Source organism: Micromonospora sp. WMMC273 (genome assembly GCF_027460285.1).
Taxonomy (GTDB): Bacteria; Actinomycetota; Actinomycetes; order Mycobacteriales; family Micromonosporaceae; genus Micromonospora; species Micromonospora aurantiaca.
The window spans coordinates 1-54,658 of sequence record NZ_JAPZBE010000002.1 but is presented as its reverse complement, the minus strand read 5'-3'; the positions used below and the strand labels follow the sequence as shown (position 1 = coordinate 54,658).

Here is a 54,658-nt window from a genome sequence, read left to right as displayed (position 1 = left end):
CCGTACGACGACCGGCTGCGGGAGGCGGCGTTGGGCGACCACGAGTGCTGGCGGTTCCCGCCGGTTGACTGTTCGACCTCGGGATATTGACGGCCGGGAATTATATAATGCCGGTTACGGGAGTTTCGGCCCGGTCTGTCCGGCACCATAACAGCGGTTATGCGCGCTCCGGCGGTGACCTGCGGTAACAGCGGCCCGTTGTCCGCGCCGGAGACGGCCGGGCGGGTGTCACCCCGCTGTCGGCCGGCTCGGCGCTCTGCATGGACTACGACCGGCCGCCGGAGCGTTTGCGGGCGGTCGCCATCCACCGGTACACCGTCGGGTCGACGGCGACACCCCACAGCTCGGCGACGGCCGCCGCGCCGCCGCCGGGCCGGCGGGTCTCCTCCGCCCACTGGTGCACCGCCAGCACCCGGTCCCAGTGCCCGTCGTCCCAGCCCCGCTGCCCGGTCGGTTTCGGCCGGGCCAGCGCCCGGTAGTACGCCTCGTTCGGGTGGCTGGCCACCACCGCCAGGTGCTCGATCTGCGCCAGCGGCAGCCGGTGCAGCACCCCCGGGCTGATCCGCGCGCTCGGGTGGCGGGCCTGCACGGTCAGCTCGGTGATCTGACGGCGGCCGGTCACCTCCCCCACCTTCACGGCCACCAGCAGCGGGCAGTCCGGGTCGGAGATGACCACCTGCCCGTCCTGGTCGCGGGTCACCTGAGCCCGGTCGACGTTCAGCATCGGCACCACTGTGGACTCCCCCCGTCATCGGTCCGAGATGACGGTACCTGAGCAGGGCAGACACCCCCCACCGCGCTGAACGATCAAGGTCATGGCCCGGGGTGGACGCGCGGGACGCGCGGCGGTGGACGTCGTCGCCGAGCTGTCTCAGTTCGGCCGGCAGTTCACCCGCGACATCAACGCCCAGCTGCGTCGGGTCAAGCTGGACATGTCCCAGGTGTCCGACCAGATCGAGGACGGGGTCAAGGACGGCACCGACGGCGCCGAACGGGCGCTGAACTCCCTGGCCCGGGAAGCCCGCGACACCCTCGGCAAGATCGGTGACGAGGCGGCCGAGGCCGGGCGGGAGCTGGGCCGGGAAGTCGCCGACGGGGCGGACGACGCCGCCGACGCGCTCGGGCAGATCGGTGACCAGGCGAAGGTCACCGGCGACCGGCTCGGTGAGGAGATCGCGGACGGGGCGGACGAGGCCGCCGACGCCGCGGCCCGGATGGCGGCCGAGGTCGCGCAGGAGCTGGCCCTCGTCGACGAGCGGATCGAGTCGACGCAGCGGCAGGTGCGGGAGCTGGCGCGGGAGTTCGCCCGGACCGGCGACGTCGACATGTTCGTCAAGCTGCGCAACGAGAAGGCCACCCTCGCGCAGCTGCGGATGGTCCGTAACGCCATCGATGAGGTCGGGGACGAGGCCCGCGAAACCGAGCGGGAGCTGTCCGGCGCGGTCACCGTCATGGCCGCCAACACCTCCGGCTTGAACAAGGTGTTCGGCAAGACCGTCGAGACGGTGACGGCGCTCGGCGCGGCCGCGGTCGGGCTGGGTGCCAGCGCGCCGACACCGGCCGGTCTGGTCGCGATCGCGTTGACGCTGACCGCGCTGGTCGCGCTCACGCCGGCGGTGATCGGGCTGGGGGCGGCCATCGCCGACCTGGTCGGTCTGGTCGTCGTCGCGCCGGCCGGGATCGCCGTGCTCGGCGCCGTGTTCGGCACGGCGAAGGTCGCCCTGATGGGCTTCGCCGACGCCCTCGACGCGGTGATGGAAGGCGACCCGGAGAAGGTCGCTGAGGCCCTGAAATCGCTGTCGCCTGCCGCCCGGTCGGTGGTCCGCGAGTTCCAAAAACTGCTGCCGCAGTTCCGGGAACTGAAAAAGGCGGTACAGGACTCCTTTTTCAAGCAGCTTAAAGGCGAGCTGACCGCCACCTCATCGCAACTGCTGCCGGTATTCAACCGCGGCATGACGCAGGTCGGTGCCTCACTCGGGCGGCTGGGTAAATCGCTCGGGGAAACGCTGCGGTCACCGCAGGCCGTCAAGTTCATCGGTGACGCTTTCGCGTCAGCCAGCCGGATCATCGACAAAATGGGCCCCGGCCTGAATGCGTTCCTGCGCATTCTGATGCAGCTCGGTACCCTCGCGTTGCCGTACGTCGAACAGTTCGTCGGCTGGCTGTCCAAGGGCGCGGTCAACCTTGAGAAGTTCCTCGGCACCGCGGAGGGTAAGAACGCCCTCAACGACTTCCTCGACGACGCGCTGGCCTCCCTGAAAGACGTGCTCGCGCTCGGGCAGGCGCTGTGGCGGCTGCTGGGCGCGCTGTTCGGCAACGCCGACGACGAGGGCCGCAGCTTCCTGCAGACCCTGACCGACATCGTCAACAAGCTGGCCGAGTTCCTGGAGTCCGACCAGGGCCAGGAGTTCATCCAGAACCTTCTCGACCTGCTGCCGCTGCTGGGGCAGAGCCTCGCGCAGACCGTCGCCATGATCGCCATCGGCGCGACCGCGGTCAACTGGCTGGTCAACGCGCTGGTGTCGCTCGGTGAGTGGCTGTCGCAGATCCCGGGCTGGGCGTCCAGCGCGGGCTCGGCGATCTCGGGTGCGTTCTCGTCGGCCTGGTCGGCGGTGACCGGCTTCTTCTCCTCCGTCGGCGCGTGGATCGCCGGCATCCCCGGCTGGTTCGCGTCCATCGGCTCGTCGATCGCGGGCGCCTTCTCGTCGGCCTGGTCATCGGTCGTTGCGTTCTTTACGATGCTCGGCCAATGGTTCGCGCAATTACCAGGCCGGATTCTCGGTTTCCTGGCGCAGGTCGGACAGTTCATTGTCGACGGTTTCCGGAACGGTTTCAACCGGGCGCTGGAAGCCGTCGGTGTCGGTATCGGTCTGATTCTGTACGCCGTATTGGTGTTGCCGCAGCAGATCTGGGGATATCTGCAATCGCTGCCGAGCGTGCTGGCGTCGCTGTTCCGGCAGGCGTGGGAATGGGCGCGGATCACCACCGTCAACGCCATCGCCGCGATCGTGGCGTGGGCGACCGCGCTGCCCGGCCGGGTCGCGGCCGGGCTGTCGTCGCTGCGGGCCCGCGCGGTCGCCGTGTTCACCTCGGCGTGGAACAGCGCCCGCACCCTGACGGTTAACGCGTTCAACGCCACCGTCGCGTACGTGCAGACCCTCCCGGGCCGGATCGGGTCCGCGCTCGGGTCGCTGGCCGGCCGGGTCGCGTCGGTGTTCACCCGGATGGGCTCCTCCGCGCGGGCCGCCGCCGTGTCCGGCTTCAACTCCGTCGTCTCCTACATCGCCTCGGTGCCCGGCCGGATCAGCGCGCTCGGCGGCCGGATGCTGTCGGCGGGCCGCAGCATCATGTCCGGGTTCTTCCGCGGTCTGTCGTCGGCCGGAGGCATGGCGGGCAACGTCGGCGCGTCGATCGTGTCCAGCGTGCGGCGAGGTCTCAACGGCGTGATCGGCCGGATCAACGCCGGTATCGGGTCGATCGACGCGAAGCTGCCCGGCAGCCTGCCCCGGATTCCGTACCTGGCCACCGGCGGTATGACGCTGCGGCCGACGATCGCGGCGCTGTCGGAGACCGGCAAGCGGGAGCTGGTGCTGCCGCTGGAAGACAAGCGGGTGATGGCCGCGCTGCGAAACGCGCTCGGGTTCGGCGGTGGCCGGGGAGAGCCGTCGGTGGTGTTCGCGAAGGGGTCGATCACCGTCACGTTCGCCGGAGTCGTGCCGACCCCGCAGGAGGCCTACCAGACAGGTCGGGAGGTCGGCCGTGGCGTCGCGGCGACCCTGTCCCGCTCGAACATCGCGACGCAGGTGAGGACGATCTGAATGGGTGACTACAACCCGCACCACCCCTATGTGGTGGGGATGCAGTGGCCGCCGCTGGCGGCCGACCAGGTGCTGCTCGACCCGTCGACGGAGGTCGGGTACACCTTCCGGTCGACGTCCGGGTACAGCATCACCAACGGCGTGGTGTCCGCGCGGCTGCTGTCGACGGTCCCGCCGCCGGGGGCACCGACCCGCAAGGAGCTGGTGGTCAACATCTACCGCACCGGCCGGACGGCGGGCACCGGACCGATCCGGAAGATGGTCATCCCGTGCACCGACGGGCAGAACGTGGCCGGGAGCGCTGCCGGTGGCGGTGCCGCCACGTACGCCGATGGGGTGCTCAACCCGTCCGACCCGCGGTATGTGCAGCTGACCGGACCGAACGCCGGCGCGCGGTTCCAGTTCGACACCGACGGGGCGAAAGCCGTCCAGAACCTTCAGTACCGGCGGATCCTCGACGTCGCCGTGCTCTACTCGCTGTCCGGGCCGTTCGCCGAGCTGCCCGGCGCGGTCACCCTGTCGTTGGAGAAGCCCGCGTCCGGGGTGAACTGGCTGATGGACGACGGGCTGACCGGCCCGGCCGTCCAGTCCGGCAACGTCACTCCCCGCCGGTCCCGGCTGGGTGAGCTGAACCCGCTGTGGTCGACGTTGTCGGTGCCGACCGCGACGACCGCCCGCTACCCGTGGACCCTCAACGGCAACACCTCGGCGCCGAACCCGACGCTGGGGTTGAAAGCCCTGTCGCACAACGCCGACACGTTGTACGTCCGGCTCGGCACGACGGCGGCGCCCGCGGTCGGGCAGGCGTTCCGGATCGAGTACCTGGCGTTGGAGATCACCTACTGCGAGGAGAACCGGATCGGGGCCGGTGGAGTCGACATCTCGGCGGGGGTGACCCGCGACGCGGACGGCTACTACCGGTACGAGATCCCGCTGACGGCTCCGGCGTACAACGGCTACGACGTGCCGTTGCAGGTGGGGGTGGAGTACACCGTGGCGGTCGGGCAGGCGTACTCCGGGCCGGTGTCGGTGGCGTCTCCCGTGCCGATCACCGCGGACCGGACCGGCCCGCTGGAGGCGTTCCCCACCCATCGCGGGGTGGTGCTGCGCAAGACGCTGCGGGAGGGCGCGATCCCGCAGTTGGAGATCACCCCGCTCATGCCGGCGATCACCCTGACCAACCGGCTCGGCAACGTCGACTCCGCGACGCATCCGTACGTGGCGCAGGCGGTCGGCACGCTGAACAACCGGTACGTCGACACCCAGAACATGCAGCGGATCTTGCCCCGGACCTCGGGCACGTTCCCCTGGGTGCGGTTCTACGCCCGCCGGTTCCCGGCCACCAACGCGCTGCTGCGGGTGTTCCCGGCCCTGGCCGATACCCCGTTCACCCCCCTGAATCCGGGGGTGGAGTTCTCCCCGGACGAGCTGGACGCGCTGCCCGAGCTGATCGACGGGTGGCGGGAGGTGACGTTGCGGCTGCCGACGCCGTTGGTGATCTCGCCGGCTGACGCGAACAAGCGGATCACCTGGCGGTTCGTGTCCGCCGCCGACGACCAGGCGCCGTGGCAGATCCTCGGCGCGGACGACAACCCGTTCGGGTACAGCCCGGCGGCGGGCAACAACGTGGCCGGGTTCGGCGGGAACCTCGACTACGCCACCATCGACGGCGTCGCCGACCAGGGCGCGGACATGGCGGTCGCGTTCGCCCGCGAGATGGACACGGTGACCGGGCTGACGGTGACTCCGCAGATCCAGCCGCTGACGGTGGTCGACCCCGGCTGTCCGCTCCCGGCCGACGCGATCCCGACCGGTATCCGGTTCCACCGGATCTCGTGGGATGCGATCAACAGCCCGGTGGTGGCCGGGTGGGGCTACTACGAGGTGCAGCGGCGGGACACCACCATGCCCGCCGAGGTGTGGGAGACGATCGGCACGCTGTCCTCCCCGATGGTGACCACCATGGACGACTACGAGGCCCGGGTCGGGGTGCAGTCGTTGTACCGGGTCCGGATGGTGCACGCCGCGGGTATCCCGGGGCCGTGGACGGCGACCGTGCCGGCGACGGTCGCCGCGCCGGGAGTGACCGGCACCCGCGTGGACGTCGGGGTGCTGATCTTCACCTCCAACCACAACCCGGACGGCAACCTCGCGTACGTCAACGTCACCAGCCGGGGCGAGCCGGAGGAGTTCACGTTCCCGGAGGGCGGGCAGACCGACCTGCAGCAGATGTACGGGCGGGACTTCCAGGTGGCGTTCCGGCCGACCGAGCGGGTGGGCGTCGAGTTCACCCGCACCCTGATGGTCAACTCTGTCGGGGTTCCGACACAGACCCTCGATCGGGGGTTCACCGGGCTGCGGGATCTGGCCTGGGACGCGCTGCCGTACGTGTGTGTGCGGGACGAGCTGGACAACCGGTGGCTGGCCACGATCCTGGTCCCCTCCGCGACGGTCCAGCGGGTGCCGTCACGCGGCCATCTGGAGCTGGCGCGGGTGACGGTGGTGCAGGTGACCGACGTGCCCGCGCCGGTCGACCGGCCCGCGCCGTGCGAGGGCCTGGCCGTGGTCGGGAACATCGATCAGGTGGTGGCGCAGACGGCGGCGCCGGAGCGGCTGTCCGGGCTGCTGGTGGCGTCGGACTCGTTCACCCGCACGGTGGCCGGTGGGTGGGGGTCGACGGCGCAGGGGATGCCGTGGGACTCGCCGGCCCCGGCGCAGCTGGCCGTCAACGGCAGCCGCGGTACCCACTCCCTCGCCGCGATCGGCACGGCGGTCACGTCGTACCTCAACGAGCTGTGGGTGGACGGGCGGATCCGGGCTCAGGTCGGGGTGAGCGCGCTGGCGACCGGCGCGCCGATCGGGGCGGCGGTGATCGCCCGCGCCTCCGAGACGATGGTGTCGATGTACCGCTTGCAGGCCAACTTCGGCACCAGCGGCCAGTTGTCGGTGCAGCTGGTCAAGCGGGTCGGTGGGGTGGACACCCAGCTCGCGTCGCAGACGATCGCGGGTGGGTACACCACCGCCACGGTGCTGAACCTGGAGCTGGACGTGCGCGCGGACCGGCTGATGGGCTGGGCGTGGCCGTCGACGGGCAGCAGGCCGGTCAACCCGACCTTGACCGCCACGGCGACGGAGCTGCGGAACCCGGGCTGGTGGGGTACCCGGTCGCTGCTGGCGTCGGGGAACACCAACGCCCAGCCGGTGACGGTGTTCTACGACGAGTTCGCGGTCCGGACGACTCCGGCGGACATCGACGTGCGGATGTTGCTGCGGCCGTCGGGCGAGACGTGGCAGGTCGCGGTGGCGCAGATCGCGGACCCGGCGGTGGACCCGGCGCGGTACTGGTCGGTCGACGCCGACGAGGTGACCTCCTGCATCGACATGTCCAACGGCGACTTCTACTACGAGTGCGTGCAGACCTCCGGGATCGGGGCGGTCCGTAACCGGCAGATGTGGTTGCGGTGGACGTACGACTCGGTGAACCCGTCCGGCGGTGGTCAGTCGCAGGGAACGTGGTGGGTGTCGACGGACGGGGTGGCGTGGACGTCGGTGACGACGCTGTCGGGGCCGGTCGCGCCGTTCCAGCCGTCGAGCGCTCCGGTGCAGATCCTCGCGGCCGGTGCGGTGACGGTCGGGCGGGTGGAGATCCGCGACGGCATCAACGGGCCGTTGATCGCCAGCCCGGACTTCGGCGGCCAGCCAGGCGGGACGACCTCGTTCACCGACGGGCAGGGCAACGTGTGGACCGTTTCGGGGAGGGGGATCTGTGCCGCCTGACGACTTCGACCTGCCGCGGTACGTCGGTCAGCGGTCGGGCACGTTCCGGTGGCGGCTGCTCGACGGGGTGACCGGTGTGGTGCGGGGGGAGCTGCATCCGTTGCGGGACACCAGCCCGCAGCTGTCGCATGACACCACCTCGACGATCAGCCGGCGGGTGTCGCAGGTGACGCTCGGGGCCGTCGATGCCGGGTTGATCAACCCGCTGCGGGACCGGGTCGAGCTGTCGATGGTGACGGTGACCGGACGGCGGCGGGAGGAGAGGCCGCTCGGGCGGTACATGGTGGCGGACGCGACCAGCCTGGAGACCTCCGGCGGGACGACCGCGCCGATCACCTTGTACGACGAGATGTTCGTGGTCGACCAGGAGCTGGACGCCGGGTTCAACGCCGGCGGGAGGGCCGTCGACCAGGCGGCGTACGCGCTGCTGGACGGGCTGCCGATCGGTGATGTGCAGATCGACGCCACCGACCAGACCGCCGACAACGGCTGGTCGGCGGGCACCTCGCGGGCGTCGGCGCTGGCCGACCTGGCGAACCTCGGGGGCTACTTCAAGCCGTGGTTCAACCACCGCCACCAGCTGAGGATGATGCGGGCGTTCGAACCGGCGGCCCGGCCGCCGACGATCGATCTGGACGCCTCACCGCGGGTGGTGGCCGGGTCGGTCACCCGGTCGAATGACCTGCTGACGGCTCCGAACCGGTACGTGGTGGTGTCGAACGCTGTCGGGGAGGAGCAGACCGCGCCGATCGTGGGCACCTACGACGTGCCATCGTCGGCGCCGCATTCGATCCAGCAGGTCGGGTACGTGCGGCCGAAGGTCACCGACGCGCAGGTGTCGTCGGTGACGCAGGCGCGGATCTACGCGCGGACGCTGGGCATCCAGGACGCCGTCTACGAGCGGGTGGAGCTGACCACCCCGGCCGACCCGCGCCATGACGGCTATGACGTCGTGCGGTGGGACGGGCTGCTGTGGCTGGAGACGGCGTGGCAGATGACGTTGACGGTGGGCGGGCCGATGCGGCACACGCTGCGGCGGGCGTACGGGAGCACGACGGGAGACGAGCTGTGACGATGCCGGGGGGCGACGAGGAGCAGGCGATCGCGCTCGCGCGGGCGGTCCTCGAGCGGATGCAGTCGCAGACGGCGTGGGCGTTGCGGCCGGCGACGATCGACCCGCCGGACCGGCTGGGTCGCACGATGGGCACGGTGGACGGTGACTCCACCTCGGTGCGGATGACGTCGCTGATCGGGCGGGTGGTGCCGGGGGCGCGGGTGATGGTGCTGGTCACCCCGCCGTCGGGGCATCACATCGTGGGTTGGGTCGGTGCGCCGTCGACGTCGGTTCCGCTGGTGCAGCCCTTCACCGATGTGACCCAGCCGGTGGAGTGGCTGCCGCCGGCTGGGTTGCGGTACATCGAGGTCGAGGGCGTCGGCGGCGGCGGTGGCGGCGGCGGGGTGACCGGGTCGTCGACGTCGGGGGCGAACGGCTGTGCCGGTGGCGGCGGCGGTGGCGGGTACTGCAAGTCGATCATCCCGGGGTATCTGCTGACCGGGCCGGTGGTGGTGACGGTCGGGCGGGGTGGCAACGGCGGGACGAACGGGGCGACGCCGGGCCAGGTCGGGGGGAACACGTCGTTCGGGTCGTTCTGGGTGGCCAACGGCGGTGGGTTCGGTGCGGGGAACACGGCGGGCACCGGCGACCAGGTCGGTGCGCGGGGGCTCGGCGGCACGGCGGCCGGTGGCAACGTGCTGAACGTGATGGGCGGGCACGGTGACTACAACCGGACGTTGGACGGGCGGCAGACGTTCCGGGGCTCGGGCGGTGACTCGGTGCTCGGACGCGGCGGGAACTCGTCGGGGTCGGTCGGTGGTGCCGGGCCTGCGGGCTATCTGTACGGCGGTGGTGGTGCGGGGGCGATCGCGGCGGCGACGACGCGGGCCGGTGGTCGGGGGGCGGATGGTGTGGTGATCATCCACTGCCACTTCTAGTGACGGGGCGTGTGCGGGTGTTAACGCAAGATCACTGTAACGTTTTGGGGCCCGGGAGCGATATCAACTACCAAGCAACGCGGTTGCCCACCTGTGGGAATGCTGTGAGGGAGGTGCGCGGTGACTGCCCGTGACTGTCCATTGTGGCGTGTCGATGGCGTCGTCTGCGCTCCCGCCGGCGTGAGGTGGGGTCCGCGTGCGCCGAGGCTTTTCTCAGGGGGGTAGGCGACGGCGGGGGGCGGGGGCGCTGGGCAAGCACACTGCCCGCCCCCCTCCGTCGCCACGCGTCCGGCTTGGTTGGTGACCGAGCCGGGCTAGCCGGGGGGCATAGCGCGAATCGTAGCGGCAGGCGGGGAACGTCTGTCCACCCTTAAGTGAGCCATAAAGGTCACGAGTCTGTGACAACAGTGGGTAACGGTCTACAGGTCAGACCACTTTGTAAACACCCCCCGAAAGTTGACTACTTCACTGTTAGTGGGTACCGTCACAGTTGACCGCCACGGACGCCTGGAAGTCCGGGCAGGAGAAAGGACGACTGTGACTGAGAACGTGGAGACGGCCGTCTCCCGGTGGGAAGCCCTACAGCGGGACGCGAGGACCGCCGAGGAGCACGCCTGCCTCATCCGCGCTCGCCGCGCGGTGCCGAAGGATCTGGCGCCGGAGGCGTACGCACGGGCCGCCGTCGAGGTCTACCAGACGGTGCTCACCGACGGTGACTACCGGCATCTGGACCGCGAGCTGCCGCACCCGGCGCAGGCCGCCGACATGATCCGGGTCCGCGACGAGGGTCACCTCGACGGGCCGGGCCTGATGGCCAGCCGGATCAACGGGCAGGTGCGGCTGATGATGGCCCGCCGGGGCTGGGCCACCTTCCGCTCCCGCGACGGCGCGCCGTTGCCGGCGCGGGACTGGGCGGGATACGTGCAGCTCACGGTGGAGGGCGAAGCGGTCGCCACCGCCGTGCTCGCGCTGCCGATCGACCTGCCCGACGCGGTGGCCGCCGCGCTGCTGGCCGTCGAGCGGGGCGGCCCGGACGGGTACTCCGGACAGTGGCCGGGGGCCCGGAACACCGAGGGCGTCTGCCGGGCGTACCGGCTGGTGACCGCGCGGGCGTCCCGGCAGGGCTTCCCCGCCGACTGGTACCTGCTGACCGAGGCCGGGACGGAAGCACTCAACCGGTGGCGGGAGGACCGGCAGCCGTACATCCGTCCGTCGGTCAGCCAGTACCGGCTACTCGGCGAGGTGCTGTCGCGGGCCGTGCGGCGGCGGACGTACCCGCCGGGCACCTACGAGGTGTGTCGGCGTAACGGCTGGCTGGAATGGGATGAGGCCAACGACCCGGACCACGTCCTGTGCACGGTGACGGCGCTCGGCAGGCAGGCGGTCGCCCGGTACGACCGCGGCAGCGGGACGGCGGCCACCGCGCGCCGGAAGCTGCCGCAGATCCGGGTGGTCGAGGTGACCAAGGGCCAGACGGTCCGGCTGTCGAACCGCCGTGGCTGGCGGCTCGGGCCGGAGTGGGTGCGGGTCGTGGACGTGGAGAAGCAGCCCGCCGAAGGGCGTAAGCCCGGCGGGTGGTGGATCTTCATCGAGCAGCACGGCCGGCGGGTGCCGTACGGCGGGAGGCCGTTCGCGGCCCGGCAGATGTTCGACGTGCAGCAGCCCGGTAGCTGACTTTCCTCTGTGGTCCCCCGGAGTGACCCGAACGCTCCGGGGGACCACCCCCCTGACCGGGCCGGCCACCTGGAAGGCCGGCCCGGGGTATCCGAGAAAGGACGACCGCGATGGCGGACGAGAACGACGACGGGCAGGGCTACCAGCCCGAGCGGTGGGTGTTCGGCGGGAGCCGGGCCAGCAAGGGCAGGCGGGTGCACGCCTGGGTGCCGCCGGGTGCGACGGCCGAGGACGAGCTGTGGTTCCCGGTGATCGGTGGCGGGAAGTCGATCGGTGGTGTGTACGAGGTGCACGTGCGCCGCAGCGGCGAGAAGGTGTCGATGCAGGAGGGCGTCACCTTCATCGGCCGCGGTGAGGACACCGCGCTGATCCTGGAGCTGGAGGTGCGGCACCGGGAGGCGGAGACGTACCTGTCGATGCGGCAGGCCGAGCGCAACGCCGGTCGGATGTCGGAGCTGGACGCCGCGCTCGCGCCGTTGGAGCGGCTGATGGCGAAGGCGCCGCCGATGCAGCGGGACGCCTTGTTGGTGCTGGTGTTGCGGCGGTTGGCGAACGCCAGATAATCACCCCCCGGTGGTTGATTATTTCGGGGGGAGTCGGTAACGTCATGGGTGTCAGGGCGGGCCGCCTGGAACGGCCCGCCTCGCCACCGAGAAGGGACTGCCCTGCCATGGAAACTCTGGACCTCGCGCACGTCACCCGGACTGCCGGCGACTACTCCTACACCCGCGTCTGCCGGATGCCGGAGGGCTTCACCGTCCGGGTCCGGATCAAGCGCGACTCGTACAAGACGCAGTCGTTCGCGGTGGTCGAGGTGCTGACCCCCGGGCTGACCTGGACGGACCTGGCCAGCGAGGACGCCTCGGTCTGGTACGACGACAGCCCGCGTACCAACGGCCTGAAGGCCATGGAGCAGATCGCCGGGCGGCTGCTGACGCGGGCGACCACCATCCTGACGGGCAAGCGGGCCGTCTGACCTGCGCTTCCTGTCAACCCCCGGGGCGGTAAATCACCCCCCGGGGGTTGACTATTTAACGGGTAGGCGGTAACCTTCAAGGGGTAACGGCGGGTCGCCTGGAACGGCTCGCCACCGAGAAGGGAGCCAGCCATGCGCACGATCAGACTCGCGGAAGGACTCGGGACGGTGCAGATCAGCAGGCAGCGCGGTGAGGTCCGGATCGCCGGGCAGTTCATCGGCCGGATCAGCCGTCGCGACGGCCGGTGGACGGTGCCGGGCAGCCCGCAGGGGTACCGCGACCCGGAGCAGGCGGCCGAGGTCCTGGCCGAGACGTTCGCCGGGGTGACGGTGTGATGGCCACGGAGACCGCCCTGACGTCCACGGAGAGCGTCCCGACGTCCGGCCCGTACGTCGACTACCGGCGGCGGCTGTTCGCCCGTCTGGTGGTGCTCGCGGTGCAGCAGCCCGGCGCCGATCTGGCCGGGGTGACCACCTACCTGCTCGACCGGCCGGAGTTCACCGGCCAGGCGATCGGGCGGTGCCTGACCGCGCTGCACCTGACCCTGGCCAACGAGTGGGTGAGGGCGAAGACGTTCGTGTCGAGGCACCCGGATGTTGCTCGGCTGGTCGCCGAGGACTGACCCCCCGCCGACCCCTCGCGGCTGTCCTGCCGCGAGGGGTGGTCAGAGGGCCAGCCCTGGGAGCAGCCCCTACCGAGAAAGGACATCCATGTCCCCCACGATCAACCCGGCCACGGGCCGGCCGTACGTCCTGACCGACGTGACGCACGCGCTGGAGCTGGTCCGCCGCCGGTTCGGTATCGACCTGTCCGAGCCGTACGCCCTCCTGGAGCACCCGGGCCACCTGGCGGCGGTGCTCGTGGTCGACGAGACGCGCCACGCCCTGCGGCATCTGGAGTACACCTCGGCGGTCGGGCACCGCTCGGTGTCGACGCTGCGGGTCACCGTCGCCGACGTCGACTGCCGTCATGCCTTCGACGCTCCGGGCTGGACCGAGCTGCGGGCGGTGCCCGAGCTGGTGGCCGTCCTGCGTGACCGCTACGAGCTGATCGGCCGTCTCGTCGGCCACTACCTGACGACGTTGCCGGTGTGCGAGCACGGCGTGCGGCGGGTGGAGGGCTGCACGCCGTGCGACCGGATGGACCTGCGGGTCGCCCGGCTCCGGCTCGGCGCGCCGTACCTCAACGACGCCGAGAAGGCGTGGATGCGCGACGTGCAGGGCTGGCACATCCCCGAGTCGTGGGAGGAAGCCCGGGAGGTCGCCGCGCAGATGACCGCGTCCGGGGTGCCGTACGACGACGAAAGCTGACCCCCCGCCGGCCCCTCGCGGCAGGACAGCCGCGAGGGGTGGTCAGGGGGCCAGCCCTGGACGACGGGCCCCGGGTCGAGAAAGGACAGCCAGCCATGACCGGTGGTGGAGCAGTGGAAGCGGGTTCCGGGGTGGACCCGCGTGAGGGAGGGGGATACGTGGTTCAGCTGATCGAGACGGCGCCGATAACCGCGGCCGAGGAGCGGGCCGTGCACTACCTGATCACGAACGGGCCGGGGTATCTGGACCTGTTCAAGCCGGAGCTGGTGGCGCAGTTGCTCGCCGCCGGCCGGGTGCGGCTGGACGGCGACGGGCGGTACGCGGTGACGGCGCTCGGGCGGTACGAGGTCGGGCGGGCGGACACGATCCCGGCCGGTGAGGTGATCGCCGTGTTCGACCCGGCCAGCCGGGAGGTGACCGGCTCGGCGCGGGGACAGGATCTGTTCCGGCTGCGGTTGCCGGAGGGCGGTGGGTGGTTCCGGCCGTGGCGGGAGCAGGTGGCCGCGGTGCTCGGGGTGTTCGGCTGGACGGTGACGGGGCAGTGGTCGCAGGTCGGTGAGCCGGACGAGAGCGGGCAGGTCCGGTGGGGCACGGTGCTGCGGTACGAGCGGGACTGAGACGAGGCGGCAACCCCCGGAAATTCACCCCCCGGGGGTTGTCTACTTCACGGGTAGGCGGTAACGTCGAGCAGGGCGGCGGGGCACCTGGAAGCCCCGCCCGGAACCGAGAACGGAGTACGGCATGTCCGAGAACGACGAGGTGCGCAAGGGCCTGACGGTGAGCGTCTACCGGCCGGCGGACGGCCACGACGCCACGATGAACGGCATCAGCTCGCGGTACGACCGGCTGACGGTGGTCGGGATCATCAACCGGACCGACCTGTCGCGGGAGCTGGTGGTCGAGCCGCTGCCGGTCGCGTGCCAGCACCGGGCCGCCACTGCGGACGCCCCGGCCGTGCTGCTGCAGAGGCGGTGGATCGGCGGTGAGGTGCTGTCGCTGATCCCGGCCGACCTCGACGGCCGGACGCTGCGGATGCACCTGAGCCGGTGGATGTTCGGCAGCAACTTCGCGTGGGTGACCGACTCGCGGTTCTCCTCGCTGCTGGGCCACCGGTACGCGGCGATCGCCGTGCATGACCGGTGCGAGTGGTGACCGGCGCCGTCGGGGCGGACGCGAGCGGTGAACTCGTGTGGGTCTGCGGGGTGTGCGGGCAGGAGCTGGGCGACTTCTCGCAGGTCGCGTCGGGTGACTGTGTGTTCTGCGAGCTGATCATGGGTGAGTGCTGCTTCGTCTACGACGAGCGGAAGGCCGAGGTGAGCTGCCCGCCGGGCCGGTGCCGCGACCCGCAGCGGCGGTAGCCGGAGCCGAGACAACCCCCGGGAGGAAATCACCCCCCGGGGGTTGTCTATTTCATGGGGAGGCGGTAACGTCATGGGTGTCAGGGCGGGCCGCCTGGAAGCCCCGCCGAACGGACGAACCGAGAAGGAGCCGGTCATGATCCTCACCCCCCGCGTTGGTATGCGAGTCGCCCACGACATGCCCGTCCCGTCCTACCGGGACGCCTGCGGCGACCGGCACCGCAAGGGCAAGGTCGTCAGCAAGCCGTTCGACAGCAGCCGGGGCAAGCGGGTCGACGTCCAGTGGGACTGCGGCTGCCTGGCCAAGCCGCTGCTGCGGCTGCTGCGCCGCGACGGCCGGATGCCGCTGGCCTGGCTCCGGGAGTACCGGCAGAAGACGCACCAGTTGACCGGCCGGGAGATCGCCGAGCAGTTCTACGCCTTCGGGCTCACCCCGGACCACGCCGCCCGCTGGGCCCTGCGCGGGTTCCTTCCGGCCGAGGCCCGGCCGTGGATCATGCACGACTTCACCCCGACCACCGCGGCCCGCAACGCCAACCAGTTCCGGTCGGTGGAGCAGGTGCTCGCCGAGCGGGCCCGCCGCCAGCTCGATGAGGTGCTGCCCGGCTGACCCGGGACGGATCAGGCCCCCGACACCCCCCGGTGTCGGGGGCGCTGCGCGTGTGCGCGGTACCGTCGAGACGGGTACCTGGAATACCCCACCCAGCCGAGAGAGGTGCACCGTGGACACCGTAGGCGACCGGATGAAGCAGTGGCGCAGGCGTCGGGGCGGCATGTCCCAACGGACCCTCGCCGACCTGGCCGGCCTGTCGCAGGGCTACGTCTCGCAGATCGAGTCCGGCCAGAAACCGCTGGACCGCAAGAGCACCCAGGTGGCGATCGCGCAGGCGTTGAACATCACCGTGCCGCAGCTGCTCGGGCAGCCCGCCACCGACGCGGACCCGGTGCGGGACCGGGCGGTGGCGTACGTGCCCGCGATCCGGGACACGTTGATAGAGCTGGCGTACGGCGAGCGGCGGCCACCGCGGCGTGACGCGACCGCCGTGCGGGCCGCTGTCAGCCATGCCACCGACCTGCGTAACGCCGCCGACTACGGGGCTATCGCGCCGCTGCTGCCGGACCTGCTGATGGACCTCGCGGGCCACGGCATGGACCTCGGCGGGGAGATGGTCGAGACGCTGTTCACCACCCGGTTCACGCTGCGCACGATGGGACATATGGACCTGTCGCGGGAAGCGGCCGAGGTGGCGGTGACGGTGGCCCGGGACTACGGCGACCCGGCGTGGATCGGGCAGGCCGCGTACAACCTGGTGCAGGCGTTCCCGCAGGAGTCCGCCGTGGTCGGTCACCGGATGGCGGTACGCGCCGCCGACGAGCTGGACACGGCGAAGGGCCGGGGCGCGCGCGAGGTGTACGGGTGTCTGCATCTGCTGGCGGCGTTGGAGTCGGCGGTGGCGAACCAGGCCGGCCAGGCGTACGCGCATCTGGACGAGGCCGAGCAGGTGGCCCGGTCGGTCGGTGAGCCGCAGCGGCGTACCGACCTCACCGCCGGCTGGAACGGCAACTGGTTCGGGCCGACGCAGGTGGCCATCTGGCGGATCACCATCAACGCCGAGCTGGGTGAGGCGGGGGCGGCGTTGGAGTCGGCCGCCCGGGTGGACATGAGCAAGATGCCGGTGCCGAACCGGCACGTCTACTTCTGGACTGATCAGGCCCGCGCGCTGGCCGCGTTGGGTAAGGACCGGGAGGCGATGGGCGCCTTGGCGAAGGCCGAGCGGTCGGCGCCGCAGCACTTCCGGTTCTCCCCCGCGACCCGGGATCTGACGGCGTCGTTGATCGCTCGGGCGAAGCGGCGTGCCGTCGCCGGCGAGCTGTCCGATATGGCCCGAAAGTTGGGGCTGCACCCGCTCTGACCTGCGGAATCGCGGTATTACTTTTGGCGATATTCCGAGGTGGACACCCCCATACCGTCACTCACAGCGACGCGCCACCTTGACGCCCGTTAGGTTGGCGCGTCGCCCCAGGACCGGGTCTGAGGGCCGCCCCCGTGGCTCTCAGACCGCCCGGTCCGGGTCCAGCAGACGCGCGCAGCCCCGCCAGCCCAGCGCCGCGAGCGCCGCGTCTCGGGATTGAGGTACGGCGGTGGCCACCCTGGACAACCGCCGCCGTACCCGCCTCCGGTGAGGAGAGGGACATGCGGCGAGCGAACCACCCGGCCGGGAGCCGGCCGTGAGCACGACGTTCCCCAACCCGCTGCCGGAGCCGGGACGTCTGGCGCCGCTGCCGCCCCGGCCGGACGGCGTCACCCACTGGTACGCCCGGCCCTCGTGGACCTGCGACCACGACTGCGGGCCGTGGCCCTGCCCGGTCGCGCGGGTCGAGCTGGGCGACCACTTCGCCGACGACCCGACAGCCCTCGCGCTGTTCGTCGTCGCGCACCTGCCGCACGCCGCCGCTGAGGCGGGCACGCTCCTCGTCGACGAGCTGCACGAGCTGTTCGTCGCGTGGACCCGCCCTGCCGTCCGGCCTGCCGCGGCCCCTGAGCACCCGGACCGGGACCCGAGGTCGGCCCGGGTGAACCACGGCGCGGGGACCGACTCCCCGCAGCAGCATGGAACAGAGGAGGTCCCCATGGACCTGTACGCGCTCGACGTGGCCCCCACCGCGAAGCCCGGCGTCAAGCTGTGCGGCGGCAACCTCACCTCCGACAACGAGTCCTGCGCCGTCGTGCGGGAGATCCAGCCGGGGGTGTACGAGGTCACCGACAGCAAGGCCCCGGAGCGTCCGGGCCTGCGCTTCGACCGGGCCGAGATGGAGAACCTCGGCATGAAGTTCCCGGCCGAGTTCCCCGCCTGACCGACCGCCGGCTGCTACACACACCAGCGGTCATCGGGTCGCCTCCCGCCCTGTGCGGGGTGGGGGGCGGCCCTCCGGGCGGCGTCAGGAGGAGCAGGGTGGAAGGCTGGACGGGGCACTGGCACGGGTACGGGCCGTGGATCGGGCCTGCTGCGGAGTTCGCCAAGGAGGGCCCGCGCCGGCCGTCGAAAGACCCCGACCAGCACCGCCTGTTCCTGGCGAACACGATGACTCCGACGCAGACCGGAGCGTGGCTGCTGCGGCCGAGGCAGGCGTCCCGCGACCGCACCTGGACCGACGTGGACGACGCGTTGGCCTGGTACGAGCAGGTGTGGCGGTCCAACCCTCCGGGCGGTGACGTCCTGCCGATCGAGACCGCGCTCCCGCTCGACCGCGGTCACCTGCTGCGGGGCAGCGACATTAGCGCCGGTTACTACAACCCGAGCTTCCTGTTCGTGGCGTTCTCGATCGTCTGCTGCCCGCAACCCGTCTTCTTCCCGGGCGTGCCCTGCCCGATGCCACCGCGCTAACCCCCCGAGGAGGGGCCCTCATGTCACTGCGACTGCTGCTGCCGGACCACGCCGACCGTCTGTTGAAGGACTGGCCGGACGACCTGGTGGTGTTCGACGACCGCGAGCCGACCGAGTTCGATCAGGCGATCACCGCCGAGTGGCTGATGCGCTACGTGCGCAACGGCTGCCTGCCGGTCAAGGAGATCGCCGCTGTCCGCGACGGGCTGTCGCTGACTCAGCAGGCGTTCCTCGACGGCAACGGACACGTCGCCGGCGAGCGGCTGATGAACTTGCTCGACGCCGGTTTCACGCTGCGGCTGGGCAACATCCAGCGGATCTTCCCGTACTTCGCCGACCTGACCCGGGGCATCCAGTCCGAGACCGGCTTCTCCAACTACGTGCACGCCTTCTTCACCCCGGGCGGGAAGCAGGGCCTCAACTGGCACTGGGACCAGCAGGTCGCGTTGGTGGTGCAGATCTCCGGCACGAAGCGGTGGGAGCTGTGGCGCCCGATCGTGGACGGGCCGATGCGCGAGCACCTGCTGTCGTTCAAGGTGTGGACGCCGGAGACGTTGAAGGAGTGCCTGAACGCCGGCCCGCATCAGGTGATCGACCTGGAGCCGGGGCAGGCGATGTGGATGCCGCGGGGGTGGATCCACAACCCGCACAACGTCGAGGACGACATGTCGGTGCACCTGACGTTCGCGATCCGGGAGCGGACGCCGTACTGGGCGGTGGACGAGATGGTCAAGGACGCCATCGGGGTGCCGGGGCTGCGGCGGGTGCTGGCGCCGGAGACGGTGCTCGGGCCGGAGCTGGCGGCGGCGGCCGGGGCGGCGCGGGACGAGCTGGTGGCCTATCTGCAGGGGCTGGACATGGACGTGCTGGCGGGTTCGCTGCGCGAGCGGGCGTTGAGGGATAAGGAGTTCACCATCTGAGGCTCCGCGACGGCGGGTGAACCGTCGCGGGGGCAGCCGGTCTGGGTGAGGGTTCCGGTTGCCGGGGAGGTGATGGCCGACGCCAGGGGGTACAGCGGCCGTCACCTCCCCAAACTTTTTTCGGCCATAGACCAGGGATGATGCACCTCCCCACCGAAAAACACCCCCCCGAGGTTGACTACTTCTGCGCCAGTCGGTAATGTCTTGGGTGTCAGGAACAGCGGGCCACCTGGAAGGCCCCGACCGAAAGAGGAACCGAGATGGCCGCCAAGGCGCAGACCCCGAACACCGCTCAGACCGCCGCTCTCACCGAGGGCGCCGCCACCGGCTTCCTGCCGGCGGACACCCCGAACGCCAAGCGCACGGCCGAGGCCTGCGTCCGGCGCGGCTGGGCCACTCAGGACGACGAGGGCCGCTACCCGATCACCGACGCCGGTCGCATGGCCATCGGCGTGGAGCCGGTCGACCCGCCGGTCGACGAGGTGCCGGCCGACGACGTGCCGGTGGTCGACCTGCGGGCCGACGAGGCCGAGGCCCCGGCCGAGGAGGTCGAGGAGCCGAAGACGCTGGAGGACTTCCGCGCCGAGGACGAGGCCCGGGTGGAGATCGGCACGATCGTGGACGAGGACGAGACCCCGGCCGAGCAGGACGCCCCGGCCGAGCAGGTCGAGGAGCCGAAGACGCTGGAGGACTTCCGCGAGGAGGACCTGGCCCGGGTCGAGATCGGCACGGTCGTGGACGAGGACGAGGCCCCCGAGGGCGACGTGGAGGGCACGGAGCCGGTCGAGGCTGAGGCTCACCCGTACGACGAACTGGCGGACGCGGAGGAGCCCGCTCAGCCGGTCGCCGAGGCCACCGAGGAGCCCGAGGCCGAGGTGACCGAGGAGCCGGCGGCCGAGGCCGCCGCCGAGCCCGAGGCCGAGGCCGCCGCCGAGGAGCCGCAGGGCTTCCCGGTGCCGGAGATCATCAAGGTCAACATCGACAAGATGGAGGCCGGTCGGCTGCTGGTGCTCACCGAGGGCCAGCGGGTGCACCACCGGGAGCGGATCGTGGGTGGCTGCAACGGTGAGGGTCACCGCCGGGGCGTGCTGACCGGCCGTCACCGCATCACCCAGGGCCGCGACCACGTCGAGGTCAAGCTGGACTGCGGGCACGTCAAGTGGCCGCTGCAGCGGGTGCTGGTGGTCGAGGCGATGCCCGGTGAGTGGCTGGAGGCGTACGTGGCCACCGCGGGTGAGCTGACCGGTGACCTGGCCGGGGTGCAGACGGCGATCGAGTTCTACGCGATGGGCCTGACCGGCGGCGACGCCGGGGCGTGGGTGCGGGAGGGTCACTCGCCCGCTGCGGCGCGGCAGGCGATCCGGGACGGCAAGACCCCGGCTGAGCTGGTCGCGGCCTGATCGGAACGGGTCAACCCCCGGGGGGAATTCACCCCCCGGGGGTTGATTACTTCCGGGGGAGGCGGTAACGTCATGGTTGTCAGGGCGGGTCGCCTGGAAGCCCCGCCCGGAACCGAGGAGGTCACGATGCAGGTGCCGATGTTCCACCACCCCCGGCCGGTCCCGCCGGCGCACCACCGCCGGATGAACGCCACGTTCGCCAAGATGAACCAGGCGCTGGACCGGGCGCTCAACGGCGACCCGGACGCCGCGATGCGGCTGGTCGCGCAGGTGCGGGAGGCGCTGCTGACGCCGGTCCGGATGACCGAGCAGGAGCGGCGGGAGGAGATCCGCTACCTGCGGGAGGTCGAGGCGTACAACGCCGCGGTGGCCCGCCACCGGCAGGCGGTGCAGGCGGTCAAGCAGGCCCGGATCAACCAGGCCGAGGTGGCGAAGGTGCGGGCCGGGGCGTGCAAGAGGTGCACCATGACGCACGCGGGCGGGCCGGACGCCTGCTGAGCACAACACCAACCCCCGGGGGGTGACCCCCCGGGGGTTTCCCATTTCCCGAGAAGTGGGTAACCTGCCGGGGTGGTCAGGGCACCTGGACGCTCTGACCGCTTCCAGTCGAGAAAGGACACCTGCGTGGTGAAGATGTCTCCTGCCGCCGTGCGCCTGTCGCTGGCGGCGATCAACGACCCCGCCCACGAGCACGACCGGCTTGCCGCCGCCCGCACCGACCTGCGGGAACGGATGATGGCGGCCGGGCTGGTGCAGCGGATTGAGGGCCGGGAGGGCGACCGCTACGCCCTGACGGACCTGGCCCGTACGGAAGTAGGCCCCGGCCCGGTCAATGCCGTGGGAAGGGACCTCGGCGTGCGGATGCAGCCGTCGGACCGGCCGGGTGTCCGGTCGGAGTCCCGGACGCTGTTCTGGGTGACCGGCGCCGGGGTGCGGGCGGGATGGCGGCGGGTGTGCCGGATGGACGACGGCACGTGGGTGCTCGCGTTCGAGCCGGTGGTCGCCCCGTCCACTCCCCGCGACCACGCCGCGGTCGGTGACCACCTGCTGGTGGCCGGCCAGGTCCGGCGGGTGACCGCCCGGACGAGGGCGGTCCTGGACCCGACGCTGTGGCCGAGCGCGGGCGTCGGCGGGGACCGGGCCGAGGGCGTCACGGCGTCGGGCCGGCCGTTCGTGCTGACCCGCTGGGGCTGCGTGGTGACGCAGACGGTGACGCAGCGGACCGGCGACGAGACGAGAACGGTGGTCGCCCGGTCGTTCGTCCGGGCCCGTACGACGTTCTCCGACGCTCTGGCCGAGCTGCGGCCGGGCGCGCGTCCTGCTGAATGATCGACATCGTCGGGGCCTCGGTGGACACTCCACCGAGGCCCTGACGTGTGTAAGGGCCAGGGAAGGGAGCTGACCATGACCGATCCGAACCCGGACGACCCGCCCGTCGACCCGCCGGTCGACCCGGAGCCGGAGGAGCCACCGGTCGACCCGGAGCCGGAGGAGCCACCCGTCGACCCGGAGCCGGAGGAACCGCCGCTGCCGCCGTCCGATCCGGACAGCCCGGAGTATCCGGAGTACGTGTCGTCGGGGCAGAAAGCGGCCGACCTGTACACCGACCTCAGCTCGCCGCCGGACCCGACCGACGACGACCAGTGGTGGATCGACCATCTGACCGGCGCGTCGCGGGAGGTGCTGCTGTTGGTCCGCGAGCCGGCGGCGGTGTACGTGGCGGTCCAGACGGTGTGCGTGCCGGAAGCCGAACGGGGGTACGGCATCGGGACCGCGGTGATGCGGGCGGTCACCGAGCGGGCCGACGCCCGGGGGTGGACGTTGACGTTGCCGTACGGGTTCGACGTGGAGTCGCCGGACCTGGCCGGCTGGTACCGGGGATGGGGGTTCGTGCCGAACCGCGGCGCGCGCCGTGACCCGGCCACCGACGGGGTGATGTACCGCAAGGCCGTCTAGCAGGGGATACGGCCGGGTCGTCGCGGGAGGGGGCGACGATCCGGCCGTCTGGGGTGGCAACGGGATGGTGATCACCGTTACGGTCCCATCACCCCCCGCGAGTTGTTGGTTTCCCCTCGGAAGGTTGATCGTTGCCTGCTCTGGACGCACCGCTGGTAGCCCGCGCGATACGCCGAGATCAGGAAGCCGTGGAGGAGCTGTTACGGCAGATGCGGCCCGGGTTGGTGCGGTACTGCCGGGCGCGGCTCGGGCGGCTGCACGGCACCTACACCACGGCGGACGACGTCGCGCAGGACACCTGCATGGCGTTGTTGGAGGCGCTGCCGACGTACCGGATCACCGGCGAGCCGTTCGCGGCGTTCGCGTACACGATCGCGCAGCGCAAGGTCGCCGACGTGTGGCGGCAGTACACCCGCGACCGGTCGGTGCCGACGAACCTCATTGCAGAGGAAGCGGACCCGGGACCAGGGCCGGAAGACCTGGCCTTGCAGGGAGATACGTGGGCACGGTTGTCCCGGCTGCTGTCGAAGGTGACGCCCGCTCAGCGGGAGATCCTGCTGTTGCGGGTGGGAGTCGGCCTGTCGGCCGAAGAGGTCGCGGTGGTGGTGGGGTCCACTGCGACGAACGTGCGGGTGCAGCAGACTCGCGCTTTGCAGCGGCTACGGGGTCTCACGGTTAACTGGGGAGCGAACTGGTGAGCGATCCGATCGACCTGGCGACGATAGCCGAGGACGATGCCTTCCTCGACGCCTTGGGCCGGGGGGAACGGCCGGGGCGGGGTGACCCGCTGGCTAACCTGCTGGCGGACTGGCGGGCGGACATCACCTCCGAGCCGGACCACAGCGACACGTTGAACCTGGAGGCGATCGCCGGGTGGGTGGCCACGGCGCCGGAGTCGGTGCCGGCGCGGTCGCGGTTGCCGCGGTGGGTGCCCCGGCCGAAGCGGGTGCACCTGGTCGCCGCGGCCGCCGCGGTGGTGACGGGTGTGGCGTTCCTGGGGGTGGGCAACGCCCAGCCGGGTGATCCGGTGTGGCCGGTGACGCGGGTGTTGTTCCCGGAGCACGCGCGGACGCAGGAGGCCGAGTGGGTGATGGCGCGGGCCCGGGTCGCGGTGCGGCAGGAGCGGTACCACGAGGCGTGGACATTGACCGAGCGGGCGGAGACCCTGGCGGGCAAGGTCGATGACCGGATCGTGGCGCAGAAGCTGGCGGCGGACATAGAGGATCTGCGGGGTCAGCCGGCGATGATCGACGCCCGGCGGCAGCTCGAGCGGGAGCAGGAGCGGGAGGAGCGGGAGCCGGGGCGGGGGCGTGCGCCGTCGCCGTCGCGGCCGGACGGCGGGTTCGATGTGGGGCCGACGCCGGGGCCCGCGCCGTCGCCGTCTGCGGGCAGCTCGGTGGCGCCGTCGCCGAACGGGGTCGCGCCGCCGGGGTCGCCGTCGGTGACGCCCTCGCCGTCGCCGTCGCCGTCGCCGTCGCCGTCGCGGCCGTACGCCGGGTTGCTGCCGCCGTTGCCGTTGCTGGGAGATCTCCCCCTCCTCTGAATTCACCCCCCGTAGGTTGATTACTTCACGGGGAGGCGGTAACGTGAGCCTGGTCAGGGCGGGTCGCCTGGAAGCCCCGCCCGGGAACCGAGGAGGTCACGATGCAGCAGCTCGCCCCGAACACCCTGGTCCAGTACGGCCGGGAGGCCTCCGAGCCGGCGCGGCTGGTGGGCTACAGCGGCGACGGCACGGAGGCGGTGCTGACGTACGGGAAGCTGGAGTTCCGGGTGCCGGCCGGTGACGTGCGCCGTCACCGCGTGGTGAAGCGGACGTGGATTCTCGGCCGCACGTCGGCGCGGGTGGTGATCTCCACGGAGCTGCTGGGCGAGACGTGGGCGCGCGGCACGATCTACCGCACGGCTGAGGGCTGGCGGATGATCGACGTCGACCACACCGAGCTGGGTGTGCACGACGGTGACTACATCGACGCGGAGCGGCGGTTGCTGGACGCGACGGCGGTGTTCGATGAGGTGACGCCGGAGGATCTGGTGTTCTGAGCGGTCGCGGGCCGTCAACCCCCGGGAGGAAATCACCCCCCGGGGGTTGTCTATTTCTCGGGTAGGCGGTAACGTCATCCTCGACGGCGGGGTGCCTGGAAACCCTCGCCGCCACCGAGGAAGGGACACCCCGATGATCAGCCTGCCCGTGGCCGTCGTGACCACCCGCCGCAACGCTCGCCTGCACCTCGCGGTGCACGGCCGGGCCTGGTGCGGCGCCGGTTCCGGTCGGATCCTCGGCCCGGTCCGGCAGCTCAACCCGGCCACCGCCGAGCAGGTGTGCCGCCGGTGCTCGCCCCGGCTGACCGCGCTGGTGGTCGAGGAGATCGCGGAGGCGTACCGGCGTCGGCGGACCTCCTGGGCGATCGCGCTGAACGTGATCGCCGACCGGCTGCGCACCCCGGCTCAGGCCGCCGCCGAGGAGGCGATGCTGGCCGAGATGCGGGCCCGGCTGTTCGCCCCGGCGCCGCAGCCGGTCGCGGCTGTCCTGCCGCGAGAGGAGCCGGAGGTCGACGCCGGACAGCTCGTGCTCTTCCCCGCCTGAGCGGGCCGTGGCGGCGCGAGCCGCACCGCCCGCTACGCCCACCCACCCCGAGGGCTCCTGGAAGGCCCTCGACCCCCGAGAAAGGCCCTGTGCCATGACCGTGCTCAGCAGCCGGACCGCCCGCAGCCGGCGGCCCCGTACCCGCCCGCCGCGCTACGTCGGTCAGCGGCGGATGACCCGATACGACGACCGGGTGCTGCCGCCCGGGGTGGTGCCGCTCTACCCTCGCCCGCCTCGGGAGCGGGCGGTCGGCCGGGTGGTCGTCGCCATGCCGGTGCTGGCCGACCCGCAGGCGACCGCCGTGGACCTCGCGGCTGTCCTGCCGCCGGTCGACCCGTGGTGGCACACCTCGCCGAGCCGTGAGCTGCCGATCGTCGAGGGGAGGTGACGGTGGTGATCGAGCTGATCCGTGTTCTGCCGGCGACGGTGGCGGCGTTGCCGTGGCCGGTGCAGGTCGCCGGGGTGGTGCTGGCCGCCGCTGCGGCGTACGGGCTGCACCGTCTGCTCTCCCGCCTCTAATTACCCCCCTAGGGTTGACTACTTAATGGGTAGTCGGTACCGTCACAGTTGACCGGGGGCGGCCTGGACGCCCCCGCCTGACACGAGGAGATCCCCGTGCGTACCTACCTGTCCCCCGTCGTCAGCCCGTTGGGCGTCGGCGGCGACGAAGAGGCCTTGGCCTACATCCGCACGCTCGGGCTCAGCGCCAGCGAGGTCGAGTTCACCGCCGCAAACCCGTCGATGCCCGCCCACCGCCTGGCGGTGCTGCTGGTCGACCAGGCGCGCATCGCCGTGGCGCTGGCCGAGGACGTCGCCGGGAAGATGGAGTCGGCCGCCCGCGACATCAGCGACGCCGCGCGGGCCGCAGACCGGATGGAGCTGGCCGAGCACTACAGCAACCCGCGCTCCACCGTGGATCACCTCGACGCGAACCTGCAGCACCGGCAGGAGGAGGTGACGGTGGTGGTGGCGGGGTTCGCCAAGGCGCAGCAGCTGGTGCTGCTGGACACGCTGATCAGCGCGACGGTCGCCGCCTACGACGAGGCCCGTCGGCAGGGCGTCTGACCGGCCAGCCACGACCGCCCGCCCGGCGCGGGCGGTCCTCTGGCCGGTCAGCCGCCTGGAGGCTGCCGGACGAGGGGAAAGGCTCCCGTCACCATGGAACAGAACACCATCGCACCGGACCTGCGTGAGCAGGCCAAGGAGCTGCTGCGGCGGATCGGTCTGCCGGAACACCTGGACCTGGACGTGCTGATCCGGGCCGGGTCGCCGCTGGCGCCGGTCGCCCGGACGGCGCTGTCGCTGGCGGTCGCCCGGGTCCGCCGGCTGTCGCGGTTGCGGACCGGAGCGGAAGCGCTGATCGGTGACCTGCACGCCTACGTGGCCAACACCGAGCAGGGGCGACGGCCGCAGCCGTTGAACGCCGAGGCTCTGCTGGGGCTGGCGCGGGAGGAGGGTGCGGTCGCGTCGCTGGACGAGATGTTGGGCCGGCTGGTCGACGCGCTGATCGAGGCGTCGGGCGGGTCGAGGGCGTCCGGCGGGACGAGGCCGTCGTGAAGACGGCGCCGCCGTTGCCGAACCCGCTGCCGTGCGGTGTGCACGTGCAGGTCCGGCAGGAGCGGCATCCCGAGCACGGCGAGCGGTTCCGGGTGCTGGCCAACGGCACGGTGATCTACGACGTGACGTTGAGTCCTGACGGCCGGAAGCTGCGGGTCACCCCGCCGGGTGGGCCGTGGGTGGAGCTGGACGTGCCGCAGCCGCCGGGTGGCCGGTATCCGGAGGAGACGGTCGCGCGGTGGGTGCTGCGGTACTGGTCGGAGCTGCTGGTGCTGACGCGGGTGTGACCGGTGTGGACAACCCCCGGGGGGACGGAAATAACACCCCCCGGGGGTTGTCTATTTACGGGGAAGCGGGTAACCTGATGGGGGAGGCGGCCGGTGGCCGCCGAACCGAGGAAGGGGACCTGATGAGGGACCTGACAGCCGTGCCGAAAACCTGGATGGGCACGGTGACCACCATCCGACGCGGGTACGTCCGCCGCGCTCCGGATGGCTCCTACACCGACCTGTCCGGCAGCGGGACCGCACCCGGCGAGCGGGTCGCGGCGATGATCCGCGAGGGCTGGGCCGGCCTGCGTTCCGGCACCGATGAGGTGGAGCTGACCGTCTACGGCGACGCCGCGGTGACGCTGACGGAGCAGCGCATCGGTGACCTGCCGATGTCGGTCCAGCGGGCGCTGGTGCTCATCGACCGGGAGACCGTCCCGGCCGACGGCGGCGGGCGTCTGGACGCCCGGGTGATCACGGCGGTGACCGGCCGGCGGCTGGTGACGAGATCGGGCGGGTGCCTGCGGTTGACCGGCTCCGGCCGGACCGCGTTGACCGCGCTGCGCACGACGTGGGGAGTTCGGGCATGAGGAAGGACATCGGGGCCGAGCAGGCGCGCCACGAGCTGGATGTGCTGCTGGCGTTCGCTGACGGGTTGACCGCCCCGGCGGTGGAGGGCCGTCTCGGCGCGCCGCTGCGGCGGCCGCCGGGGGTCGACCTGCCGGAGGTGCCGCCGACGCGGTTCACGGCGGCCGACGTGCCCCGGCTGCGGGACCGGCTGTTGGAGCACTGGGAGGTCGACGGCGGGCTGCGGGTGCTGTTCGGGATGCACAACAACGTGATCCGCACGCCGTGGCTGACCGCCGGCGGGCGGCCGGTGCGGCCGATGAGCCGGTGGGAGTACGAGCAGCAGCTCCGGAGGTGGCTGGCTGAGGCCGAGCTGTTCTTCGTCACCTCGGACATGACGACCGTGGCGCGGCAGGCGGCCGAGGCGATGCCGAACTACGAGGTCAACGCCGACACCATGCCGGCGCGGGTCGGGTTCTGCGTGTGGGCCGACGCGATGTCGGACGTGCGGGCGCATCCGGACAACGACCTGCGGCCGGGTGAGCGGTGTGTGCTGCAAGCGGTGCTGTGGGCCGAGACGATGACGCCGGAGGGGCCGGGGGTCCAGCTCGTCACGCTGCAACTGTCCGACGTCATGCTCGGCACCCGGCTGGTCGACCCGGAGGAGGTCGCGGCGTCGGTGCGGGTGCTCGGGCCGTTGTGCTACCACGAGGAGTACGAGTTGCCGTACGGCAACCGGCCGTTCGGGGCGCCGGAGGGGATGCAGGTCGGGAACACGGCGGTCGGGGCGGTGATGTCGACCTGGCTGATGATGAGCCAGCGGATCACCGACGTGCAGAAGGAGCCGCTGCCGCGGTCGGTGCGGCGGGCGTACACCCGCCAGGGGCGGCCGGAGCCGGTGGTCCGGACGGTGACGTTGCGGCGGGCGGCGTCGGCGGCGCAGGAGCGCGAGCCGGGGCAGGAGTCGTCGCGGGTCTACACCAAGCAGTGGGTGGTGCGCGGGTACGGGTACTGGCGGAACACCTGGTATCCGTCGAAGGGCGAGCACCGGCAGCAGTTCGTGTACGTGCCGGACTACGTGAAGGGTCCGGCGGGCGCGCCGTTGGTCGGTGGGGAGCGGGTGAGCGTGCTGCGGCGGTGACCGTTCGGTGAGGCACGGGCGACCCCCGGGGGGATTTCACCCCCCAGGGGTTGTCTATTTCCGGGGGTGGCGGTAACGTCACCGCTCGCCCGGCGCGCGCCTGGAAGCGGCCGGGTCGGTACCGCCGACGGTGCGGCGGTTGATCCCGAGGAGAGCCATGCTCATCAATCGTGCTGCCCTGGCCGTAGTGGGCCTGTCGCTGGCCGCGCTGGTCGGGTGCGGGGGCGGTGAACCGGCCGCCGGGCCGTCGTCGGCGCCGTCGTTGTCGCGGCCCGCGCCGTTGCCGACGCAGGACTGGTACCGGCAGGCGTGCCACCTGCTGCCGTCGGGGATGTTGGAGGTGCTGGAGGAGTTGGGGGCGACCCGGCTCGCCGGGGAGGCTGCGGAGAAGTCCGGGGAGCGGGAGATGCAGGAGCTGGGCCGGCGGCTGCTGGCGGCGGTGACGGCGCGGGAGGCGGCCGACCTGTACGGCACGCAGGATCAGGCGGTGGACGCGAACCTGGACATCAGCCGGGTGGCGTTGGAGATCAGTGCGGCGTGCGGCGCGCGGTACGGGGACGGGCCGTGGTGAGCTGACCTGCACGGCTGAGACAACCCCCGGGGGAAATCACCCCCCGGGGGTTGTCTATTTCTTCGGGAGTCGGTAACGTCATGGGTGTCGACGGGGCCGCCTGGAAGGCCCCGGCAACCGCAGGAGGAACCGAGATGACCAGCATCAACGCAGTCGGCGTGCCCGTGACCACCACGACCGGCGTCGTCCTGGCCAGCGACTTCACCCCGAACACCGCCGACGTCACCCGGCACCGCTGGGACCTGGGCAAGCTGCGGCACCTGATCGCGGCGCTGGGCGGCCAGCCGGTGATGGTGGTCTGCGAGCGGCGGACCGGCTTCGCCCTGATCGGGGCGCAGCTGGTGGAGGCGTTCGACGGCGGCCCGAGCCGCGGGTGGCGGGTGGCGATCCGCAGCCACCGCGCGGACGGGTCGGTGGGCACGACCAACTACCGGGTCGACGACCTCGGCGAGACGATCGTCCCGCTGACCGTCCCGGGTGAGCGGTACACCAACGTGCGCTCCGACGCTGTGCGGTCGTACTCCGCGGAGCAGACGAAGGCGATCCTGTGGGCGCAGGCCCGCCACGGCGAGGGCCGGACCCGGGGCACCTGGACGGCGTGGCCGACGAACCACGAGGTGCACGTGCGCTACGCCCCGAACATGGAGCACCCGCAGTGGCGGGAGATCGGCGGGACGCCCTGGTCCGGCCGGGTGCGGCTGAGCGACCTGGCCGACTGAGCCGGCGCGGGGAGGAGACCCCCGGGAGGTGAGAAATCACCCCCCGGGGGTTTTCTATTTCCCGCGTAACCGGTAAACTGTGGGGGCGTGCGATCGCCAAGGAATCGCACGTCGCGTCGCGCCTGGGGCCTGGAAGCCAGGGAGCACGCGCCAACCGAGAAAGGGCTCCTCATGCCTGAGACACCGCAGGGCGGTGAGCAAGATCACCCGCCGTCGATCCCGGCGTTCCCGCCGGACGCCCTGACCTGCGAGACGGACTACTGCATCGCCATGCCCCACCCGGGCGACCCGATCCATGTCGACGCGACCGGCACCCCGTTCCGCGCCGACGACCTGGCCCCGGTCGGGCCGGTCCCCGGGCAGACCGACTGCCCGTGGCCGGGCTGCCCGTGGAGCGAGGTCCACCCGTACGAGGCCGACGCGGACGCCGCGACCGCCGGTCACCTGCGCGACGAGCACGACGGCCGCCGGCCGGGTGACCTCGACGCGCTCGACCAGGCGTGGCGGGAGCCGCAGCCGGGCCGGCCGGTCGACGACGACGCCGACGGGCCGTGGGAGCGGATGCAGGACGAGGGGCGGTGGCCGTCATGGATGTGATGGTCCTGGCCTGCTCACTGGCCCTCAACGGGTTCCTGGTCGTGCTGGGAGGCCGTCGTCAGGACGGGACTCGTCCGCTGTTCGCCCGCAAGGGCCGGGTGGTCATCCGCGCCACGCCGGAGCGGGGGGTAGAGATGACGGTAATTACCCCCTGACGGTTTACCATTTAATCGTGATCCGCTATTGTGCGGGGACGAGAGAGTCGGAACGGGCTGGCCCTCTCGTCCCCCCAAGAACAGGAGGTGCGCCGTGATGGCCACTGCCTCTGACAAGGAGAGCAAGCCGTTGACCGGCCGTGCTCTCGAACGGAAGCGACAGCAGTTGATCAACGATGAGACGTTGGTCGACATGCCGGGCATCGCGAAGATGCTCGGTGTCGAGTACCAGACGGTGAAGTCGTGGCGGAAGGACTACCGCAACAACATCGCCACCGCCAACGAGGAGACGCCTCACCCGAAGCTGCTGCCGAAGGAAGACGGACCTGACATCCCCGGTAAGCCGACCTGGAAGGCCGGGACGATCCGGCGCTGGGCGATGCAGACCGGGCGGATGACGCCAGATGGACAGGCGGTGAAGATGAAGCCGCCGGGCCGCCCGCGCAAGACGGGGTGACCTGTCACAGCCTCGCGGCACGATAGCCGCGAAGGGGCGAGCTTGAAGAAAGTTCGCCCCGGGGATGATCGGCGCAGAGCCTGGAATGCATCAATGCCGAGTCCCCGGGGCGGAACCGAGAAAGGATCTCCTGCACCAACCGTGCATACGCACTGCCGAGGCGGGTTCTCCTGAGCCCACGATACACGGACGGTCGTTTCGCCTCCACGAGGCGACCGCAACGCGCGCCACTGGTGCGCGCCGTGCGGGCTGTCCAGGCGCCACGGCTGGCTCTCCAACCCTCACCAAGATGACGCACCCCCGGGTCGGCCGTGTAGCGATAGCTGGCAGGCATCTCGATGGCTTCGCCGGGGGCACGTCGGACAGGAGCACCACGATCATGGCGATCGCCAGTCCCCCCGACGACAACCGTAGCGACCCCACCGACCAGAACGCACCGCCGGCTGACGGTGCGCCGGAACCGCCCGAGCAGCCCGCCGAGGTCGACCGTCAGCCGTTGACCGACCTCATCCCGGGTGAGCACAGGCCCTCACAGCTCCGGCCGCTCATGGGCCGTTACAAAGGCCCGCGTAACTTCGACGACCAGCTGCGCATGGCCGCCTCGCTGGCCAAGGCCCGCTTCGCCGTGCCCCGCCGCTACCGCGACAACCCCGCCGACGTCCTGGCCATCATGCAGGTCGCGCAGGCCCTCGACGTGGACCTGCCGGTGGCCTGGGACAACGTGTTCTTCGACGAGGAGGGCAGCAGCCGGATGCGGGCCCGGCTGATGCACGCCCTGGTCATCCGGGCCGGCCACCAGGTCACCCCGCTGGAGGTGTCCCCCACCAGCGTGTCGATGATGATCCGCCGTGGTGACGGCAAGCCGGGCGGCGGCGCGCAGTTCACCGCTCTGGAAGCCGCGACGACCGGGCTGCTGAACCGCGACGACAAGGCGGCGGTGTGGACCCGGTTCACCGAGGACTCGCTGTGGGCGCGGTGCATGTCCCGCCTGGTGCGCCGGTACGCCCCGGAGGTCACCCTCGGCATGTACGAGGTCGCCGACGTCGGGGAACCGCCGTTGGACGACATCCTGGAGCCGGACATGTCCGGGGTCGAGCTGGACGCCGACGGGCATCCGGTGCCGGCGCCGGACGTCGCCGAGCTGCTGAGCAGGCTCGACCCGAACGGTCCGCTGATCGAGATCCGCAAGCTGTGGCGGCAGGCCGGGGAGGAGGGGCTGCTGCACCGGTACGCCGGGGTGGTCGGGCAGGTGCGGGTCACCGTCAACGAGCTGCTGTTCAACCAGGGCAACCGGGCGCAGGCCCGGGAGGAAGCCGCGGCCGCCGCAGCCGCCCGGGCGGCAGTCGAACGGGAGACGACGGCCGCCGTTCGCGGGAAGACAGCCGCGAAGAAGAGCACCACGGCGAAGAAGACCACCGCGGCGAAGAAGACCACCACCACGGCGGCGAAGAAGACGCCGGCGAAGTCCACCACCGCGGCGAAGAAGACCACCACGGCGGCGAAGAAGACCACCGGCGCGAAGAAGAGCACCGGCACCCCGGCCCGGTCCCGTACCCGGGGACCGCTCGAGGAACCGCATCCGGTGATCGACGCGGCGGCCGGTACCTCCGGGCTGCTGCCGTGCGGCTGCGACGCCGCCGCCGTGCTCGCCTCCGGCCAGCACCGGAAGGACTGCACCGGTCATGTCGGGTGACGTGATCACGGTCGAGGAGCTGGCCACGGTCGAGCACCGGCTCCGGACCGCGATGGGGCGGGCGTTCCGCGCCGAGACCGCGTCGCGGGAACGCGACCCGCACCACCTCGGGCTGTCCAGCGTCGGCACCTGCACCCGCCGGGCGGCGTACGCCCTGGCGAAAACGCCGGTCAGTGACCGGCCGCCGGTGCGGGAGGCCCGCCAGGCGAACCTCGGCACCTGGGAACACGCCGGGCTGCTGCCCCGGCTGTCCGAGCAGTTGCCCGGGTCGCGGGTGGAGTCGAAGGTGCGGCTGCGGGCGGCCGGGCTGGAGCTGGTCGGGTCGATCGACCTGGACGACCTGGACGGGGTGGTGGACCTCAAGACGGTCGGGGAGCACCGGTTGGCGGCGGTCCGCCGGCTGTGGCGGCCGTTCTACCACAACCGGGTGCAGGTGTCGTCGTACGCGTTGGCGCGGCTGCAGATGGGCCGGCCGGTGCGGTGGGTGGCGTACCTCTACATGGACCGCGCGTCGGGCGCGGAGGAGGTGGTGGTCGAGCCGTTCACCAACGCGCTGGCGTTGGAGGTGATCGACCGGGTGACGCTGCTGCGGGCGTTGTCGGCCGACCCGGACCGCGCGCCGCGCGACGAGCGGGGGCCGGGGCTGTCGCTGTCCTGCGACGAGTGCCCGTGGCTGAAGCGGTGCTGGGGGCCGGACGCCGAGCCGTCGGTGGTCGGGCCGCAGGCGGTGTCGACGGACCCGGAGATCATCGCGGCGCTGGCCGACTACGACGACGCCCGCGCGCGGGCGTCGCAGGCCGAGGCCGACAAGAAGTGGGCGCTGGCGCGGTTGAACCGCGCGGCGTACGGCACGTACGGCCCGTACCGCTACGGCCGCAAACGCGACATCGAGGAGACCGACCGGGCTGCGGCTGAGCAGCGGTTGGTGGATCTGGGCGAGCCGGTGCCGAAGAAGAAGAAGCGAGGTGCTGTGGACATCAAGGTGGTCAGCCGGGTGCCGCAGCCGGGGGAGGGAAAGCCGTGAGCGTGGAGCACAACGACCCGTGGCAGTTCATCGACCTGTCCACGGACGGGCTGATCGCCATCACCGAGGAGGACACGGCGGCGCTCGGGCACGTGCTGATCCACATGGTCGACCAGCGGTGGCTCGGGCCGATGCTGTACACCTGGGCGGCGATGTTCGGCCGGCTGATGACCCCGCCGGGCACCACCCCGGAGCAGGCGGCGGCCGGGCTGGCGGCGGTGCCGTCCCCGCACGGCCGCGACGAGCCGTGGTTGCGGGTGCTGACGACGGTGATCCGGGCGGCGGTGTTCGGCGACGGGGACATGGTCAGCGCCGGGCTCGCGGCGGCGGGCGAGCTGCCCGACGAGCAGCGGTGGCAGTTCGTGTCGTCGCTGGGGCAGACGCTGACGGTGGCGCTGGGGCAGGAGGACATCGACGCGCGGGTGTTCCGGGTGGTGCACCTGTTCGGGTTGTCGGCCCGCCATCCCCGGCTCTACGAGGCGGCGCCGTCGCTGGTGGACCTGACGCTGGCGGTCGCCCGGCGGCAGATGTCCGAGGTGGATCAGATGATCGCCGGGATGCGGGAGGAGCCGGTCGAGCGGGTCGAGGCGCGGGCGACTCTCGCGGCCCGGACCCTGGCCAGCATCAGCGCCCATGACGTGCTGGTGACCGTTTCCCGGCCTGAGAGCGACGGTGACGGACCGCCGGCCCTGCTCGACTGGTCGGACCTGAGCGCCGACCGGCAACGCTCACGAGTCGAACTGGCGAACTGCTGGGTGTTCCGGATGGTGCACGCCTTCCACCACGACGAGCCGGAGATGGCCGGTCGGATCCTCGTGCACGGCCAGACGGTCATGGCTGAGCGGGAGGTGCCGGACCCGAGACGGATGGTGGCGGTGGCGGTGATCGGTGCCGCGGTCGAGCTGATCGCCGCCGGGTTGTGCTCCTACGAGGAGCAGATCGAGCAGGCCAAGGAGGGGTGACCGGCCAGGCGGGGGCCGGCGCGTCGACGGCGGCGGGCCGGCCCCCGCCCGTGTCCGGTTCGGTGTGACACGGGTCCTTATCGGGCTACCTGGTGTGCGCGGAACCGGCCGGTACGGCATAAGGTGATGCCGGTCACGAGGTCGCGGCTAAGATGTTGCGCTTACTCGACCGGAACGTGAAAAAGAGTCGGCCCCCGATCCGAGGGGGATCAGGGGCCGACCGCGCCATATGAGGTTATGGAGGTGGTGCTGACAGGCCTGGCAGCCTGATCAAGCAGTGTTTACGGAGCACGATCAACAGATCCCATCTCCACTCAACCCCTGACCAAGACGCAAAGTCCCTGGACGGCGCTGGGCAAGTGGTGAGTCTACCGGACGGGCGCTGGGCGCGCGATATTACCCTCCGTCGGACCCAACATGGTTTCCCGGCCTGCGCCGTCTCAGAGACGGAAGGGCTCGATGATGAGCACGACCACGATCCGGGTGCGCGAATGACCGCCCGGAACCCGAAGACCAGTGATGAGGTCGAGGTCCGGGGCGGACGCCGTCCGCCGGCCCGCACGGAGGTCTTCGACTGGGTACCGCTGTCCGGGGTGTCCCCGCACGCGATCGCGCTGTACAACCTGCTGCGGATGCACGTGAACCGTGAGCGCGACGACGAGTTCGTGTGGACGGGCAAGCTGAACCTCGCGGTGATGATGGGCCTGTCCCGGGGCGACAAGATCGACCCGTACCTCACCGAGTTGATCCAGGTCGGGGCGGTCGAGAAGACGTGGGCCGGTATGCCGCGGCACAACGTCTACACCGTGCATTCGCTGCCGCCGCCCGGGTACACCGGGATCACCTCGCTGAAGCAGTGGTATCAGGCGCACAAGCCGCTGCTGGAGTTGAAGCGCAAGGCCGAAAAGGACGCCCGCGACGCCCGCCGGGCGAAGAAAGCGCAGGCCAACGCAGTTACCCCGAATACGGGGGAACAGTCAGTTACCCCGAAAACAGGGGAACAAGTTGCCCCCGAAACGGGGGAACATGTACCCCCCTGTGGGGGGGAACATGTTGCCCCGAAAACAGGGCGGGAACCTAGAAGGGGTTTTGAACCTCCAAGAAATGAACCTCCTCCTTCTCCTGCTGTTTCCTCCGACGAGCCGCCGGAGTGGGCGGTCGCTCCTACCGCAGAGCAGGAGCAGCAGCAGTCCTCTTCGGAGGATCAGAACCCCCACGGGCTGAGCGCCGAGGAGCAGGCGTTGCACAAGGCGTGCACGACGAAGCGGCCGCGGTGGTCGGCGTCGGTGCTCGCCGAGGTCCTGGCGGACCCGTTCATCCGGGAGCGGCCGTGGCCGCTGGTCGAGCGGGCGTTCCTGATCGCGGCGGGTACGGCGAAGACGTTCACCCCGCGCCGGTTGCTGGAAGACGCCTGCCCGCACTGGGATCAGGCCGAGAAGCAACTCGTCGACGAGGCGGCGGCGGTGGCGCGGGCCGCCGCCGACCCGGTCGCCGAGACACCGCCGGGCGGTGGGGTGCCGGTGAACGTGGTGCCGGAGCAGCGTGCCGGGGACTCGAAGGCGAAGCTCGCGGCGCACCAGGCGGCGCAGGAGGCGGCGGCGCGGCGGCGGCTGGCCGGGGCGAAGACGTGAGCGGGCAGGACAGCCGCAAGCCGTTCGTGTGCCCGAGGTGCGCGGCCCGGTCGTGGCATCCGGTCGACAAGCAGGAGGGCTACTGCGGGCGGTGCAAGGCGTTCACGGCGCCGCCGGCGTCGTCGGACACGATCGCCGTGTACGCGCTGCTGGCCCGGTAGCCGGCGGTGGGCAGCGGGTATCCCCGTCGCACCTGCTCCTGCGGGTCGATGGTGGTGCTCCTGCCCACCCCGGCCGGCCCGGCGGTGCCGGTGGACCTCGGCCGTGACCCGGCCGGGAACCTCGTCACCGTCCGGCTGGGCCGCCGGGGCTGGGGCGTGCGGGAGCTGACCGAGCAGGAGAAGGCCCGGGGCACGCACCTGCCGCGGTTCACCGCGCACTGGTCGACGTGCCCGAGCCCGGAGCAGTACCGGGTGCTGGCCCGCCGGACCGCGCCGGGCACCTTCCCGGCCCGCCCGGCGCGGCGGGTGCGGTGGGGCCCGTGCACCGGCTGCGGGGACCAGCACCCCCGCGCCTACGGCACGGTGGCGTCGCCGTCGTGGTGCGACGGTTGCCGTGCGAGAAAGGGAATACCACCGGTATCCTCTTTCGACTCAACGTGGCGTCCGTGATGACCGATCGTCGGATGCCTTGATCATGGACATGTGATGTCTGATCATCGAGCCGGTTTGATGAAGTGCAGGGGGACATTGCGATGAGCACGACTGCGACTGCGCAGGACGACCAGCCCGCTCCGGTCCGGCGGCTGGCCTCGGTGCCGACAACCGGTCGCGGGACGACACCCGCGACGGTGGCTCCGGTGGTGGCGTTACCGACCCCCGCCCCGGTCGACGGCCGCCCGGCCGCCGTGGCGCTCGCCGCCCCGGGCGCGCCCGCCCGGGTGCTGCCGCTGATCCCACCGGCCCGGGTTGGCGGCTCTCCTGCCGCGAGCGGCGCGCCGACGGTGGTCATGCCCGCCGTGGCGGCCCCGGCCGACCCGGGCCCGGCGCTGGCGCTGCTGGACCTCGACGGCCGGCCGGCGGCAGGCCCGGCGGGCAACGTCGTGCCCGACCCGGACGGGCCGCGGCTGACGGTCGTGCAGGCCCCGCCGGAGCGTCCGGCGTCGGACCCGGCGCCGTGCGGGCTGATGACGCAGTGGATCGGCCAGGTGTGCCAGGACGCCGGACAGCCGCTGTCGCTGACGATCACCGGCCAGCTGCACACCATCTACGTGCACCTGCCCACCGCCGAGGTGTGGCAGGCGTGGTGCGCGCGGCTGGCCACCGACCACAAGACGGTCACCCACGACCAGCTCGTCGGCGGGATGCTCACCGGCGTGGTGTTCACCCACGGCTGGACGATCCACGTGCAGCTGCTCGGCCGTCCGGCCGCCGTCGCGGGAGGACAGCCGTGAGCGCCCGGCATCGGTACGTCCTGGAGGTCAACAACGCCGTGCTGCGGCTGGAGCCGCAGGAGGTGCTGCCGTTCGTGCGCGGGTTCGCCCAGGCGCTGAACCAGGTCCGGGAGCTGGCGGTGCTCGACACCGACGCGCCGGAGGATACCAAGCGGATGCAGGCCATGCAGATCGGCCACCAGCTCGGCTGGTGGGACTACCGCTACATCGAGAGGTAGCACCCGGGGGGTGCGGGAGGTGCGGGGGCGTGGCCGGTGGCCACGCCCCCGCCGCCGTCTCGCGGCAGGACAGCCGCGAGCGTCGCAGCGGGACACCCGCAAAATAAACCCCCCTATAGGTTGACTACTTCACGGGTAGGGGGTTAACCTATGGGTGTCACGGCGGGTCACCTGGAACGGCCCGCCAACCGAGAAGGGACACCCCACATGCCCGCCTACTTCGAAACCGGCTTCTCCGTCCGCGAGGTGCCGTGGCACGGCCTCGGCAAGATCCTCGACGAGTACCCCGGAAGCTGGGACGAGGCCCGCCGCCTCGCCGGCCTGGACTGGGAGCCGGTCGAGTTCCCCGCCTACGACATCGCCGGCGAGCCCGACGAGCGCGGCTTCGCCAAGGTCGAGGTGATCGAGGGGTTCAAGCAGATCAAGCGCTCCGACACCGGCGCCCGCCTCGACATCGCCAAGGGCACCTACCACCTCATCCCGCACAGCGAGATGGGCCAGATCCTCGAAGCGATCATGGAGAAGTCCGACGGCGAGATCCAGTACGAGACCGCCGGAGCGCTCAACGAGGGCAAGCGGGTGTGGGCCCTGGCCCGCCTCGGCGGCATCCGGGAGATCCCCGGTGATCCGTCCCCGATGCAGCCCTACATGGCCCTGCTCAACAGCCACGACGGCTCCGCCGCCCTGCGCGTCATCGCCACCAACGTGCGCATCGTCTGCGCGAACACCTGGCACGCCGCCGATATGCAGGCCGACCGCGACGGCTCGGCGTACAGCTTCAAGCACACCTCCGGGTGGAAGGACCGCGTCGAGGAGGCCAAGGTCGCCCTCGCCAAGTCCCACGCCCAGATCGAACACACGATCGAAGAGGCCCGCGCCATGTTGCAGGTGAAGGTCAACAAGATCCAGCGCAAGACCTTCATCGAGCAGTTCGCGATCTCCCGGGTCATCGAGAACACCATCGGCCGCCGCCCCACCTCCCGCACCACGCTGGAGGAGCGCCTGGCCCAGCCCCGCGTCGCCAAGGCCCTGGAAATGACGATCGGCGAGATGAACAAGCTGATCGACGGCCGGACCTGCAACGGCATCCGCGACTCCGTGTACGGCCTCGTCCAGGCCGCCGGGGAGTTCGCCGACCACATCCGGCCGTACAAGACCGAGGAGAGCTACTTCTCCCGCACCATGCTCAACGGCTACGAGCCGCTGAAGGTCGAGGCCGTGAAGCTGGCCCGCGAGGTCGTCAAGTCCGCCTGATCCGCCCGCACCCGGCCGGGTGGCCACCGCCACCCGGCCGGTTCCCATCTGCCCACGGAGGCACCGTGAACCCCACGACCCTGCCGGACCCCATCACCGACGACATGGTCCGGCTCGGCTACGTCGCCCTGTCCCTGCTGACCGACCACACGAACCTCGCGACCGTCCAACGGCACGGCCCGGCCGCCCTGCTCAACCTGCACCACGACCCGGCGTCCGTGCTCCTGCGCGCCCGCCGGGCGCTGGCCACCGCCGAAGGCCTCGGCGCGCGGGCTGTCCTGCCCGGAGACCCGCAGTGGCCCGCCCAGCTTCACGACCTGCCCGCCAACGCGATCCCGCTCTGCCTGTGGGTGCAGGGCCCGAGAATGCTGCCCGAGGCCACCGCGCAGTCGGTGTACGTCACCGGCTCCCGCGCCGCCACCGCCTACGGCACCCACCTCGCCCAGCAGCTCGCCCACGACCTCACCGACCGGTACGGCTGGACCGTCGCCTCCGGCGCGGCGTTCGGCATCGACGCCGCCGCCCTGCGCGGCGCTGCCGTCACCCGGCACAGCATGCCGCCGCTGATCGTGTCCGGCAGCGGGCTGGACAACCCGCACCCCACCGCCCACACCGACCTGTACGCCTACGCCGCCGCCGAAGGCCTCGTGGTCACCGCCGAACCCCCCGGCGCCACCCTCACCCGCGACCGCCACCACCGCCGGCTGCAGCTCGCCGCCGCGCTCACCTCCGGCGTGCTGATCGTGGAGACCACCACCCGAGGCGGCGCGATGACCCTCGCCGAGCACGCCCGCCGGATGACCCGGCCGGTGGCCGCCGTCCCCGGCCCGGTCACCTCCACCCACTCCGCAGGCTGCCACGCCCTCATCCGCGACCGGCACGCCCGCCTCGTCGGCACCGCCACCGAGGCCCACGACGCCCTCACCCCCCGATAACCCACCCCGAAAGGACAACCACGATGCGCACCTTCGCTCACAGCACCCGCGGCCACGTACGGTTCCCGACCCCACGCCCGGCCGCCAACGACACCGCCGCCCGCGACGTGTGGATCTCCTCCCGCACCCACCGCACCCCCGCCCACCGCCGGGTCGCCGGCATCCCCATCGAGGGCCAGCGCGCGGTGACCACCCGCTGCGGCTGGAACCCCCCGGGCGGCATCCTCGTCACCCGCACCGAAGCCGCCGGGCTTCAGGCCATGCCCTGCCTCGCCTGCTTCCCCCCGCAGGCCACCCCCCGCACCTGACCCCCACCGCAGGTCACCCCGGGCCACCCACCGGCCCGGGGTGACCCCATATCACCCCCAGCTAGTTGATCATCTTCTGTGGAGTCGGTACCATCCCCGACGTTCCCACGACCGCCTGGACCGGCCTGGGAACCACCCACCGAGAAAGGCCCACCGCACCTATGACCGGCCCACCCCGACCCGTCTGCGTAGCCCTCAACCGGCCTGGCACCGCCGTTCCCGGCCCGAACCGGGCTACCCTGACCCCCGCCGCGACCGCCACCAGGCGCGACCGGCACCATCACGGAGTCGACGCGAACTGTCGCCAGCTCGCACCGACACCCACCAACGTCCGCGTCACCGACCGGCCGACCCCGCCCACCGTGCGCCGGGTCGACCACCCGGAAGGAGCTGTCCTCACCATGTCCACCGGCACCTCACCGGCCGTGCCCGCACCGCGGGTCGCGGCCGTCGACGTCGTGGCCCCGCACCACGACACCCCGGAACCCCTCGGCCGCCGCCTGGCCTTCATCAACAACAAGGGCGGCGTCGGCAAGACCCTGATCACCGCCATGGCCGCCTCCGGGCTGGCCGCTCGAGGCCGCCGCGTCCTCGTCGTCGACATGGACCCCCAGGCCAACCTCACCGGCCGCGTCGCCGCCGAGGTCGGCCCGAACGGCAGCATCGGCGACGTCCTCGCCCGCCGGGAGAAGGGCGGCGCCCGCGCCGCGATCGTCCGCTGCGGCTGGGACAGCCCCGAAGCCCAGCTGATCGACGTGCTCCCGGCGAGCCTGTCCCTGGAAGACCGCAACAGCGAAGCCGCGGTACCCGGCTCGCACCAGCGCCTCAACCGCGTGCTCTACGGCGTCACCGACGACTACGACTACACCCTGTTCGACTGCCGGCCCGCCCTCGGCCACCTGGAACAGAACGTCGTGCAGAGCCTGGAAGCCGAGAACGGCGACGGCGTCTACATCGTGGCCGAACCCCACAAGGACGCCATCACCGGCGCGCAGCGCGTCCTCGCCGAAGTCGAGGAATGGGCCGACCAGCTCGACATCGACGTCGACATCCTCGGCGTCATCGTCAACCTCGTCGTGTCCAACACCAAGCTGCACCAGGGCCGGGTCAAGTCCATCCCCGCCTCCCTCGGCGACAACGCCCCGCCGGTCCTCACACCGCACATCCCCCGGCTCACCCGCATCGCCGAGGTGACCGACCTCGCCGTGCCGATGCTCTACGACCCCCGCCTGCGCCGTGAGGGCGTGGTCGACATGATGAAGCAGCTCGCCGCGGCGATCGACGTCGGAGCGGACGCATGACGGCCAACGGCTTCGACCAGCCGGTGCAGCCGCACAACGTGCCCCGCCGGCGTGGACGCCGCGACCCGGACGAGCAGCCCGCCACCCCGGCCCCGGCACGCGCCGAGCCCGCCCCCGCCCCGGCACCCGCCCCGGCACCCGCCCCGGCACCCGCCCCGGCACCTGCCCCGGCACCGGCTCCCGAACCGGCCCCGGTACGCACCGCCGAGCCGACCGGCGCGACCTCCCTCGACCGCGTCCTCAGCAACCCGGCCCCGGCACAGACCGTCGCCAGCGCCGTGTCCGTGACGGACCTGCTGGAGCTGCGCAAGAAGCGCCGCGACCCCATGACCGACTGGTCCCGCGACGGCACCCGCCTCACCAAGTGGATCCAGGCCGCCGTCAAGCTCCAAGCGGACATGACCGGCTACCAGCAGCAGGAGGTCATCCGCGACGCCCTGCTCGGCCGCGTACCGCTGTCCCCGCAGCTCCTCGACGCCGCATTCGAAGCTGAGTACGGCTACCCGCGCACCGATCTGCGCGACTGACCACGCACCACCCGGGGCCGGCCCGGGGCGACGCCTCCCCACCCAGGGGAACGCACGCCCCGGCCGGCCCTCCTTCATGCCCACCCACCTGCACAGCTAGCAGCACAGCTAGCCACGCTGCTAGCAGACTGGCTAGCAAGCTAGCTAGCAGATCACGGGGCCCCGTACGGGGCTAGCCACGTGGCCCCGTGACCACCGGCCCGCCCGCGTCACCGGCAAGCTACCCGCACACCCGCCGGACCACCGTGCCGCCCGGCCACCCGCACGCCGGGGCAGACCGCCTCGTGCCGACCCTCGCCACCGCGTACCCGCCGGACCACCCGGTCACCTCGACAGCCACCCGGACAGCAGACCAGACACCCGCCCGGACACCGGTCCGGACAACCAGACGCCCACGAACCCGCTCACCAGCCCGCGCGCCCGGACAACCACCCGGACAACCAGCCGCCCACCGGCCTGCTCACCAGCCCGCACGCCCGGACACCGGATCGGACAACCACCCCGGCCCCTGACCACCCGCCAGCCCTCGACCCGGGCCACCCGCCCGCCTCAGCACCCGACCACCCGGCCGCCCGGTCGGCGACCCGCCCGGCCGCCTCCACACGCGACCGCCCGCCGAGCCGCCCGGCGCCGCACCTCACCGCCGACGCCACCCACCCCGCACCAGCCCTCGCGGCAGGACACCCCGCAACCCGGCCGGGTACGCCCCCGCCCGCCGTCACCTGTCACCCCGAAAACAGGGGAACAGGGCCACCGGCCCGCTCCCGGTCACCCGGCGGCCCGCCCGCGCCAGTCACCCCGAAAACAGGGGAACTGGCCACCACCACCCCGAACAGCCACCACCGCGGCCGCCGGCCCGGCCCGACCCCCACCCGCCAAGATCATCGGCACCCCCCGCCCGTACCGGCGAGGTCCACGGCCCCGACCCGCGACCAGCGCCGCAGTGCCCGACACCTGCCCGCGCCGGCCGTGCCCCGCTCGGGCCATCAAGGGCCGGAAACAGCTATTCCCGGCCCTTACCCTAGGATCAGCGGGAGGAGGTCGCCGTGAGCGAAAAGCAGCAGGCCAGCGCCGTCGACCGGGCGCTCACCGTCGCGGGCAGGGCCCGACGCGACGACGGGCGGCTGGAGTCGCAGACCATGGCCCGGTACCAGCGGGTGTTCGGGGAGTTCAACGCGTGGCGGCGGGGTCGGGGTCTGTCGGTGACCAAGCCGCCCACCTCCGAGCATCTCGCCGAGTACGCCGAAGCGCTGGTCCGGGAGCACGGGTACGCGAAAGCGACTGCCCGGGGCCGGGTGGCCGCGGTCAGGGCGGTGTTGCGGTTACGCGGCGAGCCAGTGCCAGATGGCGTCGCGGCGTGGTTCGTGCTCCGTGAGGCTGACCATACCGCTGATCAGCCGGAAGGTGACACCCCACGGGGGGTGCGGCGTGGCGTGCTCGCCGCGGTGGTGGCCCGGGGGCTGAACCTGGACAAGCCTGCGGCGGCGGCGCGGGACCGGTGTCTGGTGACGTTGGCGCACGCGCTGACGGTGCCGGTGGCGCGGCTGGTCGAGCTGGACGTGACCGATGTGGACCTGGTCGACGGCGCGCTGGTGGTGCGGGTGGCCGGGGAGGTGCGGGAGCTGGAACACGACCATGATCCGGAGGAGGTGTGTCCGGTGGAGGCGGCGGCGGGGTGGCTGGGTGTGCTGGCGGCCGCCGGCGTGCGGTCGGGTCCGTTGTTCCGGTCGGTGGACTCCGGGCAGAACATCGCGGGGTGCGGGCCGAAGGCGGGGACGTCGGGGGCGGACGGTGGCCGGCTGAACGTGCGCGGGTTGCACCGCATCTGGGCGCGGCTGGTGGTCAGGGCAGGATTACCCCCGTCGACGCCGCGTGATCTCCGGCTGGGCGGCGCCGTCGACGACCTCGCGGAGGGGTCGCCGTTGGTGGAGGTGCTGCGCCGGGGTGGATGGTCGCCGAGGTCGGCTTCGGCGGCTCGGCGGCTGGTCGACCATCTGCAGAACGGGGGAGCCGATGGTGGAGGACGATCAGGATGAGACGGTGGCCGCGGTGCGCGAGGTGGTGGCGGCGCACGGGTGGGCGGTCAAGGGCGTCGGGCCGAACATCGCGTACACGGTGGGGCTGACCGAGGCGGGGTTGCCGGAGCTGGTGCTGATCGGTGTGCGGGTGGAGGTCGCGGCCCGGGTGCTCAACGATCTGGCGCGGCGGTCGCTGGAAGCGGAGTTGACGCCGGAGCTGTTGTACGCGGTGGGGGAGTTCCGGCGGCCGGTGGGGGTGCGGGCGGTGCCGATGGATGTGGCGCGGCGGGTGTTGCGGTACGCGACGGCGTTGTACGGGGACCGGTGGCGGGTGTGGGAGGTGGTTCCCGGGTTGACCGATGAGCCGCCTACGGTGTGACCCGTGGGCCGGGTGAAGGGACCTGACGAGCCGGTGGCGCCGACGGTGCTGCCGGGGCATCGTCGGCGTGGGCGGCCGGGGCCGCCGGACGGCGTACGAGGTCGCGGTTCGCGGCAGGACAGCCGCGAGCGGTCGGAGGGGATGTGGATGGCAGCGGGGTGGAGCGGGACCGGGCACGTGCAGGAGGTGCCGGGGCAGGTCGATCGGCTGCCGGAGTTCGACCCTCGGTCGGGCGAGCATCTGTGGATGGTGTTCGCGGGGTTCCGGGTGGTCCCGGAGCGGTCTGGTGAGGATGGTCCGGCGCTGCTGGATCGGGAGAACCTGTTGCTGATGCAGGGGCCGGGGTGCTTCTACTGCGAGGAGGCGTACACGCCGCGGTTGGCGATGCGGCGGTGTCGCGGCCCCCGCCCGTAATTACCCCCTGGTAGTTGACTACTTAGGGGTTAGTGGATAGGCTAGCGGGGGACCGCCTGGAACGGTCCGCAGCCGAGGAGGAACCCCCGCCCATGCCACTGGACCGGATCGACGAAGCCGCTATCCGCTTCGTGCTCACCTGCCAGCAGCCATCGACCGTCTCCGACGGCGACTGCATCGCTGCGGCCGATCGTCTCACGGACACCCTGCGAACCCTCGGCATCACCGCCGAGTCCGTGTCGGTGATCGGCTGGATCGACCCCGACTGCCACGTCCTCGGGTTCGCCCACCGCGCGACGGCGATCGGTGACCACATCGCCGACCTCACCGCCCGCCAGTTCCACCCCGACGCCCCCGCACGGTGGCTCGCCCCCGTCGGGGAGTACCTGAGCCGGCTGACCACGTTGACGCGGGTCGCTGCCGCGACGATCGTGCGGGACAACGAGTCGATCGTCAGGAGTGCGCCATGACCATGCCCGAGGAGACCAGCACCGCCGCCTGGTTCCACGAACTGACCAACCGCGTCGCCGCCGCTCACCGCGCGGACGACACCGCCGAGGTCAACCGGCTGCTGGACTACGCCGAGCGGGAGGGCGGCGCGCACTGGCGGGAACGGCTGGAGCACCTGCTGACCACCACCACGCTGATCAAGGAACGCCGCGCGGCCGGGCTGCCCGGCGGCGCCCACTCCATCGGCCACAACGGCGGGGTGCTGGTCTGCGACTTCTGCGGCGGCGAGCCGGTCATCGCGTACTACCCGTTCACCCCGTTCCAGCTCGCCGTCCTCGACGCGCAGATGGACTCCGGTGACCGGTGGTACGTGTGCGGACGCTGCCGCGAGCTGCACGACGCCGGGGACTGGAAGGGCCTACGCGACTGGGTCGGCCCGGCCGCCCGCCAGGAGCCGGTCCGGCTGATCTGGCACGGCTTCCGCACTCACCGCACCGGAGACGCCGTCCCGGTCGCGCCGGGCAGCAACCCCGAGGCGGGCAGGCCGTGACCGGCCGCCGGACGCTGCTGTTCGGGCTGGCGTGCCTGACGGCGGGGTGGATCGCCGCCGGCCTGTTGGAGGAACACGACGGGCCGATTTGGCTGGCCGTGCTGGTGTTCCTCGCGCTCGTCCTGGCCGTGGCGATCGCCGCGGACCTGCTCCACGCCAGGAGAGCCCGGTGAACGACGACCTCGACCAGCGGCTGCGCTACTACCGCACCGTCAACGTCATCTTCCTGTGCCTGGGCGTGGCCATCGTGACCGCGCTGACGTTCGGGGTGCTGCTCGACGTGATGCCCGTGCCGGTGTGGGCACGGACCGGGGCCTGGTTCGTCTCCCTCACGGTGATCATCGGCGCGCACGTCTGGACGAACCGCGCGCAGCGGCGGGTGATCACCGCCGAGCGGGAACGCCGCGAGGAGCAGCTACGCGCCCGGATCGCCTCCGGCGAGCTGGACCGGAGGTGACCGGGTGGCCCGCACGATCCGGCTGGATCTGACCGAAGCCGAAGCCCGCGCGCTGCTGCGGCTGTGCCAGGAGGGCAGCGCGGGAGACCTGTACGAGCTGATGGACCGCAACGCTCAACGGGTCGCCGCCGCTGAGCGCGCCGAGCGGAAGGTCCGGGAAGCGCTGGAACCCCGCCGAAACACCCGAACTTGACATAAGGAAGGTTATCGAACAATGCGGACAGATGTGCGGTGGACCGCCGTCCTCGCGCCCCTCAACGTCGCCAGCACCGACCACCGGCTGCTGACCCTCGACTTCACGCTCACCGCGCACACACCGCTCGCGCTGCTCGAAGACCTCCCGCACGCCCCCGTCATCGGCACCGTCGACGACGCCGAGGTGCACCAGGGCATCATCCTGGCCCACGGCACGCTCACCGACCCGGCCACCGCGACCCGGATGTCCAGCGGCGAGCTACGCCCCCAGATCGACCTCCACGACACGACCGTCACCCACCGCGACGGGTTGACGGTCTTCCACTCCGGGCTGCTCGGCGCCGTCCGCGCCGGCACCCGACCCGTGTGGCCCGCCGCCCGGTTCCACATCGACTGACCGGCGCACCCCGCCAGGAGGTACACCACCATGACCACCCCGAACGCCGCCGTGCTGTGGGCACTGGACCAGCAGTGCCCGTCGGCCGCCGACAAGCTCGTGCTCACCCTGATCGCCCGCAAGGTCGGCCCGGACGGCACCTGCCACCCCACCCGGGCCACCCTCGCCCGAGAAGCGCACCTGTCCGACCGGCGGGTGTCCCGCGCCATCACCAACCTGTGCACCGCCGGGCTGCTCGACGTCCGGCGCGGCAAAGGCCCGAACACCTACAGCCCGAACGTGAGGAACAGATGACCCTGCCCGTACTACCGCCCGAGGCCCGCCGGGTCTACCAGTCGCTGCTGCTGCTCGCCGGGGAGGCCCGCCCGTCGATGGGCTGGCTCGCCGAACGGTCCGGGCTGTCCCGGGAGGACATGCTCCAGGCCCTCGGCGAGCTGACCGAACTCGGCTACCTGTCCGCCCGCCCGCCCGGCACCATGACCTGCGACCACCCGACCCCTCCCCCGATGTCGAGCAACCTGCTCGACAACCCCACCATCGAGCTGGCCCGCGCCGTGTCCGACGTCTACAACCTCGACTGGACCGGCTACCCGAAGACGCTGCCCGACGACTACCGGATGACCGCCCCCAGCGACCTCGCGTTGTTCCTCGGCGGTGACTGCTCGTCGTTCACCGGCGACCTGCTGCGGCTGATCGCCAAGAGCCAGGCGACCGTGGCGCACTTCCACGCCCTGCTGACCGCGTTCCCGTACGCCGTGGTGGCGTGGTCGGTGTTCCAGGTGCTGCCGGTCGTCAACGCCGGTCAGCTCGCCGCGGTCCTGCGGGGAGACGAGCCGTCATGACCGCCGACGCCCCGTACTACATCGACGACCCGATGGTGGACCGCGCCGCGCACCGGCTGGTGATGACCCTCGCCGAGGTCGAGTCGGCCGCCGCAGGCCGCAGCCTGCACTACGGCCGGTGCTCCTGCACCACCATGGACCCGGTCGGCCCGTGGGACGACTACGCCGTGCTGGAGGCCTACGACCAGCACATGCAGCACGTCCAGACCGAGACGCGCGCCCGCGCGGCCCGGTCGTGACCCGGCTGCTGGCCTGGGCCTCCGGCCGGTGGGCGGTCCACCTCGCGGTCTGGACGTCCTGCTGGATGCTGCTGAACTGGCTGGCCGCCGACGCGCCGGCACGGCGCGCGCCCGGCCCGCCGACCACCGGCCCGATCGCGGAGTTCGACCTGCTCATGTGGTGCTCGGCCCCCGGCAAGGTCCGGATCCACGTGCGGAACACCGGCTGGACCTCGGTGTTCTACCTGGAATCACCGACCCTCGGCGTCGAGATCGCCGGCTGGACCGACCCGATGCCGCACCGGTTCCCGCCCCGGTCGATGAGCTCACCGCCCAACGAGATCCGGCTGACCATGCCCCGACGCGGCCCCGACGACGTGTGGATTCTGACCGTCGACGGACACCGCTACGTCCAGCGCACCGGTTACCCGATGGAGTGTCTGGCCCCGATCTGACCGGGCTCGCGGCTCACCACGATCACCACTCGCATCACCCCCCACCAGGGGGGTATTCTGACCTGGCCGCAGTCGCATGATGGCCTGGGTGGTCCCACCGTCTGTTCCCCAGACTCACGGTGGGACCACGTGGCATTGCGGCCCGGACACGCCCACCCCCCACCGGTTGACCGGTAGAACGCTGAGTCGCTGATCAGACTGCGTACACTCCCTGCTAGATCAAACGACGACGGGGGGTCGCGCGGTGGTCAAGGGCAACAAGGGTGCCTCCACACAGGCCGGAGCACTGATCCGGGCAGAACTGGCCGCGCTGGCGGTCCCGATCGATCAGGTGTCGAACTGGCCGGGCAACCCACGCCGCGGTGACATCGCCAAGATCAAAACGTCGCTGACGCAGCACGGCCAGTACACCCCGCTGCTGGTGCAGGCCAGCACCGGGCACGTGGTCAAGGGCAACAACACCCTCATCGCCATGCGCGAGCTGGGCGCGACGTCCGTCGCGGTGAACAAACTCGACCTCACCGACGACCAGGCCCGCAAGATCCTGCTGCTGGACAACAAGACCAGCGACGACGCGGAGTACGACGAGGGCGAGCTGGCCGCGCTGCTGGCCTCCTTCGGTGAGGCCACCGACGACCTCGCCGACACCGGCTGGTCGACCGCCGAACTGGACGAGCTGCTACGCGCCTCCGACCACCTCGGTAACCAGGCCGCCGCGTTCCTGGACCCGATGATCGCCCAAGCGCCGGACCCGGCCACCGCCGCCGCCGCGATGGCCACCACCGCACCGCCCGCCGCCGTCCCGGCCGCCCCGGCCGGCCCGCCGGCGGACCCGAGCACCGCGGCGGCCGCCACCGAACCGGCCGAGGTCGTGCTCCCGCCGGCCCCGGCCGCTCCGGCGCCGCCCGGCGAGCCGCAGGCTCCCCCGGTGCAGTACGTCCAGCTGTCGTGGACCGCGACCGCCGAGCAGCGGGAAGTCGTCCGGGAGGCGGTCAAGCTCGCGCAGACGATCACCGGCAGCCCGATCGCCGTGGACGCGCTCGTCGCGATCGCCCGCCACTACCTCACCACCGCGCAGGCCCCGGCAGGAGCAGACGCATGAAGCCTCCGTCCGGCCGGATCGAAACCGGCGTCACGCCCGTCGAGGGCCTGAAGATCATCAACCTGTGGGAGACCCGGCCGACGCTGCCCGACGCCGGAGTCGACGTGCACGGCGCGCCCGCCCGAGGCCTGCCGCTGCACACCAACGGCCACCTCGGCGCGGACATGCTGCACGTCGCCGCCGGGAAGCAGTTCCCGGTGCACACCCACCCCGGCGACCACCTGCTGTACTGCCTGTCCGGTGAGGGCACCATGTCCATCGCCGGGAAGACGTACCGGATCTTCCCGGGCGACCTGTACATGGTCGACGGGGAGGTGCCGCACGCCGTCGGCGCGATCACCGATCACGTCATCGTCGCGATCGGGTCGCCGCACAAGCCGGTCGACTCCCCCGAGCGGATGACGTTCGTGGACTGGACCGGCCGGCTGGTCGACACCCCGCTGCTGGCCACCGACCCGGTGCCCCCGCCGGAGGCGTGAGCGGTGCTCGGCCGTAAGCAGGCCCTCGCCGACAACCAGGTGTGGACCGACGCGATGCACCGCGCCGCCGAGCTGGTCACCGACACCGAGCTGGACGACCTCATCGGCCGGGCCGTCGAGGGCATCCGCGCCGAGCAGGCCGCAGGCCGGGTGATCGGCTACGGCTGGTCCGGCGGGAAAGACTCCCAGGCGCTGCGGTACGTCATGGACGCCGCCGGAGTCTCGGACTGCGTCCTCGGGATCACCGCCGGGCTGGAATGGCCCGCCATGCTGCGGTGGCTCACCGACCACATGCCGCCGGCCTGCGACGTGATCGCCGCCCCGCTGGACCTGCACTGGCTCGCCGCCCACCCGCACATGCTGTTCCCGCAGGGCGCGGACGGGTCGAAGTGGTTCGGGCTGGTGCAGCACAAGGCCCAGCGGGACTTCTACGTCCGCCGTCAGCTCGACCTCCTCGCGCTCGGCCGCCGCCGCAAGGACGGCAACTACATCGGCCCCAAGGGCGCCGACCGGTACACCAACCGCGCCGGGATCACCCGCTGGTCCCCGATCGCCGACTGGACCCACGAACAGATGTTCGCGCTTCTCGTGCGGCGGGAGGTGCCGCTACCGCCCTGCTACGGCTGGCCGCGCGGCTGGCAGATCGGTACCGGCGCGTGGCCGGCCCGCCAGTGGACGACCAGCCCGGACCACGGCTGGTCCGAGTGCTGGCAGATCGACCCGGACGTGGTCCGGCACGCCGCCACGGTGCTGCCGCAGGCCGCCGACTGGCTGACGCGAACGGGGAACGGCTGATGTGCGGGATCTTCGCCTACGCCGGGTCGGTGCCGCCGGAGACCGGGCACCTCGCCGCCGCCGCGTCCGGCGCCGCACGCCGCGGTCCGCACGGCCACGGGTGGATAGCCCGCAACCCGGACGGGCGGCACCACCTCCACACCGCCCTCGGCCCGCTCACCCACACCGCCCTGCACCGCATCCCGGCCACCGCCACCGCCCTGCTCGGCCACGCCCGCATGGCCACCGTCGGCCGGTACGACGACCCGGACGCCCTGCAACCGTGGCTGGTGAACGCCGCAGACGGCCGGGTCCACGCCGTGGTGCACAACGGCAACGTCTACAACGCCGACCGGCTGTCCGACCGGCCCGGCGCGGTCACCGACTCCCACGCCCTCGCCCTCGCCTACGCCGACCTGCGCGCCGCCGGCCTGACCCCGCCCGTGGCGATCAAGGCGCTGGTCGACCGGGCGCAGCAGCACGCCTGGGTAATCGCCGTGCTCGACAGCGACGGCCGGCTCTACGGCCACCGCCACCGCCACCCCCTCTACACCTGCACCGCCGGGTCCGGGGCCGTGTACTGGACCTCACAGCCCTGCTGCCGTACGGCGGTCCCGCTACCCGAGCTGACCGTGTTCACCGCTCTGGAAGGCTCCTGATGGCCAGCAAACGCCGGTCCAGCAACGGCGGGCACATGCTCAAACCGGTCCCGCTCGACCAGGACGTCTACACCCTGGCCCTCGAACGCACCGCCTACGTCTTCGACCAGTTCGACCACGTCGTGGTGTCGTTCTCCGGCGGGAAAGACTCCACCGCGGTGTTGCAGGTCGCGTTGGAGGTGGCGCACTCACACCCGCGGTTCGCCCGGCACCTGCCGCTGCGCACGGTGTTCTTCGACGAAGAGGCGATCCCGTACGAGACGGAGCAGTACGTCCGGCGGATCTCGCAGCGCGACGACGTCGCGTTGGAGTGGTACTGCCTGCCGGTCCGGCACCGTAACGCCTGCTCCCGCACCGAGCCGTACTGGTGGCCGTGGGCGCCGGAAGCCCGCGACAAGTGGTGCCGCCCGCTGCCGCCGGAGGCGATCACCGAGCTGGCCGGGTTCCCGACCTGGCCGCCGATGGACCGCCTGTCGATCCCGAACCTCAACGGCCTGCTCGTGCCCGCCCACCTCGGCAACGTCGCGATGCTGATGGGCATCCGGGCGCAGGAGTCCCCGAACCGCCGCCGGGCCGTCAAGCTCCACAAGGTCGACAACTTCATCATCAAGTTCGATGAAGGCACCTCCCAGGGCAACGTGTACAAGGCGTACCCCATCTACGACTGGATGACCTCCGACGTGTGGACCGCCCCGGCCCTGCACGGCTGGGACTACAACCGGGCGTACGACCTGATGGAGATGGCCGGCGTCAGCGCGTTCTCGCAACGCTGCTCGCCGGCGTTCGGTGAAGAGCCGATCCAACGGCTCGACACCTACGCCAAGTGCTTCCCCGACGTGTGGGCGATGATGGCCGAACGGCTGCCCGGCGTCGGCGCGGCCCTGCGCTACGCCCGCACCGAGCTGTACGGCTTCGGCACCCGCCCGGAGAAACCCGCCGGGCTGCCCTGGTCGGAGTTCCTGGCCCTCTACGCCAGCAAGCACGGCGACCTCACCCGCCGGCAGGTCACCAACCGGCTGCGTACCGAGATCCGCCGCCACTACCGCAAGACCACCCACCCCATCCTGGAAAACACCCCCCACCCGCTGACCGGCGTGTCCTACAAGTTCCTGCTGCCGCTGGCCATGCGCGGTGACCTCAAGGAACGCCGCCAGGCGTACAAGCTGCTCGACAACGAGCCGGGCACCGGCCTGCCGACCGTCGGGATCTGGCGCCGCTACGCCGAGGAACTCACCCAGATCCTCGCCGCCGGCCGGTTCCACGAGCTGGGCCACCCCGGCGACCCGCCCGCCGACCCGTGGGCGCTGCTGCCCGACTACGCCCGCCAGGAGGTGTGATGCCCGCCAGCCCGGCCCGGGTCGACCCCGGCGACATCAAGAACAAGAAGCGCCAGTCCCGCGACCGCATCGACGTGGACCGGTCGGTGTACGACCTGGCCTGCGAGCGCATGGAGGTGATCTTCGACCTGCACGACACGGTGATGATCGCCTTCTCCGGCGGGAAAGACTCCACCGCCGTGCTGAACGTGGCGTTGCAGGTCGCGCACTCCCATCCCCGCCACGCCCGGCACCTGCCGCTGCGCACCTACTTCTACGACGAAGAGGCCATCCCGTACGAGACGGAGGAGTACGTCCGGCGGGTGTCCCAACGCGACGACGTGGACCTCACCTGGTACTGCGTGCCGTTCAAACACCGCAACGCCTGCTCCCGCACCTCGCCGTGGTGGTGGCCGTGGGCGCCGGAAGCCGAAGCCCTGTGGTGCCGGCCGATGCCGCCGGAGGCGGTCACCACCCTGCCCGGCTTCCCGATCTGGCCGCCGGAGGCCCGCCTGACCGCCCCCGACGCCAACGGGCTGATCGCCCCGCCGTCGCTCGGGAACGTGGCCATGGTGATGGGCATCCGCGCGCAGGAGTCCCTGACCCGCTACCGGGCCCTGGTGCGCGCCGGAGGCCGGGAGCACAACTACCTGATCAAGTTCGACGACGCCACCGCCAAGGGCAACCTGTGGAAGGCGTACCCCATCTACGACTGGCGCACCGAAGACGTGTGGACCGCCCCCGCCCTCATGGGCTGGGACTACAACCGCGCGTACGACCGCCTCGAGATGGCCGGCCTCGGCCACTCCGCGCAGCGCTGCTCCCCGGCCTTCGGCGAGGAGCCGCTAGAAAAGCTGCACACCTACGCCTCCTGCTTCCCCGAGGTGTGGGCCAAGATGGTCGACCGGGTACCCGGCGTCGGCGCCGCCGGCCGGTACGCCCGCACCGAGCTGTACGGCTACCGGGGCCGGCCGGAGAAACCCGCCGGGATGACCTGGCCGCAGTTCATCACCCACTACGTCGGGAAGTTCCGGCCCGGCGACCAGAAGTTCGTCGCGTCCCGGCTGCGCGACGAGATCCTGCTGCACTACCGCAAGACCACCACCCCGATCACCCGCAAGACCCGCCACCCGGTCACCGGCATCAGCTGGGAATGGCTGCTGATGCTGGCCATGCGCGGGGACTTCAAGGGCCGTAAGCAGGCCGGGAACGAGTCGTCGGCCTACGGCAGCCCGGAGTGGGCCCGCCTGTGGCACAAGTACATCGACGAACTCGCCTCCACGATCGCTGATGGTCTGCTGCCCGACCTCGCGCATCCCGGCACGGTGCCCGAGGACCTGTACGTGCTGCTGCCCGCCGAGCTGCGGGACGGTAGCTCATGATCAGTTTTCGGTTAATGTCAGCTAGTGACAGTTCTCAATACCGAATTGGCGTGGCTGGCCGGACTGTGGGACGGCGAAGGCTCGGTCGGAATCAACCGGAACCACCGCCGGGGAGCCAACAGCGAGGGCTTCAACGTCTT

At 71.6% G+C, this 54,658-nt stretch carries 71 protein-coding genes (1 of these 71 cut by a window edge); 70 read left to right on the top strand and 1 reads right to left on the bottom strand.

Annotation, left to right across the window (positions count from 1 at the left end; translation table 11 throughout):
- Positions 1-90, top strand: partial view of a hypothetical protein gene (locus O7611_RS31165; protein ID WP_269698296.1) — the final stretch only. Its footprint begins 219 nt before the window's first position; 90 of the gene's 309 nt are visible here — the last part of the coding sequence; its start codon lies beyond the left edge, outside the window; the stop codon is at positions 88-90.
- 175 nt (positions 91-265) lie between these two features.
- Here the strand turns inward: O7611_RS31165 and O7611_RS31160 are convergent, their stop codons facing one another.
- Positions 266-724 (bottom strand): hypothetical protein, encoded by a 459-nt coding sequence (locus O7611_RS31160; RefSeq protein ID WP_269698295.1) that lies wholly within the window; start codon positions 722-724, stop codon positions 266-268.
- A gap of 490 nt (positions 725-1,214) precedes the next feature.
- Here O7611_RS31160 and O7611_RS31155 point away from each other — a divergent pair, with 490 nt between their 5' ends.
- The 69 genes from O7611_RS31155 (at position 1,215) to O7611_RS30815 (ending at position 54,518) form a co-directional block, all read left to right on the top strand.
- Positions 1,215-3,818, top strand: a complete 2,604-nt coding sequence (locus O7611_RS31155) for a phage tail protein (protein ID WP_269698294.1) — start codon at positions 1,215-1,217, stop codon at positions 3,816-3,818.
- Positions 3,819-7,595, top strand: a complete 3,777-nt coding sequence (locus O7611_RS31150; protein WP_269698293.1) for a hypothetical protein — start codon at positions 3,819-3,821, stop codon at positions 7,593-7,595.
- Positions 7,585-8,667 (top strand): hypothetical protein, encoded by a 1,083-nt coding sequence (locus O7611_RS31145; RefSeq protein WP_269698292.1) that lies wholly within the window; start codon positions 7,585-7,587, stop codon positions 8,665-8,667. Before O7611_RS31150 ends, O7611_RS31145 begins: the two co-directional genes overlap by 11 nt.
- Positions 8,668-8,669: 2 nt before the next feature.
- Positions 8,670-9,587, top strand: coding sequence for a glycine-rich domain-containing protein (locus O7611_RS31140; protein ID WP_442929402.1), 918 nt, complete (start codon positions 8,670-8,672; stop codon positions 9,585-9,587).
- A gap of 537 nt (positions 9,588-10,124) precedes the next feature.
- Complete coding sequence (locus O7611_RS31135; RefSeq protein WP_269698290.1) at positions 10,125-11,261, top strand: hypothetical protein; 1,137 nt, start codon at positions 10,125-10,127, stop codon at positions 11,259-11,261.
- Positions 11,262-11,371: 110 nt separating this feature from the next.
- Positions 11,372-11,824, top strand: a complete 453-nt coding sequence (locus tag O7611_RS31130) for a hypothetical protein (protein ID WP_269698289.1) — start codon at positions 11,372-11,374, stop codon at positions 11,822-11,824.
- A gap of 107 nt (positions 11,825-11,931) precedes the next feature.
- Complete coding sequence (locus O7611_RS31125; RefSeq protein WP_269698288.1) at positions 11,932-12,237, top strand: hypothetical protein; 306 nt, start codon at positions 11,932-11,934, stop codon at positions 12,235-12,237.
- A 132-nt stretch (positions 12,238-12,369) separates the two neighbouring features.
- Positions 12,370-12,573 (top strand): hypothetical protein, encoded by a 204-nt coding sequence (locus O7611_RS31120; protein WP_269698287.1) that lies wholly within the window; start codon positions 12,370-12,372, stop codon positions 12,571-12,573.
- A complete protein-coding gene (locus O7611_RS31115; RefSeq protein ID WP_269698286.1) occupies positions 12,573-12,860 on the top strand; it encodes a hypothetical protein in 288 nt (95 codons plus the stop codon). The genes O7611_RS31120 and O7611_RS31115 overlap by 1 nt, the downstream gene beginning before the upstream one ends.
- A gap of 88 nt (positions 12,861-12,948) precedes the next feature.
- Complete coding sequence (locus tag O7611_RS31110) at positions 12,949-13,548, top strand: hypothetical protein (RefSeq protein WP_269698285.1); 600 nt, start codon at positions 12,949-12,951, stop codon at positions 13,546-13,548.
- Between the two features lie 158 nt (positions 13,549-13,706).
- Entirely contained in the window at positions 13,707-14,165 is a 459-nt protein-coding gene (locus tag O7611_RS31105; RefSeq protein WP_269698284.1) for a hypothetical protein, read from the top strand.
- Positions 14,166-14,289: 124 nt separating this feature from the next.
- Positions 14,290-14,700 carry a hypothetical protein gene (locus O7611_RS31100; protein ID WP_269698283.1) on the top strand — a complete coding sequence of 137 codons (411 nt, stop codon included), beginning with the start codon at positions 14,290-14,292 and terminating at the stop codon, positions 14,698-14,700.
- A complete protein-coding gene (locus tag O7611_RS31095) occupies positions 14,697-14,906 on the top strand; it encodes a hypothetical protein (protein ID WP_269698282.1) in 210 nt (69 codons plus the stop codon). Before O7611_RS31100 ends, O7611_RS31095 begins: the two co-directional genes overlap by 4 nt.
- 136 nt (positions 14,907-15,042) lie before the next feature.
- Complete coding sequence (locus O7611_RS31090) at positions 15,043-15,516, top strand: hypothetical protein (RefSeq protein ID WP_269698281.1); 474 nt, start codon at positions 15,043-15,045, stop codon at positions 15,514-15,516.
- A gap of 112 nt (positions 15,517-15,628) precedes the next feature.
- Positions 15,629-16,819 carry a helix-turn-helix domain-containing protein gene (locus O7611_RS31085; RefSeq protein ID WP_269698280.1) on the top strand — a complete coding sequence of 397 codons (1,191 nt, stop codon included), beginning with the start codon at positions 15,629-15,631 and terminating at the stop codon, positions 16,817-16,819.
- A gap of 316 nt (positions 16,820-17,135) precedes the next feature.
- Positions 17,136-17,762 carry a hypothetical protein gene (locus O7611_RS31080; RefSeq protein WP_269698279.1) on the top strand — a complete coding sequence of 209 codons (627 nt, stop codon included), beginning with the start codon at positions 17,136-17,138 and terminating at the stop codon, positions 17,760-17,762.
- Positions 17,763-17,860: 98 nt separating this feature from the next.
- Positions 17,861-18,292: a hypothetical protein gene (locus O7611_RS31075; protein ID WP_269698278.1), complete on the top strand. Its 432-nt coding sequence runs from the start codon at positions 17,861-17,863 to the stop codon at positions 18,290-18,292.
- A 20-nt stretch (positions 18,293-18,312) separates the two neighbouring features.
- Complete coding sequence (locus tag O7611_RS31070) at positions 18,313-19,212, top strand: JmjC domain-containing protein (protein WP_269698277.1); 900 nt, start codon at positions 18,313-18,315, stop codon at positions 19,210-19,212.
- A 260-nt stretch (positions 19,213-19,472) separates the two neighbouring features.
- On the top strand, positions 19,473-20,612 hold the full coding sequence (locus O7611_RS31065; protein WP_269698276.1) for a hypothetical protein: 1,140 nt from the start codon (positions 19,473-19,475) through the stop codon (positions 20,610-20,612).
- Between the two features lie 126 nt (positions 20,613-20,738).
- Entirely contained in the window at positions 20,739-21,110 is a 372-nt protein-coding gene (locus O7611_RS31060; protein WP_269698275.1) for a hypothetical protein, read from the top strand.
- A 129-nt stretch (positions 21,111-21,239) separates the two neighbouring features.
- Positions 21,240-21,941 (top strand): hypothetical protein, encoded by a 702-nt coding sequence (locus O7611_RS31055; protein ID WP_269698274.1) that lies wholly within the window; start codon positions 21,240-21,242, stop codon positions 21,939-21,941.
- 75 nt (positions 21,942-22,016) lie between these two features.
- Positions 22,017-22,568 (top strand): GNAT family N-acetyltransferase, encoded by a 552-nt coding sequence (locus O7611_RS31050; protein ID WP_269698273.1) that lies wholly within the window; start codon positions 22,017-22,019, stop codon positions 22,566-22,568.
- Between the two features lie 131 nt (positions 22,569-22,699).
- Positions 22,700-23,266 (top strand): RNA polymerase sigma factor ShbA, encoded by a 567-nt coding sequence (gene shbA / locus O7611_RS31045; protein ID WP_269698272.1) that lies wholly within the window; start codon positions 22,700-22,702, stop codon positions 23,264-23,266.
- Positions 23,263-24,111: an anti-sigma-D factor RsdA gene (locus tag O7611_RS31040; RefSeq protein WP_269698271.1), complete on the top strand. Its 849-nt coding sequence runs from the start codon at positions 23,263-23,265 to the stop codon at positions 24,109-24,111. Before shbA ends, O7611_RS31040 begins: the two co-directional genes overlap by 4 nt.
- Positions 24,112-24,212: 101 nt before the next feature.
- A complete protein-coding gene (locus O7611_RS31035; protein ID WP_269698270.1) occupies positions 24,213-24,608 on the top strand; it encodes a hypothetical protein in 396 nt (131 codons plus the stop codon).
- Between the two features lie 133 nt (positions 24,609-24,741).
- Positions 24,742-25,152 (top strand): hypothetical protein, encoded by a 411-nt coding sequence (locus tag O7611_RS31030; protein ID WP_269698269.1) that lies wholly within the window; start codon positions 24,742-24,744, stop codon positions 25,150-25,152.
- A gap of 94 nt (positions 25,153-25,246) precedes the next feature.
- The gene (locus O7611_RS31025) at positions 25,247-25,540 is read left to right on the top strand and encodes a hypothetical protein (RefSeq protein WP_269698268.1); all 294 of its coding nucleotides are present in this window, start codon (positions 25,247-25,249) and stop codon (positions 25,538-25,540) included.
- Between the two features lie 5 nt (positions 25,541-25,545).
- The gene (locus O7611_RS31020; RefSeq protein ID WP_269698267.1) at positions 25,546-25,671 is read left to right on the top strand and encodes a hypothetical protein; all 126 of its coding nucleotides are present in this window, start codon (positions 25,546-25,548) and stop codon (positions 25,669-25,671) included.
- 96 nt (positions 25,672-25,767) lie between these two features.
- A complete protein-coding gene (locus O7611_RS31015) occupies positions 25,768-26,217 on the top strand; it encodes a hypothetical protein (RefSeq protein ID WP_269698266.1) in 450 nt (149 codons plus the stop codon).
- A gap of 93 nt (positions 26,218-26,310) precedes the next feature.
- Positions 26,311-26,709 (top strand): hypothetical protein, encoded by a 399-nt coding sequence (locus tag O7611_RS31010; protein WP_269698265.1) that lies wholly within the window; start codon positions 26,311-26,313, stop codon positions 26,707-26,709.
- On the top strand, positions 26,706-26,996 hold the full coding sequence (locus O7611_RS31005) for a hypothetical protein (RefSeq protein WP_269698264.1): 291 nt from the start codon (positions 26,706-26,708) through the stop codon (positions 26,994-26,996). The genes O7611_RS31010 and O7611_RS31005 overlap by 4 nt, the downstream gene beginning before the upstream one ends.
- A 122-nt stretch (positions 26,997-27,118) precedes the next feature.
- On the top strand, positions 27,119-27,568 hold the full coding sequence (locus O7611_RS31000) for a hypothetical protein (protein WP_269698263.1): 450 nt from the start codon (positions 27,119-27,121) through the stop codon (positions 27,566-27,568).
- Complete coding sequence (locus O7611_RS30995) at positions 27,565-28,686, top strand: hypothetical protein (protein WP_269698262.1); 1,122 nt, start codon at positions 27,565-27,567, stop codon at positions 28,684-28,686. The genes O7611_RS31000 and O7611_RS30995 overlap by 4 nt, the downstream gene beginning before the upstream one ends.
- A gap of 157 nt (positions 28,687-28,843) precedes the next feature.
- A complete protein-coding gene (locus tag O7611_RS30990; protein ID WP_269698261.1) occupies positions 28,844-29,257 on the top strand; it encodes a hypothetical protein in 414 nt (137 codons plus the stop codon).
- A 134-nt stretch (positions 29,258-29,391) separates the two neighbouring features.
- On the top strand, positions 29,392-29,976 hold the full coding sequence (locus tag O7611_RS30985) for a hypothetical protein (protein ID WP_269698260.1): 585 nt from the start codon (positions 29,392-29,394) through the stop codon (positions 29,974-29,976).
- Positions 29,977-30,147: 171 nt separating this feature from the next.
- Positions 30,148-30,573: a hypothetical protein gene (locus O7611_RS30980; protein WP_269698258.1), complete on the top strand. Its 426-nt coding sequence runs from the start codon at positions 30,148-30,150 to the stop codon at positions 30,571-30,573.
- A complete protein-coding gene (locus O7611_RS30975; RefSeq protein ID WP_269698257.1) occupies positions 30,564-30,728 on the top strand; it encodes a hypothetical protein in 165 nt (54 codons plus the stop codon). The genes O7611_RS30980 and O7611_RS30975 overlap by 10 nt, the downstream gene beginning before the upstream one ends.
- Positions 30,729-30,822: 94 nt before the next feature.
- The gene (locus tag O7611_RS30970; protein ID WP_269698255.1) at positions 30,823-31,185 is read left to right on the top strand and encodes a hypothetical protein; all 363 of its coding nucleotides are present in this window, start codon (positions 30,823-30,825) and stop codon (positions 31,183-31,185) included.
- A 379-nt stretch (positions 31,186-31,564) separates the two neighbouring features.
- Positions 31,565-32,878, top strand: coding sequence for a hypothetical protein (locus O7611_RS30965; RefSeq protein WP_269698254.1), 1,314 nt, complete (start codon positions 31,565-31,567; stop codon positions 32,876-32,878).
- Positions 32,868-33,902: a hypothetical protein gene (locus O7611_RS30960; RefSeq protein ID WP_269698252.1), complete on the top strand. Its 1,035-nt coding sequence runs from the start codon at positions 32,868-32,870 to the stop codon at positions 33,900-33,902. The genes O7611_RS30965 and O7611_RS30960 overlap by 11 nt, the downstream gene beginning before the upstream one ends.
- Positions 33,899-34,864 carry a hypothetical protein gene (locus tag O7611_RS30955; RefSeq protein ID WP_269698250.1) on the top strand — a complete coding sequence of 322 codons (966 nt, stop codon included), beginning with the start codon at positions 33,899-33,901 and terminating at the stop codon, positions 34,862-34,864. Before O7611_RS30960 ends, O7611_RS30955 begins: the two co-directional genes overlap by 4 nt.
- A gap of 491 nt (positions 34,865-35,355) precedes the next feature.
- Positions 35,356-36,495 (top strand): hypothetical protein, encoded by a 1,140-nt coding sequence (locus tag O7611_RS30950; RefSeq protein WP_269698248.1) that lies wholly within the window; start codon positions 35,356-35,358, stop codon positions 36,493-36,495.
- A complete protein-coding gene (locus tag O7611_RS30945; protein WP_269698247.1) occupies positions 36,492-36,656 on the top strand; it encodes a hypothetical protein in 165 nt (54 codons plus the stop codon). The genes O7611_RS30950 and O7611_RS30945 overlap by 4 nt, the downstream gene beginning before the upstream one ends.
- Before the next feature lie 6 nt (positions 36,657-36,662).
- The gene (locus O7611_RS30940; RefSeq protein ID WP_269698246.1) at positions 36,663-37,106 is read left to right on the top strand and encodes a hypothetical protein; all 444 of its coding nucleotides are present in this window, start codon (positions 36,663-36,665) and stop codon (positions 37,104-37,106) included.
- Positions 37,107-37,189: 83 nt separating this feature from the next.
- Complete coding sequence (locus O7611_RS30935) at positions 37,190-37,888, top strand: hypothetical protein (RefSeq protein WP_269698245.1); 699 nt, start codon at positions 37,190-37,192, stop codon at positions 37,886-37,888.
- On the top strand, positions 37,885-38,106 hold the full coding sequence (locus O7611_RS30930) for a hypothetical protein (RefSeq protein WP_269698243.1): 222 nt from the start codon (positions 37,885-37,887) through the stop codon (positions 38,104-38,106). Before O7611_RS30935 ends, O7611_RS30930 begins: the two co-directional genes overlap by 4 nt.
- 207 nt (positions 38,107-38,313) lie before the next feature.
- Positions 38,314-39,360 carry a DUF932 domain-containing protein gene (locus O7611_RS30925; RefSeq protein WP_269698241.1) on the top strand — a complete coding sequence of 349 codons (1,047 nt, stop codon included), beginning with the start codon at positions 38,314-38,316 and terminating at the stop codon, positions 39,358-39,360.
- 65 nt (positions 39,361-39,425) lie between these two features.
- Positions 39,426-40,295, top strand: coding sequence for a DNA-processing protein DprA (locus O7611_RS30920; RefSeq protein WP_269698239.1), 870 nt, complete (start codon positions 39,426-39,428; stop codon positions 40,293-40,295).
- A 23-nt stretch (positions 40,296-40,318) separates the two neighbouring features.
- Complete coding sequence (locus O7611_RS30915) at positions 40,319-40,603, top strand: hypothetical protein (RefSeq protein WP_269698237.1); 285 nt, start codon at positions 40,319-40,321, stop codon at positions 40,601-40,603.
- 401 nt (positions 40,604-41,004) lie between these two features.
- Complete coding sequence (locus O7611_RS30910) at positions 41,005-41,904, top strand: ParA family protein (RefSeq protein ID WP_269698236.1); 900 nt, start codon at positions 41,005-41,007, stop codon at positions 41,902-41,904.
- Positions 41,901-42,431 carry a hypothetical protein gene (locus O7611_RS30905; protein WP_269698234.1) on the top strand — a complete coding sequence of 177 codons (531 nt, stop codon included), beginning with the start codon at positions 41,901-41,903 and terminating at the stop codon, positions 42,429-42,431. The genes O7611_RS30910 and O7611_RS30905 overlap by 4 nt, the downstream gene beginning before the upstream one ends.
- Before the next feature lie 1,046 nt (positions 42,432-43,477).
- Positions 43,478-44,467 (top strand): hypothetical protein, encoded by a 990-nt coding sequence (locus tag O7611_RS30900; protein WP_269698232.1) that lies wholly within the window; start codon positions 43,478-43,480, stop codon positions 44,465-44,467.
- Positions 44,448-44,828, top strand: coding sequence for a DUF4262 domain-containing protein (locus O7611_RS30895; RefSeq protein ID WP_269698231.1), 381 nt, complete (start codon positions 44,448-44,450; stop codon positions 44,826-44,828). Before O7611_RS30900 ends, O7611_RS30895 begins: the two co-directional genes overlap by 20 nt.
- 506 nt (positions 44,829-45,334) lie before the next feature.
- A complete protein-coding gene (locus O7611_RS30890) occupies positions 45,335-45,712 on the top strand; it encodes a hypothetical protein (RefSeq protein ID WP_269698230.1) in 378 nt (125 codons plus the stop codon).
- Positions 45,709-46,242, top strand: coding sequence for a hypothetical protein (locus tag O7611_RS30885; protein ID WP_269698229.1), 534 nt, complete (start codon positions 45,709-45,711; stop codon positions 46,240-46,242). Before O7611_RS30890 ends, O7611_RS30885 begins: the two co-directional genes overlap by 4 nt.
- Positions 46,239-46,415, top strand: a complete 177-nt coding sequence (locus tag O7611_RS30880) for a hypothetical protein (protein ID WP_269698228.1) — start codon at positions 46,239-46,241, stop codon at positions 46,413-46,415. The genes O7611_RS30885 and O7611_RS30880 overlap by 4 nt, the downstream gene beginning before the upstream one ends.
- Positions 46,412-46,699 (top strand): hypothetical protein, encoded by a 288-nt coding sequence (locus O7611_RS30875; RefSeq protein WP_269698227.1) that lies wholly within the window; start codon positions 46,412-46,414, stop codon positions 46,697-46,699. Before O7611_RS30880 ends, O7611_RS30875 begins: the two co-directional genes overlap by 4 nt.
- 4 nt (positions 46,700-46,703) lie before the next feature.
- Positions 46,704-46,892: a hypothetical protein gene (locus O7611_RS30870; protein WP_269698226.1), complete on the top strand. Its 189-nt coding sequence runs from the start codon at positions 46,704-46,706 to the stop codon at positions 46,890-46,892.
- 21 nt (positions 46,893-46,913) lie between these two features.
- A complete protein-coding gene (locus O7611_RS30865; RefSeq protein WP_269698225.1) occupies positions 46,914-47,291 on the top strand; it encodes a hypothetical protein in 378 nt (125 codons plus the stop codon).
- Between the two features lie 30 nt (positions 47,292-47,321).
- Positions 47,322-47,585 (top strand): helix-turn-helix domain-containing protein, encoded by a 264-nt coding sequence (locus O7611_RS30860; protein ID WP_269698224.1) that lies wholly within the window; start codon positions 47,322-47,324, stop codon positions 47,583-47,585.
- A complete protein-coding gene (locus O7611_RS30855; protein ID WP_269698223.1) occupies positions 47,582-48,133 on the top strand; it encodes a hypothetical protein in 552 nt (183 codons plus the stop codon). Before O7611_RS30860 ends, O7611_RS30855 begins: the two co-directional genes overlap by 4 nt.
- A complete protein-coding gene (locus O7611_RS30850) occupies positions 48,130-48,372 on the top strand; it encodes a hypothetical protein (protein ID WP_269698222.1) in 243 nt (80 codons plus the stop codon). Before O7611_RS30855 ends, O7611_RS30850 begins: the two co-directional genes overlap by 4 nt.
- Positions 48,369-48,806 carry a hypothetical protein gene (locus O7611_RS30845; RefSeq protein ID WP_269698221.1) on the top strand — a complete coding sequence of 146 codons (438 nt, stop codon included), beginning with the start codon at positions 48,369-48,371 and terminating at the stop codon, positions 48,804-48,806. The genes O7611_RS30850 and O7611_RS30845 overlap by 4 nt, the downstream gene beginning before the upstream one ends.
- Before the next feature lie 244 nt (positions 48,807-49,050).
- The gene (locus O7611_RS30840; protein ID WP_269698220.1) at positions 49,051-49,908 is read left to right on the top strand and encodes a ParB N-terminal domain-containing protein; all 858 of its coding nucleotides are present in this window, start codon (positions 49,051-49,053) and stop codon (positions 49,906-49,908) included.
- Positions 49,905-50,387, top strand: coding sequence for a cupin domain-containing protein (locus O7611_RS30835; protein ID WP_269698219.1), 483 nt, complete (start codon positions 49,905-49,907; stop codon positions 50,385-50,387). Before O7611_RS30840 ends, O7611_RS30835 begins: the two co-directional genes overlap by 4 nt.
- Before the next feature lie 3 nt (positions 50,388-50,390).
- Complete coding sequence (locus O7611_RS30830; RefSeq protein ID WP_269698218.1) at positions 50,391-51,182, top strand: hypothetical protein; 792 nt, start codon at positions 50,391-50,393, stop codon at positions 51,180-51,182.
- Positions 51,182-51,820, top strand: coding sequence for a class II glutamine amidotransferase (locus O7611_RS30825; RefSeq protein WP_269698217.1), 639 nt, complete (start codon positions 51,182-51,184; stop codon positions 51,818-51,820). The genes O7611_RS30830 and O7611_RS30825 overlap by 1 nt, the downstream gene beginning before the upstream one ends.
- Complete coding sequence (locus O7611_RS30820) at positions 51,820-53,157, top strand: phosphoadenosine phosphosulfate reductase domain-containing protein (protein ID WP_269698216.1); 1,338 nt, start codon at positions 51,820-51,822, stop codon at positions 53,155-53,157. The genes O7611_RS30825 and O7611_RS30820 overlap by 1 nt, the downstream gene beginning before the upstream one ends.
- Entirely contained in the window at positions 53,157-54,518 is a 1,362-nt protein-coding gene (locus tag O7611_RS30815; RefSeq protein ID WP_269698215.1) for a DUF3440 domain-containing protein, read from the top strand. The genes O7611_RS30820 and O7611_RS30815 overlap by 1 nt, the downstream gene beginning before the upstream one ends.
- The last annotated feature ends 140 nt before the right edge of the window (positions 54,519-54,658 follow it).

Bases quoted from the DNA above. Each gene is read 5' to 3' on its own strand.
- O7611_RS30820 (WP_269698216.1), top strand. From the start codon at position 51,820: ATGGCCAGCAAACGCCGGTCCAGCAACGGCGGGCACATGCTCAAACCG.
- O7611_RS31070 (WP_269698277.1), top strand. From the start codon at position 18,313: ATGTCACTGCGACTGCTGCTGCCGGACCACGCCGACCGTCTGTTGAAG.
- O7611_RS31065 (WP_269698276.1), top strand. From the start codon at position 19,473: ATGGCCGCCAAGGCGCAGACCCCGAACACCGCTCAGACCGCCGCTCTC.
- O7611_RS30835 (WP_269698219.1), top strand. From the start codon at position 49,905: ATGAAGCCTCCGTCCGGCCGGATCGAAACCGGCGTCACGCCCGTCGAG.
- O7611_RS31000 (WP_269698263.1), top strand. From the start codon at position 27,119: ATGAGGGACCTGACAGCCGTGCCGAAAACCTGGATGGGCACGGTGACC.
- O7611_RS31120 (WP_269698287.1), top strand. From the start codon at position 12,370: ATGCGCACGATCAGACTCGCGGAAGGACTCGGGACGGTGCAGATCAGC.
- O7611_RS30825 (WP_269698217.1), top strand. From the start codon at position 51,182: ATGTGCGGGATCTTCGCCTACGCCGGGTCGGTGCCGCCGGAGACCGGG.
- O7611_RS31025 (WP_269698268.1), top strand. From the start codon at position 25,247: ATGACCGTGCTCAGCAGCCGGACCGCCCGCAGCCGGCGGCCCCGTACC.
- O7611_RS30985 (WP_269698260.1), top strand. From the start codon at position 29,392: ATGACCAGCATCAACGCAGTCGGCGTGCCCGTGACCACCACGACCGGC.
- O7611_RS30865 (WP_269698225.1), top strand. From the start codon at position 46,914: ATGCGGACAGATGTGCGGTGGACCGCCGTCCTCGCGCCCCTCAACGTC.
- O7611_RS31150 (WP_269698293.1), top strand. From the start codon at position 3,819: ATGGGTGACTACAACCCGCACCACCCCTATGTGGTGGGGATGCAGTGG.
- O7611_RS31030 (WP_269698269.1), top strand. From the start codon at position 24,742: ATGATCAGCCTGCCCGTGGCCGTCGTGACCACCCGCCGCAACGCTCGC.
- O7611_RS30915 (WP_269698237.1), top strand. From the start codon at position 40,319: ATGCGCACCTTCGCTCACAGCACCCGCGGCCACGTACGGTTCCCGACC.
- O7611_RS30960 (WP_269698252.1), top strand. From the start codon at position 32,868: ATGTCGGGTGACGTGATCACGGTCGAGGAGCTGGCCACGGTCGAGCAC.
- O7611_RS30860 (WP_269698224.1), top strand. From the start codon at position 47,322: ATGACCACCCCGAACGCCGCCGTGCTGTGGGCACTGGACCAGCAGTGC.
- O7611_RS31100 (WP_269698283.1), top strand. From the start codon at position 14,290: ATGTCCGAGAACGACGAGGTGCGCAAGGGCCTGACGGTGAGCGTCTAC.
- O7611_RS30990 (WP_269698261.1), top strand. From the start codon at position 28,844: ATGCTCATCAATCGTGCTGCCCTGGCCGTAGTGGGCCTGTCGCTGGCC.
- O7611_RS30905 (WP_269698234.1), top strand. From the start codon at position 41,901: ATGACGGCCAACGGCTTCGACCAGCCGGTGCAGCCGCACAACGTGCCC.
- O7611_RS31130 (WP_269698289.1), top strand. From the start codon at position 11,372: ATGGCGGACGAGAACGACGACGGGCAGGGCTACCAGCCCGAGCGGTGG.
- O7611_RS31050 (WP_269698273.1), top strand. From the start codon at position 22,017: ATGACCGATCCGAACCCGGACGACCCGCCCGTCGACCCGCCGGTCGAC.
- O7611_RS31010 (WP_269698265.1), top strand. From the start codon at position 26,311: ATGGAACAGAACACCATCGCACCGGACCTGCGTGAGCAGGCCAAGGAG.
- O7611_RS30850 (WP_269698222.1), top strand. From the start codon at position 48,130: ATGACCGCCGACGCCCCGTACTACATCGACGACCCGATGGTGGACCGC.
- O7611_RS30980 (WP_269698258.1), top strand. From the start codon at position 30,148: ATGCCTGAGACACCGCAGGGCGGTGAGCAAGATCACCCGCCGTCGATC.
- O7611_RS31125 (WP_269698288.1), top strand. From the start codon at position 11,932: ATGGAAACTCTGGACCTCGCGCACGTCACCCGGACTGCCGGCGACTAC.
- O7611_RS30855 (WP_269698223.1), top strand. From the start codon at position 47,582: ATGACCCTGCCCGTACTACCGCCCGAGGCCCGCCGGGTCTACCAGTCG.
- O7611_RS31115 (WP_269698286.1), top strand. From the start codon at position 12,573: ATGGCCACGGAGACCGCCCTGACGTCCACGGAGAGCGTCCCGACGTCC.
- O7611_RS31090 (WP_269698281.1), top strand. From the start codon at position 15,043: ATGATCCTCACCCCCCGCGTTGGTATGCGAGTCGCCCACGACATGCCC.
- O7611_RS31160 (WP_269698295.1), bottom strand. From the start codon at position 724: ATGCTGAACGTCGACCGGGCTCAGGTGACCCGCGACCAGGACGGGCAG.
- O7611_RS30935 (WP_269698245.1), top strand. From the start codon at position 37,190: ATGAGCACGACTGCGACTGCGCAGGACGACCAGCCCGCTCCGGTCCGG.
- O7611_RS31140 (WP_442929402.1), top strand. From the start codon at position 8,670: ATGCCGGGGGGCGACGAGGAGCAGGCGATCGCGCTCGCGCGGGCGGTC.
- O7611_RS31060 (WP_269698275.1), top strand. From the start codon at position 20,739: ATGCAGGTGCCGATGTTCCACCACCCCCGGCCGGTCCCGCCGGCGCAC.
- O7611_RS31155 (WP_269698294.1), top strand. From the start codon at position 1,215: ATGGCGGCCGAGGTCGCGCAGGAGCTGGCCCTCGTCGACGAGCGGATC.
- O7611_RS31035 (WP_269698270.1), top strand. From the start codon at position 24,213: ATGCAGCAGCTCGCCCCGAACACCCTGGTCCAGTACGGCCGGGAGGCC.
- O7611_RS30950 (WP_269698248.1), top strand. From the start codon at position 35,356: ATGACCGCCCGGAACCCGAAGACCAGTGATGAGGTCGAGGTCCGGGGC.
- O7611_RS30975 (WP_269698257.1), top strand. From the start codon at position 30,564: ATGGATGTGATGGTCCTGGCCTGCTCACTGGCCCTCAACGGGTTCCTG.
- O7611_RS30815 (WP_269698215.1), top strand. From the start codon at position 53,157: ATGCCCGCCAGCCCGGCCCGGGTCGACCCCGGCGACATCAAGAACAAG.
- O7611_RS30890 (WP_269698230.1), top strand. From the start codon at position 45,335: ATGCCACTGGACCGGATCGACGAAGCCGCTATCCGCTTCGTGCTCACC.
- O7611_RS30910 (WP_269698236.1), top strand. From the start codon at position 41,005: ATGTCCACCGGCACCTCACCGGCCGTGCCCGCACCGCGGGTCGCGGCC.
- O7611_RS30965 (WP_269698254.1), top strand. From the start codon at position 31,565: ATGGCGATCGCCAGTCCCCCCGACGACAACCGTAGCGACCCCACCGAC.
- O7611_RS30995 (WP_269698262.1), top strand. From the start codon at position 27,565: ATGAGGAAGGACATCGGGGCCGAGCAGGCGCGCCACGAGCTGGATGTG.
- O7611_RS31110 (WP_269698285.1), top strand. From the start codon at position 12,949: ATGTCCCCCACGATCAACCCGGCCACGGGCCGGCCGTACGTCCTGACC.
- O7611_RS30885 (WP_269698229.1), top strand. From the start codon at position 45,709: ATGACCATGCCCGAGGAGACCAGCACCGCCGCCTGGTTCCACGAACTG.
- O7611_RS30925 (WP_269698241.1), top strand. From the start codon at position 38,314: ATGCCCGCCTACTTCGAAACCGGCTTCTCCGTCCGCGAGGTGCCGTGG.